General features: G+C 73.9%; 54 protein-coding genes, 1 tRNA gene and 1 pseudogene (2 of these 56 running past the window's edge). 30 read left to right on the top strand and 26 right to left on the bottom strand.

Features of this window, described 5'->3' with window-relative positions; translation table 11 throughout:
• From ureG to ACFYOJ_RS00530, 4 genes are all read left to right on the top strand, one after another.
• Window positions 1-358, top strand: partial view of an urease accessory protein UreG gene (ureG, locus tag ACFYOJ_RS00545; protein WP_388596084.1) — the 3' portion only. It extends 302 nt beyond the left edge of the window; 358 of the gene's 660 nt are visible here — the last part of the coding sequence; its start codon lies off the left edge, out of view; the stop codon is at window positions 356-358.
• An 11-nt stretch (window positions 359-369) separates the two neighbouring features.
• Window positions 370-1,311, top strand: coding sequence for an urease accessory protein UreD (locus ACFYOJ_RS00540; protein ID WP_356552399.1), 942 nt, complete (start codon window positions 370-372; stop codon window positions 1,309-1,311).
• Window positions 1,308-1,613: an Lrp/AsnC ligand binding domain-containing protein gene (locus ACFYOJ_RS00535; protein WP_356552400.1), complete on the top strand. Its 306-nt coding sequence runs from the start codon at window positions 1,308-1,310 to the stop codon at window positions 1,611-1,613. Before ACFYOJ_RS00540 ends, ACFYOJ_RS00535 begins: the two co-directional genes overlap by 4 nt.
• A 66-nt stretch (window positions 1,614-1,679) precedes the next feature.
• Window positions 1,680-2,063: a sulfurtransferase TusA family protein gene (locus ACFYOJ_RS00530; RefSeq protein ID WP_356552402.1), complete on the top strand. Its 384-nt coding sequence runs from the start codon at window positions 1,680-1,682 to the stop codon at window positions 2,061-2,063.
• 66 nt (window positions 2,064-2,129) lie between these two features.
• Here ACFYOJ_RS00530 and ACFYOJ_RS00525 read toward each other — a convergent pair whose 3' ends face one another.
• On the bottom strand, window positions 2,130-2,657 hold the full coding sequence (locus ACFYOJ_RS00525) for a DUF6584 family protein (RefSeq protein WP_356552403.1): 528 nt from the start codon (window positions 2,655-2,657) through the stop codon (window positions 2,130-2,132).
• A 220-nt stretch (window positions 2,658-2,877) separates the two neighbouring features.
• Here ACFYOJ_RS00525 and ACFYOJ_RS00520 point away from each other — a divergent pair, with 220 nt between their 5' ends.
• From ACFYOJ_RS00520 to ACFYOJ_RS00495, 6 genes are all read left to right on the top strand, one after another.
• On the top strand, window positions 2,878-4,176 hold the full coding sequence (locus ACFYOJ_RS00520; protein ID WP_356552404.1) for a DUF3533 domain-containing protein: 1,299 nt from the start codon (window positions 2,878-2,880) through the stop codon (window positions 4,174-4,176).
• Window positions 4,177-4,376: 200 nt separating this feature from the next.
• Window positions 4,377-5,789 (top strand): L-seryl-tRNA(Sec) selenium transferase, encoded by a 1,413-nt coding sequence (gene selA, locus ACFYOJ_RS00515; RefSeq protein ID WP_356552406.1) that lies wholly within the window; start codon window positions 4,377-4,379, stop codon window positions 5,787-5,789.
• Entirely contained in the window at window positions 5,780-7,582 is a 1,803-nt protein-coding gene (locus tag ACFYOJ_RS00510; protein ID WP_356552408.1) for a SelB C-terminal domain-containing protein, read from the top strand. Before selA ends, ACFYOJ_RS00510 begins: the two co-directional genes overlap by 10 nt.
• 9 nt (window positions 7,583-7,591) lie before the next feature.
• Window positions 7,592-8,026: a VOC family protein gene (locus tag ACFYOJ_RS00505; protein ID WP_356552409.1), complete on the top strand. Its 435-nt coding sequence runs from the start codon at window positions 7,592-7,594 to the stop codon at window positions 8,024-8,026.
• A gap of 103 nt (window positions 8,027-8,129) precedes the next feature.
• Window positions 8,130-8,384, top strand: coding sequence for a hypothetical protein (locus tag ACFYOJ_RS00500; protein ID WP_356552411.1), 255 nt, complete (start codon window positions 8,130-8,132; stop codon window positions 8,382-8,384).
• An 8-nt stretch (window positions 8,385-8,392) separates the two neighbouring features.
• Entirely contained in the window at window positions 8,393-8,575 is a 183-nt protein-coding gene (locus ACFYOJ_RS00495; protein ID WP_356552413.1) for a hypothetical protein, read from the top strand.
• Between the two features lie 18 nt (window positions 8,576-8,593).
• On the opposite strand, the gene ACFYOJ_RS00490 is transcribed toward ACFYOJ_RS00495, so the two are convergent.
• From ACFYOJ_RS00490 to ACFYOJ_RS00460, 7 genes are all read right to left on the bottom strand, one after another.
• Entirely contained in the window at window positions 8,594-9,703 is a 1,110-nt protein-coding gene (locus ACFYOJ_RS00490; protein ID WP_356552415.1) for a radical SAM protein, read from the bottom strand.
• 62 nt (window positions 9,704-9,765) lie between these two features.
• Complete coding sequence (locus ACFYOJ_RS00485; protein ID WP_356552417.1) at window positions 9,766-10,305, bottom strand: CYTH domain-containing protein; 540 nt, start codon at window positions 10,303-10,305, stop codon at window positions 9,766-9,768.
• 302 nt (window positions 10,306-10,607) lie between these two features.
• Complete coding sequence (locus tag ACFYOJ_RS00480; protein WP_356552419.1) at window positions 10,608-10,796, bottom strand: hypothetical protein; 189 nt, start codon at window positions 10,794-10,796, stop codon at window positions 10,608-10,610.
• Window positions 10,793-11,131, bottom strand: coding sequence for a hypothetical protein (locus ACFYOJ_RS00475; protein WP_356552421.1), 339 nt, complete (start codon window positions 11,129-11,131; stop codon window positions 10,793-10,795). The genes ACFYOJ_RS00480 and ACFYOJ_RS00475 overlap by 4 nt, the downstream gene beginning before the upstream one ends.
• 283 nt (window positions 11,132-11,414) lie before the next feature.
• The gene (locus tag ACFYOJ_RS00470) at window positions 11,415-12,596 is read right to left on the bottom strand and encodes a helix-turn-helix transcriptional regulator (protein ID WP_356552422.1); all 1,182 of its coding nucleotides are present in this window, start codon (window positions 12,594-12,596) and stop codon (window positions 11,415-11,417) included.
• A 57-nt stretch (window positions 12,597-12,653) separates the two neighbouring features.
• Window positions 12,654-13,295, bottom strand: a complete 642-nt coding sequence (locus ACFYOJ_RS00465; RefSeq protein ID WP_356552424.1) for an HAD family hydrolase — start codon at window positions 13,293-13,295, stop codon at window positions 12,654-12,656.
• 221 nt (window positions 13,296-13,516) lie between these two features.
• Window positions 13,517-13,609: transfer RNA gene (locus tag ACFYOJ_RS00460), tRNA-Sec, on the bottom strand.
• Window positions 13,610-13,716: 107 nt separating this feature from the next.
• Between ACFYOJ_RS00460 and selD the strand changes: the two genes are divergently transcribed.
• Window positions 13,717-14,742 (top strand): selenide, water dikinase SelD, encoded by a 1,026-nt coding sequence (gene selD / locus ACFYOJ_RS00455; protein ID WP_356552426.1) that lies wholly within the window; start codon window positions 13,717-13,719, stop codon window positions 14,740-14,742.
• Between the two features lie 35 nt (window positions 14,743-14,777).
• Here the strand turns inward: selD and fdh are convergent, their stop codons facing one another.
• The 4 genes from fdh to ACFYOJ_RS00435 all read right to left on the bottom strand — a co-directional run bounded on the left by fdh (window position 14,778) and on the right by ACFYOJ_RS00435 (window position 21,155).
• Window positions 14,778-18,032 carry a formate dehydrogenase gene (gene fdh / locus ACFYOJ_RS00450; RefSeq protein WP_356552428.1) on the bottom strand — a complete coding sequence of 1,085 codons (3,255 nt, stop codon included), beginning with the start codon at window positions 18,030-18,032 and terminating at the stop codon, window positions 14,778-14,780.
• Between the two features lie 70 nt (window positions 18,033-18,102).
• Window positions 18,103-19,005 carry an NrfD/PsrC family molybdoenzyme membrane anchor subunit gene (nrfD, locus tag ACFYOJ_RS00445; protein ID WP_356552580.1) on the bottom strand — a complete coding sequence of 301 codons (903 nt, stop codon included), beginning with the start codon at window positions 19,003-19,005 and terminating at the stop codon, window positions 18,103-18,105.
• Between the two features lie 197 nt (window positions 19,006-19,202).
• Complete coding sequence (locus ACFYOJ_RS00440) at window positions 19,203-20,168, bottom strand: 4Fe-4S dicluster domain-containing protein (RefSeq protein ID WP_356552429.1); 966 nt, start codon at window positions 20,166-20,168, stop codon at window positions 19,203-19,205.
• Between the two features lie 180 nt (window positions 20,169-20,348).
• Window positions 20,349-21,155: a DUF3152 domain-containing protein gene (locus ACFYOJ_RS00435; protein WP_356552431.1), complete on the bottom strand. Its 807-nt coding sequence runs from the start codon at window positions 21,153-21,155 to the stop codon at window positions 20,349-20,351.
• 114 nt (window positions 21,156-21,269) lie between these two features.
• Between ACFYOJ_RS00435 and ACFYOJ_RS00430 the strand changes: the two genes are divergently transcribed.
• The 5 genes from ACFYOJ_RS00430 to ACFYOJ_RS00410 all read left to right on the top strand — a co-directional run bounded on the left by ACFYOJ_RS00430 (window position 21,270) and on the right by ACFYOJ_RS00410 (window position 26,403).
• On the top strand, window positions 21,270-21,959 hold the full coding sequence (locus tag ACFYOJ_RS00430; RefSeq protein WP_356552433.1) for a response regulator transcription factor: 690 nt from the start codon (window positions 21,270-21,272) through the stop codon (window positions 21,957-21,959).
• 11 nt (window positions 21,960-21,970) lie between these two features.
• Window positions 21,971-23,467 (top strand): HAMP domain-containing sensor histidine kinase, encoded by a 1,497-nt coding sequence (locus ACFYOJ_RS00425; protein ID WP_356552582.1) that lies wholly within the window; start codon window positions 21,971-21,973, stop codon window positions 23,465-23,467.
• Window positions 23,464-24,042, top strand: a complete 579-nt coding sequence (locus ACFYOJ_RS00420; RefSeq protein ID WP_356552434.1) for a hypothetical protein — start codon at window positions 23,464-23,466, stop codon at window positions 24,040-24,042. Before ACFYOJ_RS00425 ends, ACFYOJ_RS00420 begins: the two co-directional genes overlap by 4 nt.
• Before the next feature lie 187 nt (window positions 24,043-24,229).
• Window positions 24,230-25,951, top strand: coding sequence for a cytochrome c oxidase subunit I (gene ctaD, locus ACFYOJ_RS00415; protein WP_388596054.1), 1,722 nt, complete (start codon window positions 24,230-24,232; stop codon window positions 25,949-25,951).
• On the top strand, window positions 25,948-26,403 hold the full coding sequence (locus ACFYOJ_RS00410; protein WP_356552437.1) for a cytochrome c oxidase subunit 4: 456 nt from the start codon (window positions 25,948-25,950) through the stop codon (window positions 26,401-26,403). The genes ctaD and ACFYOJ_RS00410 overlap by 4 nt, the downstream gene beginning before the upstream one ends.
• Here the strand turns inward: ACFYOJ_RS00410 and ACFYOJ_RS00405 are convergent.
• The 3 genes from ACFYOJ_RS00405 to ACFYOJ_RS00395 form a co-directional block, all read right to left on the bottom strand.
• Window positions 26,334-27,944: a ubiquinol-cytochrome c reductase cytochrome b subunit gene (locus ACFYOJ_RS00405; protein ID WP_356552438.1), complete on the bottom strand. Its 1,611-nt coding sequence runs from the start codon at window positions 27,942-27,944 to the stop codon at window positions 26,334-26,336. The two genes, ACFYOJ_RS00410 and ACFYOJ_RS00405, sit on opposite strands and share 70 nt — an antisense overlap.
• Window positions 27,945-28,045: 101 nt before the next feature.
• Window positions 28,046-28,408, bottom strand: a complete 363-nt coding sequence (locus ACFYOJ_RS00400) for a DUF6479 family protein (protein WP_356552440.1) — start codon at window positions 28,406-28,408, stop codon at window positions 28,046-28,048.
• Between the two features lie 37 nt (window positions 28,409-28,445).
• Complete coding sequence (locus ACFYOJ_RS00395; protein WP_356552441.1) at window positions 28,446-28,850, bottom strand: ChaB family protein; 405 nt, start codon at window positions 28,848-28,850, stop codon at window positions 28,446-28,448.
• A gap of 144 nt (window positions 28,851-28,994) precedes the next feature.
• Between ACFYOJ_RS00395 and ACFYOJ_RS00390 the strand changes: the two genes are divergently transcribed.
• The 3 genes from ACFYOJ_RS00390 (at window position 28,995) to ACFYOJ_RS00380 (ending at window position 32,224) form a co-directional block, all read left to right on the top strand.
• On the top strand, window positions 28,995-29,372 hold the full coding sequence (locus ACFYOJ_RS00390; protein WP_356552443.1) for a ferredoxin: 378 nt from the start codon (window positions 28,995-28,997) through the stop codon (window positions 29,370-29,372).
• A gap of 393 nt (window positions 29,373-29,765) precedes the next feature.
• On the top strand, window positions 29,766-31,943 hold the full coding sequence (locus ACFYOJ_RS00385) for a tetratricopeptide repeat protein (RefSeq protein WP_388596081.1): 2,178 nt from the start codon (window positions 29,766-29,768) through the stop codon (window positions 31,941-31,943).
• An 89-nt stretch (window positions 31,944-32,032) separates the two neighbouring features.
• Window positions 32,033-32,224: a DUF2795 domain-containing protein gene (locus tag ACFYOJ_RS00380; RefSeq protein WP_356552447.1), complete on the top strand. Its 192-nt coding sequence runs from the start codon at window positions 32,033-32,035 to the stop codon at window positions 32,222-32,224.
• Between the two features lie 31 nt (window positions 32,225-32,255).
• Here ACFYOJ_RS00380 and ACFYOJ_RS00375 read toward each other — a convergent pair whose 3' ends face one another.
• Window positions 32,256-34,031 (bottom strand): serine hydrolase, encoded by a 1,776-nt coding sequence (locus tag ACFYOJ_RS00375; protein ID WP_356552448.1) that lies wholly within the window; start codon window positions 34,029-34,031, stop codon window positions 32,256-32,258.
• Between the two features lie 184 nt (window positions 34,032-34,215).
• Entirely contained in the window at window positions 34,216-36,639 is a 2,424-nt protein-coding gene (locus tag ACFYOJ_RS00370) for a penicillin acylase family protein (RefSeq protein WP_356552450.1), read from the bottom strand.
• A 164-nt stretch (window positions 36,640-36,803) separates the two neighbouring features.
• Here ACFYOJ_RS00370 and ACFYOJ_RS00365 point away from each other — a divergent pair.
• From ACFYOJ_RS00365 to ACFYOJ_RS00350, 4 genes and pseudogenes are all read left to right on the top strand, one after another.
• A pseudogene (locus tag ACFYOJ_RS00365) lies at window positions 36,804-37,200 on the top strand (acyl-CoA synthetase); the annotation flags it as partial.
• A 153-nt stretch (window positions 37,201-37,353) separates the two neighbouring features.
• Window positions 37,354-37,596, top strand: a complete 243-nt coding sequence (locus ACFYOJ_RS00360) for a DUF397 domain-containing protein (protein WP_356552451.1) — start codon at window positions 37,354-37,356, stop codon at window positions 37,594-37,596.
• Window positions 37,597-37,756: 160 nt separating this feature from the next.
• The gene (locus ACFYOJ_RS00355) at window positions 37,757-38,659 is read left to right on the top strand and encodes a universal stress protein (RefSeq protein ID WP_356552452.1); all 903 of its coding nucleotides are present in this window, start codon (window positions 37,757-37,759) and stop codon (window positions 38,657-38,659) included.
• Between the two features lie 105 nt (window positions 38,660-38,764).
• A complete protein-coding gene (locus ACFYOJ_RS00350; RefSeq protein ID WP_356552453.1) occupies window positions 38,765-39,262 on the top strand; it encodes a hypothetical protein in 498 nt (165 codons plus the stop codon).
• Between the two features lie 75 nt (window positions 39,263-39,337).
• On the opposite strand, the gene ACFYOJ_RS00345 is transcribed toward ACFYOJ_RS00350, so the two are convergent.
• Entirely contained in the window at window positions 39,338-40,477 is a 1,140-nt protein-coding gene (locus ACFYOJ_RS00345) for an aminoglycoside phosphotransferase family protein (protein WP_356552454.1), read from the bottom strand.
• Between the two features lie 277 nt (window positions 40,478-40,754).
• Here ACFYOJ_RS00345 and ACFYOJ_RS00340 point away from each other — a divergent pair, with 277 nt between their 5' ends.
• Window positions 40,755-42,263, top strand: coding sequence for a hypothetical protein (locus ACFYOJ_RS00340; RefSeq protein WP_356552456.1), 1,509 nt, complete (start codon window positions 40,755-40,757; stop codon window positions 42,261-42,263).
• Between the two features lie 7 nt (window positions 42,264-42,270).
• Here the strand turns inward: ACFYOJ_RS00340 and ACFYOJ_RS00335 are convergent, their stop codons facing one another.
• From ACFYOJ_RS00335 to ACFYOJ_RS00315, 5 genes are all read right to left on the bottom strand, one after another.
• Window positions 42,271-43,593 (bottom strand): SpoIIE family protein phosphatase, encoded by a 1,323-nt coding sequence (locus ACFYOJ_RS00335; RefSeq protein ID WP_356552458.1) that lies wholly within the window; start codon window positions 43,591-43,593, stop codon window positions 42,271-42,273.
• Between the two features lie 272 nt (window positions 43,594-43,865).
• Window positions 43,866-44,885, bottom strand: coding sequence for a Gfo/Idh/MocA family oxidoreductase (locus ACFYOJ_RS00330; RefSeq protein WP_356552460.1), 1,020 nt, complete (start codon window positions 44,883-44,885; stop codon window positions 43,866-43,868).
• A 102-nt stretch (window positions 44,886-44,987) separates the two neighbouring features.
• Complete coding sequence (locus tag ACFYOJ_RS00325) at window positions 44,988-46,568, bottom strand: alpha/beta hydrolase (RefSeq protein WP_356552462.1); 1,581 nt, start codon at window positions 46,566-46,568, stop codon at window positions 44,988-44,990.
• A 388-nt stretch (window positions 46,569-46,956) separates the two neighbouring features.
• Window positions 46,957-47,445 carry a nucleoside deaminase gene (locus ACFYOJ_RS00320; RefSeq protein ID WP_356552463.1) on the bottom strand — a complete coding sequence of 163 codons (489 nt, stop codon included), beginning with the start codon at window positions 47,443-47,445 and terminating at the stop codon, window positions 46,957-46,959.
• A gap of 215 nt (window positions 47,446-47,660) precedes the next feature.
• Entirely contained in the window at window positions 47,661-48,101 is a 441-nt protein-coding gene (locus ACFYOJ_RS00315) for an SPW repeat protein (RefSeq protein ID WP_356552465.1), read from the bottom strand.
• A 190-nt stretch (window positions 48,102-48,291) separates the two neighbouring features.
• Between ACFYOJ_RS00315 and ACFYOJ_RS00310 the strand changes: the two genes are divergently transcribed.
• The 4 genes from ACFYOJ_RS00310 (at window position 48,292) to ACFYOJ_RS00295 (ending at window position 51,917) form a co-directional block, all read left to right on the top strand.
• Entirely contained in the window at window positions 48,292-48,480 is a 189-nt protein-coding gene (locus ACFYOJ_RS00310; protein WP_356552467.1) for a hypothetical protein, read from the top strand.
• Between the two features lie 172 nt (window positions 48,481-48,652).
• Complete coding sequence (locus ACFYOJ_RS00305) at window positions 48,653-49,975, top strand: aldehyde dehydrogenase family protein (protein ID WP_356552469.1); 1,323 nt, start codon at window positions 48,653-48,655, stop codon at window positions 49,973-49,975.
• A 392-nt stretch (window positions 49,976-50,367) separates the two neighbouring features.
• The gene (locus ACFYOJ_RS00300) at window positions 50,368-50,775 is read left to right on the top strand and encodes a VOC family protein (protein ID WP_356552470.1); all 408 of its coding nucleotides are present in this window, start codon (window positions 50,368-50,370) and stop codon (window positions 50,773-50,775) included.
• Between the two features lie 44 nt (window positions 50,776-50,819).
• Window positions 50,820-51,917, top strand: a complete 1,098-nt coding sequence (locus tag ACFYOJ_RS00295; RefSeq protein ID WP_356552472.1) for an adenosine deaminase — start codon at window positions 50,820-50,822, stop codon at window positions 51,915-51,917.
• Here the strand turns inward: ACFYOJ_RS00295 and ACFYOJ_RS00290 are convergent.
• Together ACFYOJ_RS00290 and ACFYOJ_RS00285 are read right to left on the bottom strand one after the other, a co-directional pair.
• Window positions 51,881-52,396: a DinB family protein gene (locus tag ACFYOJ_RS00290; RefSeq protein WP_356552473.1), complete on the bottom strand. Its 516-nt coding sequence runs from the start codon at window positions 52,394-52,396 to the stop codon at window positions 51,881-51,883. The genes ACFYOJ_RS00295 and ACFYOJ_RS00290 overlap by 37 nt on opposite strands.
• 25 nt (window positions 52,397-52,421) lie before the next feature.
• Window positions 52,422-53,306 carry a LysR substrate-binding domain-containing protein gene (locus ACFYOJ_RS00285; RefSeq protein WP_356552475.1) on the bottom strand — a complete coding sequence of 295 codons (885 nt, stop codon included), beginning with the start codon at window positions 53,304-53,306 and terminating at the stop codon, window positions 52,422-52,424.
• A gap of 109 nt (window positions 53,307-53,415) precedes the next feature.
• Here ACFYOJ_RS00285 and mgrA point away from each other — a divergent pair, with 109 nt between their 5' ends.
• Entirely contained in the window at window positions 53,416-54,408 is a 993-nt protein-coding gene (gene mgrA, locus ACFYOJ_RS00280) for an L-glyceraldehyde 3-phosphate reductase (protein WP_356552476.1), read from the top strand.
• 301 nt (window positions 54,409-54,709) lie between these two features.
• The gene (locus tag ACFYOJ_RS00275; RefSeq protein ID WP_356552478.1) at window positions 54,710-55,120 is read left to right on the top strand and encodes a hypothetical protein; all 411 of its coding nucleotides are present in this window, start codon (window positions 54,710-54,712) and stop codon (window positions 55,118-55,120) included.
• Between the two features lie 25 nt (window positions 55,121-55,145).
• Here the strand turns inward: ACFYOJ_RS00275 and ACFYOJ_RS00270 are convergent, their stop codons facing one another.
• On the bottom strand, window positions 55,146-55,797 hold the 3' portion of the coding sequence (locus tag ACFYOJ_RS00270) for a streptophobe family protein (protein WP_356552479.1). Its footprint extends 623 nt past the window's final position; the window shows 652 of its 1,275 coding nt (coding positions 624-1,275); its start codon lies beyond the right edge, outside the window; it ends in the stop codon at window positions 55,146-55,148.

The following is a 55,797-nucleotide window of genomic DNA, read 5'->3' as shown; positions in this document are numbered from 1 at the left end:
CGCGGACCTGGTCCTGCTCGAGTCCGGCGGCGACAACCTGACGCTGACCTACAGTCCGGCACTGGCCGACTTCTTCGTCTTCGTCATCGACGTCGGCGAGGGGGACAAGATCCCCCGCAAGCGCGGTCCCGGAGTCACCCACTCCGATCTGCTGGTCATCAACAAGATCGACATCGCTTCCTACGTACGGGCGGACCTCGCGGTGATGGACCGGGACGCCCGCGCCGTCCGTGAGGGCCGTCCGATCGTGTTCACCGACTGCTTCGGCGGCACCGGCCTGGACGAGGTCGCCGAGCACATCTGTACGGCCGCCCCGCGCGGCTCCGGTCCGTCCGGGCACTCGGGCCCGACCCGGTGAGCCCTCCCGCGGTGACGGCGAGACCGGAGCGCCGGGACGAGGCGTGGTACACCCCGGCACACCTGCCCGAAGCGGTGAAGGCGTTCGCCACCCCCCTGGCCGGCGCGGCGGCGGGCCGCGCGGGCAAGACGGGGCTGCTCGAACTCGACCTGGCACCGGTCGCCGGGGCCACCAGGATCGTGGGGCAGTACCACCAGGCCCCGCTGTACATCTTCCAGCCGATCCACCTGGACCCCCACCGGCCGGACATGGCCTTCGTCTACCTGCAGCAGGCCGGCGACGGGCTGGTGCAGGGGGACCGCTACCGCATCGACGTCCGGGCGGCGGCCGGGTCAGCCGTCCACCTCACCACCCAGACCGCCACCAAGATCTACGGCATGCGCGCCGACCTGGCCACCCAGCTCGTCCACCTGGACGCGGGCCCCGACGCGGTCCTGGAGTACCTGCCCGGCCCCGTCATCCCCTTCAGGGGCTCCCGCTTCTTCGGCCGGACCTGTCTGACCGCCGACCCCAGCGCCACGGTGATCCTCGGCGAGATCCTCCTGCCGGGCCGGGTCGCCTTCGGCGAGTGCCACGACTACGACCTCTACTGGTCCGAGGTGCGGGTACGCGAACCCGGCGGGAAACCCCTGTTCCGCGACGTGCTGAACCTCGTCCCGGCCACCGCGCCGCCCGCGTCGCCGGGCCGCCTCGGTCCTCACCGCGTACACGCCGCGCTCCACGTGCTCACCCGGCGGGAGGAACCCTCCGGCCTCTGCGCCGCGGTCGGTTCCGCCCTCGGAGCCCACCCCGGCGTCCTCGCCGGGGCGAGCGAGCTGCCCGGTGGCTGCGGAATCACCGTCCGTTTCCTCGGCCCGGCGTCCACCGCCGTCGCCGCCGCCCTGGGCGCGGTGTGGGACACGGTCCGCCTCCGCCTCCTCGGGGCCCCCGCCCCCGACCTGCGCAAGGGGTGACGGCGGCCCGGGCCCGGCGGGACCGGGCGGGCCGCCCGGCCGCTCACCGGCTGGTGTATCCGCCGTCGACCACGAACTCCGAGCCCGTCGAGGCACAGCGGCTGTCCGGCGAGCCGGACCACCTGATCCGGATGGTCAGCGCCGACCTGGCGTCCTGCCGGCGCCTCCACGAGCCGGTGCTCATCCATCTGCCGGGCGTGCGGAGCCTCGACCCGGCCATCGTGACGAAGCAGGCCGTCCCGCCCCGGCCCCTGCCCGAGCGGCCGCCGAGCGAGGTACCACCGCCGGCCTCCCTCACCTGAACGCACCGGGAGTCATCCGCCGCCCCCGTACGTCGCCGGGCCGGACGCGGCCGTAGCCTGCGGCCCATGAACGCCGACACCCCGGGCATCCCCGACGCCCCCGGCCCAGGCTCGGGCCCCGTACAGCCGACGGCACACCCGTCGCCGCTGCCTGCGCCCGACCTGACCGTCGACGGCACCGGCCTGCTCTGCGTCACCCTGCTGCTCCGCCTGCGCGAGCGGATCGACGCCGAGCCGCCCGGCACCGTCGTCCACGTCATCGCCACCGATCCCGCCGCACCGCTCGACCTGCCCGCCTGGTGCCACATGACCGGCCACACCTACCTCGGCCCCGTCCCCGGCGAACAGCCGGTGTACGCCCTGCGGCTCACCGCCGGCGCCCGCCCCACCCGCCCGGACGCACCGTGGCACCCGGCCGGACCGGGACCGGACGGACCCGGACACCGGTGAGAGACCTTTGGTGCCCCCGTCGGGCGCGTACCCGCCGGCCGGGCACCGGCCGCGCCGGCCCCCGGGTCAGTCGAAGAGCGCGACGACTCCGTTCACCCAGACCGCCAGGAACGCGAGGACCCCCACCAGACAGCCCACGCCCGCCAGCACCCCCTTCACCGACGGCGGCCCGGAGGGCTCCTCGGCACCCTCCTCCGGGCCGTCCCGGTAGGAGGCGGGGTCGTCCCAGTCGACGGGACGCCCCAGCGCCTCGGCGCAGGCGGTGCGCACCGCCACCAGCTGCCCCCGCGCGAAGGCGGTGGCGGCCATCGCCTCGGGACCGCGCCAGGCGAGAGCCCGCATCCGCCGCCCGGCGGACCCGTACCGCGCCTCGAAGGCGGCGGTCTCGCCGGCGTCGCGGTCCTCCTCGAGGTACATCCAGCGCCCGGCCTCGGCGGCGTCGCCGTAGAGCCGGTACACCTCGGCCAGACGCCGGCGGAGCGTCAGGTCCCGGGGGAAGGACGAGACGAGGCCGCGCAGCCGCTGACGCGCGACCGGAATCCGGCCGGCGGCCAGGTCCGCGTCGACTCGGGCAAGGGTCTCGTCCACAGGCATGAACGCATGATCGAACACCGTGCCGGTCCGCGTCGAACCGGTTTCGCCGCAGCCCGCCCTCCCCGCTCGCACCTCCCGCCCGGCGCGCCGTGGTGGGCCGTCCGGGCGATGCGCGGGACGGACCTGTGTCACCGGCGCCCCTGCGGTGACCCGGCGCCTACGCTCGCCGCGTCCACGGGCGCCCCCGGTCCGACGACGCCCCCGCACCTCAGGGAGTTGTATGGGTTCCACAACACCGCAGCGGCACGGCACCCCACACCCCACGGGCTCCGTGCGGAGCACCGTGAAGCTGCTGCGCCACGGCAGGCTGTGGATCACTCCGGGAGTGCTCAGCGCCCTGGTCGCCCTGGTCCTCTCCCTGCTGTACATGGGCGGCATCCTCACGCCGGAGGGCAGTCTGCACCGGCTGCCGGTCGCCCTCGTGAACCAGGACTCGGGCAAGCCGCTGCCCGGACAGCGGCAGAACCTCGGCGCACAGCTCGGCGACCGGATCGTCTCCTCCACGCCGCCCGGCGACGTGGAGTGGCGCCGGCTCGGCCACGGAGCGGCCCTCGACCAGCTGGCCTCCGGGAAGATCTACGGGGCCCTGGTCGTCCCCGCCGGCTTCACCGACACCGTGCGTTCGCTGTCCGGCGCGCAGGCCACCCGGCCGACCCTGACCGTGCTCACCAACCCAGGAATGGGCAGCCTCGGTTCGTCGATGGCGTCACGGATCACTCAACAGGCCGCCCACCAGGCCTCCCTCGCCCTCGGCAAGCAGCTCTCCTCATCGTCCGAGTTCGCCGGAGCCGACGCCACGGCCCGTCTGCTGCTCACCGACCCCGTCGCGGTGAAGACCGAGCCCGGCCACCCCATCGGAACGCACAGCGGCATGGGGCTGAGCGCCTTCTACTACGTACTGCTGCTCGTCCTCGCCGGCTTCCTGGGCGGAAACATCATCCACAACGGCGTCGACACGGCACTCGGTTACGCCGACGCGGAGATCGGCCCCTGGCACTCCCGGCACCCCACGGTGCCGATCAGCCGCACACAGACGCTGCTGCTCAAGATGGTCATGACGGCGGTGCTGTCCGTGCCCGTCACCGCGCTGGTCATGCTCGCCTGCATCGCCGTCCTGGGCATGGACGCGTCCCACCTGCCCCTGCTGGCGCTGTTCTCCTACTGCTCCTGCCTGAGCGTGGGCCTCGGCGTGCAGGCCATCAACGCGGCGTTCGCCAGCATCGGCCAGATCGTGTCGATGTTCGTCTTCATCGCCCTGGCCCTGCCCTCCTCCGGAGCGACCGTCCCCCTGGAGGCCGTGCCCGGCTTCTACCGCTTCCTCGGCGTCTTCGAACCGATGCGGCAACTCGTCTCCGGCGTCCGGGCGATCCTGTACTTCGACGCCCGCGGCGACGCCGGCCTCGTCCGCGCCTGGATCATGATCGCGGTCGGTGTCGCCGCCGCCCTCGTCTTCGGCTTCCTCATGACCCGCTACTACGACCGCAAGGGCCTGCACCGGATGGTGCCCCGCCCGGAATGACCACGACCACGGCGCGCGCCACCCCGGACCCCCGAGCGGGCGCCGGAACCGCCCCCGCGTGTCACGGCACGCGCGCCGGGCACCGGAGGACGATGACGACGGGGTCCCCGGGATGCCCCGGGCAGACAGGGAACCGGGCAACAGAGAACCGGGCAACACGGGACCGGGCAGACACGGAACCGGCCGGACAGGGAGAGCACGTGGACCAGCGGGCCGCACGGGAGACGACCGCGCCGACGGACGGACCGGCCACGGCCGGCACCCGCCCCCGCAGTCGCGGCCACGACCGGGAGGCGAGGACGACGGACACCCGGCGGCGCGTCCCCCGCACCGACGCCGTGCTGCGGGACCCGGGACTCGCCGAGGCGGTACGGCGGCTCGGCCCCGAGACGGTGAAGACGGCCGTCCGGCAGGCCCAGGAACAGGCCCGTGCGGGAACGGTCCCGCCCGAGGACGTGGCGGACACGGCCCTCGCCCTGCTGCCGTCCACGGCCGGCGGACTGCGGCCGGTCGTCAACGCCACCGGCGTGCTCCTGCACACCAACCTCGGCCGGGCCCCGCTGTCCCCGGCCGCCCGGCGCGCGGTGCAGGAGGCCGCCGGACCCACCGACGTCGAACTCGACCTGACCACCGGCGCACGCGCCCGCCGGGGACGCACCGCGCTCGCCGCCCTGCGCGCCCGGGTGCCCTCGGCCCGCGCCGCGCACGTCGTCAACAATGGCGCCGCCGCACTGGTCCTGGCCGCCACCGCGCTCGCCGCCGGCCGCGAGATCGTCATCAGCCGCGGGGAGATGGTGGAGATCGGCGACGGATTCCGCCTGCCCGACCTGCTGGTGTCGACCGGGGCACGGCTCCGCGAGGTCGGCACCACCAACCGCACCACCGTCGCCGACTACGCGGGCGCCCTCGGCCCCGACACCGGCTTCGTCCTGAAGGTCCACCCCTCCAACTTCCGCATCACCGGCTTCACCCGCGCCGCCGGCACCGCCGAACTCGCCGCGCTGGGCGTCCCGGTCGTCGTCGACATCGGCTCCGGGCTGCTCGCCCCCCACCCGCTGCTGCCCGGGGAACCCGACGCCGAGAGCCAGCTGAGGGCCGGCGCCTCCCTCGTGACGGCCAGCGGCGACAAACTCCTCGGCGGCCCCCAGTGCGGACTGCTCCTCGGCGACGACACCCTCGTACGCACCCTGTCCCGGCACCCCCTCGCCCGCGCCCTGCGCGTGGACAAACTGACCCTCGCCGCCCTGCAGGCCACCCTGACCGGCCCCGGCACACCCACCGCCGACGCCCTCGACGCCGACCCGGCGCTCCTCACGCGCCGCGCCGAACGGCTGGCCGCCGAGCTGAGCGCCGCCGGTGTCGACGCGCGGGCCGTCGCCAGCGAGGCGACGGTGGGCGGCGGCGGCGCCCCCGGCGTCACCCTGCCCAGCGCCGCCGTGTCCCTGCCGGAGCCGTACGCCGGCGCGCTGCGCACTGGCCGGACCCCCGTGGTGGGACGCCTGGAACGCGGCCGGTGCCTGCTCGACCTGCGCGCCGTGCCCCCCGAGGACGACGGACGGCTGGCCCAGGCGGTGCGGGCCGCCGCGGCGGAGAGGCGGACGGCATGCGGGTAGTGGCCACCGCCGGTCACGTCGACCACGGCAAGTCCGCCCTGGTGCGGGCGCTGACGGGCATGGAACCCGACCGCCACGAGGAGGAACGCCGCCGCGGGCTCACCCTCGACCTCGGGTTCGTGTGGACCCGGACCGAGGAGGGCGAGGACCTGGCCTTCGTGGACGTCCCCGGACACGAACGGTTCGTCGCCACCATGCTGGCCGGCGTCGGACCGGTGCCCGCGGTGCTCTTCGTGGTCGCCGCCGACCAGGGCTGGCAGCGGCAGTCGCAGGAACACCTCGCGATCCTCGACGCCCTCGGCGTCCGGCACGCCGTCCTCGCCGTCACCCGCAGCGACCTCGCCGACCCCGGACCCGTACGGGCCGACGCCGCCGAACGCCTCGCCGCGACCTCCCTCGGCAAGGTGCCGTCCGTCGCGGTGAGTGCCGTCACCGGCGCCGGACTCGGCGAACTGCGCCGGGAACTGGCCCGTCTCACCCGGTCGCTGCCCGTGCCGCCCGCCGACGCCGACGTACGGCTGTGGCTCGACCGCGCCTTCACCGTGCGCGGACGCGGCACGGTCGTCACCGGCACGCTCGGCGCGGGCACCCTGCGCGTCGGCGACCGGCTGCTGACCGGGGACGGCACGACCGGGCTGCGGGTACGCGGACTGCAGTGCCTGCACGAGGACCGGGCCGCCGTGAGCGCGGTGGCCCGCGTCGCGGTCCAGGTCCACGGAGCCGCCGACGGCACCCTGCACCGGGGCCAGGTCCTGCTCGCACCGGACCGCTGGCTGCTCACCGCGCTCACCGACGTCCGCGTCACCGGGGAACCGGCCGCCGCACTGCCCCGTACGTCCACCCTGCACATCGGGACGGCCGCGGTGCCGGCGACCGTCCGCCCGCTGGGCGAGGACACGGCCAGGCTCACCCTCGCCCGCCCCCTGCCCCTGCGCGTCGGCGACCGCGCCGTCCTGCGCGAACCGGGCGGCACCCGCGTGCCCTGCGCGGTCACCGTCCTCGACGTACGCCCGCCGCGCCTGACCCGGCGCGGAGCGGGCCGCGCCCGCGCCGGGGAACTGGCCACGATGACCGGACACCCGGACGGCACCGCCGAACTGCGCCGGCGCCGCCTCGTACGACGCGGCGAACTGCTCGCGATGGGCGTGCCCCCGCCCGCCGAACCCGTCGCCGGGGACTGGCTGGCCGACGCCGGCCACTGGGCACGGCTGCGCGCCCGCCTCGCCGAGGAGGTCGAGCGGCACGCCCGCCGGCACCCGACGGACCCGGGCCTGCCCACCGAGGCCGCGCGCCACCTGCTCGGCCTCCCCGACCGGCTGCTGGTCGACGCCCTCGCCCGGACACCGGGCCCCACCGCACTCCGCCACCGCCGGGGACGCCTCTACGGCCCGGACACCCGCCCCACCCTGCCACCGCCCCTGCGCGCGGCCGTCGACGCCGTACGCCGGGACCTGACCCGCGCGCCCTTCCGCGCGCCCGAGGCGGACCGGCTGGCGGAACTCGGGCTCACCCGCAAGGCGCTGGCCGCGGCCGTCGCCGCCGGAGCACTCCTGCGGATCGGCGACTTCCTCGTGCTGCTGCCGGGCGCGGACACCGAGGCCGCCGAGATCCTGGCCCGCCTGCCGCAGCCGTTCACCCTCAGCGAGGCCCGCCGCGCCCTGGACACGACGCGCAGGGTGGCCGTACCCCTGCTGGAGCACCTGGACGCGCGAGGACTGACGGAGCGGGTCGACGACCGGCACCGGCGCTGCCGGCCCGCCGGCCGGGGGACGGGCGGCGCGGCCCTTTGTTAAAGTGCGCCGATGTCAGTGATCAGACAATTCCAGGTCACCTTCGACTGTGCGGAACCGGAGCGCGTCGCCCGCTTCTGGTGCGAGGTACTGGGGTACGTCCTCCCGTCACCGCCGGAAGGCTTCGCCTCCTGGGACGACTACGACCGCTCCCGGCCGCCGGAGAAGCGGGGCGCGTGGTTCGCCTGCAGCGACCCCTCGGGCGTGGGACCGCGGCTGTTCTTCCAGCGCGTCCCCGAGGGCAAGACCGTCAAGAACCGGGTGCATCTCGACGTGCGCGTCGGCACGGGGCTCACCGGCCAGGAGCGCCTGGCCGCGCTCGAGGCCGAATGCGCACGGCTCGTCGCGCTCGGCGCGGTGCACGTGCGCACCCTCTTCGCCGACGAGGAGAACGAGTCCTGCATCGTCATGCAGGACGTCGAGGGCAACGAGTTCTGCCTCGACTGACACATCCGCCGGGACGGCGAGGAGACGGGTACCGCACAAATGGCATGAGTGGGACATACCCGGCGTGGAACTCCGTTCCCGACCCTCACAGAACGGAGCAGCCGTGATCATCAAGAAGATGCACGACATGGGCATCCGCAGCGAACACGCCTACCTCGCCGGTGTCGCCTCCATCGGCCTCAGCGTCGTCTCCTGGATGTGCAGCCTCAAGGCCGAACCCCAGGGCGTCGACCGCGCCGACCGCTGGGGCATCTTCGTCGGCGAATGGGCCCCCACCTTCATCGGCCTCGGCCTCGCCCTCTCCCACTACGAACAGCAGGAAGGCACCCTCACCGGTTCCCTCCACAAGACGAGCTGACGACACGGGTGCCCGCTCCGTCACGGGGCGGGCACCCGCAGGGCGATGGCCGAGCGGCCGCGAACGAGCCCCCGGAGACAAGCCGGCTCTACGAGCACAGCCACGTCCTCGGCCGCCGCAGTCCGACCTGCTTCACGCTGCTGCGGACCGCCCGCGTCCTCGGCGTGCCCCTGCGGGACCTGGCCGGCTGACGGGGCGACCGCGGGCGTTCAGCAGTCATCGGCCATCACTTTCGTGGCGTGCAGACGGGTCAGCCGTGCCGTCTCGTCGTCGCGGAAGGCGGCCACCTCGCGGCAGCGCTGGCTCATCACGAACTCGCCGAGCGGCAGGCACAGGTCCATGCGCTGGATGCACACACCGACCATGAACGGGCCGTCCACGGCACGGTACAGACGGACTCCGTAGTAGCCCTCCTGGCAGTCGTCCGGGTTGTTGAACCGGCAGTCGGTGCACGTCTCGGGCAAGCGCACAGGCCTGATGCTCTTCGCGTACAGCGTGCGTCCGTCCGGCAGGCGGTACCGCAGCCGCTGATCGGATGCCCCGGCCGTGATGATGCGGCGGACCGGCACGGCACCCAGGTGGTCGACGACCTCCTGCATGGCGTCCAAGGAGGCGCCCCCGTCCTCGAGCGACACGAGCATCCGGACGACGACGGGGCGGCCGTGACGCTCGATGATGCGGAGTACACGGCCGACGTGGTCACGGTCGGGGACCACGATGTTCGCGGACACCTTGATGCCGTGCGCGGTCGCCGCCTCGATCGTCGCGTCGAGGGCGGCCAGTTTGCGCTCAGCGAGCTTCGGGGAGGACAGCCCCGGTGCCTGTACCGCGGCGAGCTCGGCCGGGGTGGTGCCGAAGACGCTGAGGTTGATCCGGTCGAGGCCGGCCGCAGCGCAGTCGGCCATGACGCCGGCGCCGTTCTCGCCGTTCGAGGTGAGGCCGACCGTGAGCCCGAGGCGGCGGGCGATGGTGATCAGACCGGGCAGGTCGGGGTGCAGCGTGGGTTCCCCGCCGGTGAAGTGCACCTCGGTGGTCGGGAGGCTGCCGCGGACGGCGGCGAGGGCCAGGGCGAAGTCGGCGTCGGCGGGGATCCGGGCGGGCAGGAAGCCGGCGCCGTTGGTGCGGAGGTAGAGGGAGACCCGGCCGGAGCGACCCGGTGAGCCGGTGAACCGGTCGGCGGGGCGGCCGGTGTTGTCGGTGGCTACGGGTGTCCCCTCGTTGTGGCAGAACGAGCAGGCGAGCCCGCACGCGTCGATGATCTTCACGCGGAGTGTGCGGTCCGGTTTCACCTCCACCGGTACGGTGCTCAGGTCGTGCATGGGTGTCCCCTCTCCGAACCGGCCGGGACACGGTGCCCTGGCCGGGATCAACTGGTGTCGGCCTACTCGAAGCGCAGGTCGGCGATGGAGTCCAGGTCGATGCCGTACAGGCTGTAGACCTTCGTGGTGTTGACCGACGTGAGCTGGTAGCGGTCGATGCCCAGGGCAGCGACGGCCTCCCATACCTGGGCTTCGGTGTCGGCCTCGATCTCCAGGTACGGCGGGATACGCGGCCACTCGTCGACTTCGAGGCGGACAGCGCCGAGGGTGTAGGAGGCGCGTCGGTTCTCCTGGTAGCTGCGCGGCGTCAGGCCGGTCAGGCGCAGGAGCGCGGCGGTCTCCTCGAAGCTGTCGACGGTGATCTCGGTTTCGTGTGTGCCGTCCACGGCGTCCGTGCGGATCTCCTTGACGCACAGGGTGATGCCGGCCCCGGTGTCGCGCAGTCGTACCCACCGGCCGGGGACGGCCGGGATGGTGTCGTACACGTAGCGGCGCATCAGGCGTGATCCGGTCTGCTGTACGCCGCCCGCGTCGAGGATGCGCTGGGCCGTCTTGTCGGGGTCGATGCCGAGGGCCTTCACCTCGAACTCGATTCCTGCCATGGGTCGGGTCTCCGATCATCGGGGGCTGCTGTGGTGTCAACGACCGTGCGGCACAGGGGACTGCGGTGGATGAGCGGCCCGCCCCCGCGGGGGACGGAGACGGGCCGCTGGTCACCAGCGCGATCGGCGACACGGGGACGCGCTGGTGACGGCTGGCCCCGCCGGCGTCAGCGGGAGTCATACGGGCGGCGGTTCCCAACTCGGGTACGGGGAGCTGATCGTCCGGGCCACTGCCCGGATCTCGTCGGCCACCTCGGCCGTGGCAGTGCACCGGAAACCGAGGTTCACCGGGGGGCTCCTGCTCAGTTGTGCGGATGCCGCCGCATCACCACGTTGGCGTCCGTCACGGCTGCGAGGTCTCCTCGCTCCCGGGCTGCCTCGCGATGTCGGTCCGCCTCGTTGCACACCGGGCAGTGGGCGACGGGCGCCGGCGGGTCCAGCGGCATACCCAGGTACACCGGCGGGCTCATGGTCCGGGTGCGTTCCGTCATCGGGGGTCCTTCGTGAGCTGGACCAGGACGCGTCCCACCTCGCAGCGGCTCCGCTCGCCGGGCGGCGGGGTCTCCCGGCAGTCGGCGCAGCCCGGGGCGTGCTCGAACAGGGCATGAAGGGCGCGGGTGGTGAGATGCGGGCGGCAGGCCCGTGGCCACCACCGCCCGTCCGGGCCGGACCGCTCGCCGAGGTCGACGGCCGTCTCAGCGGTCAGCCGCTCGGTGCACCAGACGCAGACCGCACCGCGGGTCTGGTCGGCAGTGAGCACATCGACCGCGGGCAGTCCCAGCACACCGAGTACGGCAGACGGGCTTTGCCGGATGGTCTCGGTCATCGTGCGGCTCCCGCCTTCGCGCGGCAGCCGCACGAGACGACGGTCCACACCCGGTTGCCGACCGAGCGCTGGACACTGTCCACCGCGGAGAGAATCCGCGCGACGGCGCCGCAGTACTGGCACGCGAGGCCGTGTAGCCGCGCGACGCTCACTGGCCCGTCCACCCGGAGCAACCCGGCGCACTGGCTCATCCCCGTCTCCCATCTGCCTGCCTGCCTGCTTGCTGCGGACAGACAGATGATGGGCTGCTGCAAGGGGCCCAAGGGATACACGAAGTATCCCCTCAGACGGCGCCGATCCACTCGGTGAAGCTGGTGAGAGACTCGGCATCCGCCCGCTTCAGTCGGCGGATCGTGGCTGCTGACTCTCGGGCCCAGGGGTGCTCACGGGTGTGCTGCGGCGCGATGAGCCTGGCCACCTTCAGCGACTCGAACGCATCGTCCGGCCGGCCGGCCCACACCTGCGCCCGGGCCAGTTCGATCCAGAACCCGGATTGCCGCTCGGCCGGGAGAGACTCGGGCGGGGCCCACTCGCCCGCGACATCCAGGGCCCGCTGTACATGATCTTGGCCGAGGCTCACCGCGACAGACACCTCGTGGGCGCGGACGCTGTCGGGGCCGAACTGGGTGCCGTCGTAGGCGCCCTCGGGCACCGTGTCGCCGAGGCGCCGGGCCTCGTCCAGATGCGTGGTGGCAGCGTCCACGTCGCCGGCACGGCCGGCGATGACGGCCGCGCGCATGTGCAGGGCACCACGAGCGGCGGTCGACGCCCGGCCGGTCGGGCTGGGACCCGCATCGATGGCCTGCTCCAGGGCGCACAGCCCGGGGACGTGCGCGCGGGCGGCGAAGAAGGTCTCGGTGCGGACGTAGGCGGCGGTCGCCAGGGCGATGCGGTCCTCCGTCCGGGCGGCCGCCCAGCGCATCAGATCCACGAGGCGGGCGGAGAGGTCGAGGGCGCCGAACTTGAAGGCCACGGCGTCGGCAGAGCGGGCGGTTCCGGCGAGGAGATGAGCTGCGTGCAACTGCTCGGCCCCGGTGGTGTGGTGCAGTGCGGCGAGGGTGTCGGTGAGGAGGCGAGGCGCGTGCTCGGCGATGCGGGCGTACTGGGCGGCGAGCCGCCACTGCGACAACGAGCCGACGGCCGCTCCGAGTTCGGACAGCGGGCGGGGCTGGACGTCGGCGGGGACGTCGTAGGCGGCGATCGCCGCGGAGATGTGGGGGAGGGCGGCGTGGACACGGCTGTCGGTGCGGGTGCTGCCGGTGACGATGCGGCTCGGGTCGACGCTGAGCGCGGCGGCGATCGAGTCGAGGGTGTCGTCGCTGGGTGAGCGGGCGCCGCCCTCGATGGCCTTGACAGTGGGCAGGGAGACGTAGGCGGCGCGGGCGAGGTCGGCCTGGGTCATCCGGCGCGCGCGGCGGATGGTGGCGATGCGCCGGCCTACCTCGCGCCTGCTGGCGGTGGACATACCCGCACCGTACCCATGCGGTCGCGCGTCGGGCGCGCGAACGGGCGGTACGCCCTCCTACGAGGTGAGGAGGGCCGGTAGGTCCGTGAGGTGATCGATACGCCAGTCCGCGGTCGCCACGACGTTCGGGGCGTCCGCCCACAGGTGCCCCCACGGGCCGCGGCGGAGGTGTGCGGTACGAAGCCCGGCCGCTGCTGCGGGCATCACGTCGTTGTCGGGATGGTCGCCGACGTACAGCGTCTCGCTCGGCGCAGCCTGCCCGGCCTCGACCGCGCGCCGGAAGAACTCGGGGTCCGGCTTGGCCACGCCCCACTCTCCGGACGTCACTACCACATCGGCCGGAAGTGACAGGGCGCGCAGCAACTCACCCGCCCGGATCGTCTGGTTGCCGGCGACGACGATGCGGATGCCGAGGTCGCGCAGTGCGGTGAGGGCCGGCCGGACGTCGTCGTACAGGTCCGTCTCGTCCAGGTGCTCGCCGCGGCCGGCGGCCTCACGCGCGGCGTACTCCGCGGCGATGTCGATGCCGGGGCGGATCAACCGCAGGGCGTCCGCGTTGTCGCGCCCCTGGGCGACGACAGCGCCGACGAGCGCCGAGACGGTGTGCCGGGGGATGTTCAGCCAGTCGGCCCACGATGCCCAGTAGCGGTCGTCGCGGACGAGGGTCTCGCCCACGTCGAAGATCACGGCGCGAATCATGCGGGCAGGGTATCCGAGCACGGTGAAACGGCCCCCACTAGAACGGAAGCGAAAGGGAGGCGGGGCCCGCCTCGGCCTCCGGTTCGGCAGTAGTCCTCCACCTCCCTGTGGCGGCACCACCTGCACCGGCGCACCCGCCCTTTCCGGGGCCCATGTTTGGCCACGGTTTGGCCATGAGATAGAGGGCTATACATCCCCGCAGGTCAGGAGGGTGCGGAGAGCGGAGGCGGACAGGAATCGAACCTGCCTGTCCGAGATCCTCGGACACCTCGGTTTTGAAGACCGGGAGGGCCACCAGGCACCCGCACGCCTCCACCGCCCGGCCAGGCTACACGGACGTCCGGCCGCCGCACCGTCACCGCAGGGCAGGCAGACACCGAGCCGCGGCACCACCGAGTCCCCACCACCAAGGAGCACCGGCATGACATCGACGAGCGAGACCGCCGTACGCCTCACCCAGTACGCCCACGGCGGCGGCTGCGCCTGCAAGATCCCGCCCGGGGAACTGGAGGACGTGCTCGGGCAGTTGGCCGGTGCGCGGGCCGCCGTGAGCGACACGCCGCTGCTGGTGGGGCTCGCCACCGGCGACGACGCGGCCGTAGTCACCCTGCCCGCGCCGCCCGGCGCCGCCGCGCAGGCCCTGGTCTCCACGGCCGACTTCTTCACCCCGGTCGTCGACGACCCCTACGACTGGGGACGCATCGCCGCCGCCAACGCGCTCTCCGACGTCTACGCGATGGGCGGCCGCCCCGTCCTCGCGGTCAACCTGCTGGCCTGGCCGCGCGGCGTCCTGCCCTTCGAGCTGGCCCGCGAGGTGCTGCGCGGCGGCCTGGACGTCGCCGCCGAGGCCGGCTGTCACGTGGGCGGCGGGCACAGCGTCGACGACCCGGAACCGAAGTACGGCATGGCCGTCACCGGCCTGGCCGACCCCGCCCGGCTGCTGCGCAACGACGCGGGCCGCCCCGGCGTACCGCTGTCGCTGACCAAGCCGCTGGGGCTCGGGGTGCTGAGCAACCGTCACAAGGCGACCGGGGAACGGTTCGAGCAGGCGGTGGCCACCATGGTCGCCCTCAACCGGGACGCGGCCGCCGCCGCCCTGGACGCCGGGGCGGTCTGCGCCACCGACGTCACCGGCTTCGGCCTCCTCGGCCACCTGCACAAGCTGGCCCGCGCCTCCGGGGTGACCGCCGTGCTGGACACCGCCGCCGTGCCCTACCTGGACGGCGCCCGGGAGGCGGTGCGCGACGGCTACGTCAGCGGCGGCACCCGGCGTAACCTGGAATGGGTGGCGCCGCACACCGACTTCGGGGACACCGACGCCGACACCCGTCTCCTGCTGGCCGACGCCCAGACCTCGGGCGGGCTGCTGGTGGCCGGGGAGGTGCCGGGGGCGCCGGTGATCGGTGAACTGGTCGCGCGCGGGCCGCACTCGGTCGTCCTGCGCTGACCGGCGGGCGGACGCTTACTGACGGACGCCCGGCGTCACAGCTCCGTGCCGGTGTGCTCGTCGATGCCCGCGCGGGCCCGGTACTCCCGCACCAGCCGCAGGGCGGCCGGGCCCCGCGGCCGCCGGCCCGGCCGGATGTCCACGGTGAGCGCCTTGGCCTCCTGGATGTGCGTGTTCGGGTCGAGGGACATGTGCAGCAGCTCGTTGGCCGCGTCGCCCGTGCTGTAGCCGTTGGGGCCCCAGTGGTAGGGCAGCCCGATCTGGTGCAGGGTCCGGCCGTGCACGGTCAGCGGTGGCACGCGGTCGGTGACCAGCACCCGCGCCTCGATCACGCCGCGGGCGCTGACGATCGTCGCCCAGCCGGTGTGCTCCAGGGCGCGCTCGGCGGCCAGCTCGGGGGAGACCTCGCAGAAGAACTCCGGCTGCAGTTCGGCGAGGTACGGCTGCCAGCGGGACATGCCGCCCGCCGTGTGGTGCTCGGTGAGCCGGTACGTCGTGGCGACGTACGGGAACACCTCGGAGCCGGGGGCGCCCGCGCTCGGCTGGTAGCGGTTGTCCGGGTGCGGGGGCAGCAGGTGCCGCACCGGGTTGCGCTGCTGACCGTAGAGCAGGTTGGGGAAGGGGGAGTCCTGCGGCTCGTAGTGCGCGGGCAGCGGCCCGTCGGTGAGACCGGAGGGCACGTACAGCCAGGCCTTGCCGTCGGCCTGCATGATGAACGGGTCGGTGCCCGACAGGGCATCGGGGCCGGTGGCGTCCGGCGGCGGCACATGGCCGGGGGCCCTGCCGGGAGGGAAGTCCGGGACGTCGTGCCCCACCCACTTCTCCTGCTCCTCGTCCCACCACACCAGTGCCTTGCGCGCGCTCCACGGCCTGCCCTCGGGGTCGGCCGAGGCCCGGTTGTACAGCACCCGGCGGTTGGCCGGCCACGCCCAGCCCCACTCGGCCGCCACCCAGTCCTGCTGCCCGCCCGGCCTGCGGCGGGCGGCCTGGTTCACCCCGTCGGCGCGGACGCCGCAGTAGATCCAGCAGCCGCACACCGTGGAACCGTCGTCGCGCAACTGTTCGTAGGAGGACAGGGGGGTGCCGTCGGCGTCGTGGCCGTTGATCTCGGCGAGGACCGCCTCCGCGTCCGGCTCGGACAGCTCGCCCCTGACCGGATAGTCCCAGGTCAGGTCGATGAGCGGCCGGTCCATGGGGTCGGTCGAGCCCGCGAGCTTGCGGCGGATGATCCGGCCGAGGTGATAGGTGAACCACAGGTCGCTGCGCGCCTCGCCGGGCGGCGGGACCGCCTGGTGGTGCCACTGCAGCAGCCGCTGGGTGTTGGTGAAGCTGCCGTCCTTCTCGGTGTGGGCGGCGGCCGGCAGGAAGAACACCTCGGTGCCGATGTCCTCCGTGCGCATCTCGCCCGTCTCGATCTCCGGGCCGTCCTTCCACCAGGTCGCCGACTCGATGAGGGAGAAGTCCCGCACCACCAGCCAGTCCAGGTTCGCCATCCCGAGCCGTTGCATCTTCGCGTCGGCCGAGCCGACCGCCGGGTTCTCGCCCATCAGGAAGTAGCCCCTGCAGGTCCCCGCGATCTGCTCCATGACCGTCTCGTACGTGGAGTGCGAGCCCGTCAGGCGCGGCAGGTAGTCGAAGCAGAAGTCGTTCTCCGCCGTCGCCGCGTCGCCCCAGTACGCCTTGAGCAGGCTCACCAGGTAGGCGCGCATGTTGCCCCAGTAGCCCTTGCGGGCCGCCTCGCCCCGTACGAAGGAGTCGAGGTCCTCCTGCTGGTGGGCGTGCGGCATCGGGATGTAGCCGGGCAGCAGGTTGAACAGGGTCGGGATGTCCGTGGAGCCCTGGATGGAGGCGTGTCCCCGCAGGGCGAGGATGCCGCCGCCGGGCCGGCCGATGTTGCCGAGCAGGCTCTGCAGCACGGAGGCCGCGCGGATGTACTGCACGCCCACCGTGTGCTGGGTCCAGCCGACCGCGTAGGCGAAGGCGGTGGTCCGGTCGCGGCCGGAGTTCTCCGTGACCAGCTCGCACACCCGCCGGAACAGGTCCTCGGGCACCCCGCAGATCCGCTCGACCATCTCGGGCGTGTAGCGGGCGTAGTGCCGCTTCAGCACCTGGAAGACGCAGCGCGGGTGCGTCATCGTCTCGTCCCGCTCGATCCGGCCCTCGCCGATGTCGGGGCCGCCCGAGCCGTGGGACTCGCCGCGCGCCGCCTCTGTCACCGCGGGACCGGCGCGGTTCTCGTACTCCAGGTCGCGCTCGCCGGACGCCGCCTGCATCTCGGTGCCCTCGTACTGCCAGCTGCCGTTGTCGTAGCTGCGGCTGTCGGGGTCGAGACCGGAGAAGACGCCGTCGAGGTCCTCGGTGTCGCGGAAGTCCTCCCGCAGTACGACGGGACCGTTGGTGTAGGCCACCACGTAGTCACGGAAGTACTTGTCGTTGCTGAGGACGTGGTTGATGATCCCTCCGAGGAAGGCGATGTCCGAGCCCGCGCGCAGCGGCACGTGCACGTCGGCCAGCGCGCTGGTGCGGGTGAACCGCGGGTCGACGTGGATCACCTTCGCGCCCCGGGCCCTGGCCTCCATCACCCACTGGAACCCGACCGGATGGCACTCGGCCATGTTGGAGCCCTGGATGACGATGCAGTCCGAGTTCTGCAGGTCCTGCTGGAAGGTGGTCGCGCCGCCGCGGCCGAACGAGGTTCCCAGACCGGGAACGGTGGAGGAGTGTCAAACACGCGCCTGATTCTCGATCTGCACCGCGCCCAGGGCGGTGAACAGCTTCTTGATCAGGTAGTTCTCCTCGTTGTCCAGCGTCGCGCCGCCGAGACTCGCGATGCCGAGCGTGCGGCGGGTGCGGGTCTCGTCGACCTCCCACTGCCAGCCCGCCCGGCGCGCCTCGATCACCCGGTCGGCGATCACGTCCATCGCCGTGTCCAGGTCCAGGCGCTCCCAGTCGGTGCCGTACGGGCGCCGGTACAGGACGTGCCGCTCGCGGGCGCCGCCCGTGGTGAGCTGGAGGCTCGCCGAGCCCTTGGGGCACAGCCGGCCGCGCGAGACGGGGGAGTCGGGGTCGCCCTCGATCTGGGTGACGCGGCCGTCCTCGACGTACACGTTCTGGCCGCAGCCGACCGCGCAGTACGGACAGACGGACTTCACGACCTCGTCCGCCGAGGCGACCCGCGGGGTGAGCCGCGCGCTCTTCCCGCTCTTGGCGGCGGCGCCGCGGCCCAGCGGGTCGGTGCCCTTGAGCTGGCGGTAGACCGGCCAGGAGTCGATCCAGGTGCGTACGCCCATGCTCTCCTCCGCCCTCTCGCGGTCCTCTCTCGGTGGGCTCCGCCGGCCCGGGTGTCCCATTCCCGGCGCTTCAATCCCCCGGCGTGCCCTCCCGCATCCGCTCCCGCTGCGGTACGACCGTGTACTTCGGGTCCTCGGCCGAGGCCACCCCGGCGTGGAACACGCCGAACCGCAGGGCCGCGGAACCGGCCAGCAGCGCCGCCCCGGCCACCGCGGCCGCGCCCCGGCGCCGGCCCGCCACGGCCGCCAGTACGGCGCCGCCGGCCGTCAGCGCCTCCGCCGCGCGCAGCAGCCGGCCCGCCCCGCCCTGTTCGAAGGGCTCGGCCACCATGCCCATCCGGCGCTTCATCACCCGGAAGGCACCCAGCTCCAGGACCGCGCCGAGCGCCGCCACCCGCCGCGCGGGTCCCGTCTGCGCCGCAGGCACCCCGGCCAGCGCCAGCCCCGCCGCCGAGGCCGCCGCCGAACCGGCGAAGACGTACGGCAGCTCCCGGTGGCCCCCGTGCCAGGAGGGCACCGCGGTGTCCGCGACCAGCACGGCGGTGTACGTGGCGACCGCCGGGCCGAACAGGGCGGCGCCCGCCGTGGCGGCGGCCCCGGCCGGCCGGAGGCGGCCGGTCGCGTCGGACGCCGCGGCGGCCAGGGCGAGCGGGGCGTAGCCGGCCAGCAGCCAGGAGCCCATGTTCATCGGCGAGGTGGGCTTGAAGACGCGCAGCATGTTCAGGAACCGGGCCGGCCGCCCCAGGTCGTGCACGAGCGCGCCCAGCGACAGCGAGACGGCGCCCGCCGCGCCCAGCTTCGCCGTCCGCGCCAGCGCCGGGCGTCCCGTGGCGTGCCCGCCCGCCGCCAGCAGCGACGACGCGCCCGCCAGCCCGCCCAGCCAGAGGTAGCCCGCGATGTCGAGCGCCGCCCACCTCGGCGTGTTCAGCACCGGCCTGCCGTAGTACGAGGAGAACTCGGCGTCCGGGACCACCGGCTGCTCACCGCGCCCGCGGCGCCGCCGCCGGCGCCCGGCGTGCGCACCCGCCGGCGCGTCCCGCCCGGGCCGGGCGCCCCGGACACCGTCACGGGTGACGTCCGAACCGCCCGTCGGGAACTCCGAACCGCCCGTCGGGGCGCCCTGACCCCCCGTCGAGGATCCCTGACCGCCCGTCGGTGACTCCTGGCCGTTCACCGCGGCCTCCTGGCGAAACCCACGGCGGCCATCGCGGCCAGCGAGACGGCGGCCGCCGCCGCGTGCCGCCACATCGTGGGCAGGTCCCGGGTGGTGACCACCGGGTCGGGCGGCAGCCCGTACACCTCCGGCTCGTCCAGCAGCAGGAAGAAGGCGCCGTCGCCGCCGACCCCGTCGTCCGGACTCTCCCCGTACAGCCGGGCGTCGGTCGCCCCGGCCGCGTGCAGCTGCGCGACCCGGGCCGCCGCCCGCTCCCGCAGCTCCTCCAGCGGACCGAACTGGATGGAGTCCGTCGGGCACGCCTTCGCGCACGCCGGTTCCATGCCGACGCCGAGCCGGTCGTAGCACAGCGTGCACTTCCAGGCGCGTCCGTCGCCCTCGCGCTGGTCGATGACGCCGTACGGGCAGGCGGGCACGCAGTAGCCGCAGCCGTTGCAGACGTCCTCCTGCACGACGACCGTGCCGAACTCGGTGCGGAACAGGGACCCGGTGGGGCACACGTCCAGACAGGCGGCGTGGGTGCAGTGCTTGCACACGTCGGAGGCCATGAGCCAGCGCAGCTCGGTACGCCCGTCCGGCGCCACGGGGGAGGAGGGCGGGGAGCCCAGGCCCCGGGCGGCTTCGAACACGTCCACGTCCCCGTGACCGGCCCCCGGATCCCCGCCGCCGGGCGGCTCCCGCTGCTCGATGAAGGCGACGTGCCGCCAGGTGTCGGCGCCGAGCCCCTGCGTGTTGTCGTAGGACATGCCGGTGAGCAGCAGGCCGTCCTCCGGGACGGCGTTCCACTCCTTGCAGGCCACCTCGCACGCCTTGCAGCCGATGCACACGGAGGTGTCGGTGAAGAAGCCGACGCGGGGCGGGGGATCGGGGTGACCGGCCGCGGCCGCCACGTCCGGCTCCGGCCCGGCGAACCGGTGTGCGCGCCTGCCGGTCCGGACGGCGCCGGCGTTCTCCTCGGTCATGCCCGTACCTCCACGCCCCTGCCGCTCGCGGCGTCCGGCTCACCGGCCCGGGTGGCCCGGTGGTGCCCTTCCGGGCCCGGCTACGGGTGCCCGGGGCGCGCGCGTCCGAAACGGACGACGAGGGCCTCCCGCCCCGGGCCGGCGGGGCGGGAGGCGAGCCGGTCGCGAGCCGGACGCGGGTCAGGCGACCGGGGGACCGGTGATGCGCCGGCCCTCGTCGTCGTAGGGCCAGACGTTGGTGGTGCAGCCGTGGAGCCCCTTGATCTGCTGCATCATCACCGGCGCGGGCCGCCCCGGCCCCGGGCACCCCTCATGGCCGTGGCCCAGGAAGTGCCCGACCTCGTGGTTGACGATGAGCGCCCGGTACGACGCCACGTCGTCCGCGTAGTACCGCGTGGCCAGCAGCCACCGCTTGAGGTTGACCATGACGTCCTGGCCGACGTTGCAGTTGACCTCGCCGCCGGTGTCCAGACCGTAGTAGCCGCACATCCGGTCCACCGTCGCCGCCGTGGCGAGCCGCACCCGGAAGTCCGACGTGTCGCCGGTCACACGGCGGAAACCCACCTCGCCGCCGGCCGTCCACCCCCGCTCGTCCGCGAGGATCCGGTCCACCTCGGCGGCGACGTCCCCCGCCTCGAGCCCGATGCCGTCCTCGACCTCGACCACGTAGGTCAGCGTGCGCCCCTTCCCGCCGACCCGCTCGCCGCCGCCCCCGGCGACGGTGAACGTCCCCGGCCCCTCGGACGGGATCCCCGAGTCGTCCGGGGAGTACTCATCCTCCTGCTCCTCCCGCCCGGCGGGGCCTTCGGACGCCCGCGTGCCTCCCTGGAGGGCCGCTCCTGCGGCGAGCAGCAGCACGACGGCGGCCGCGAGCCCCGCCCACAGGGCCGGTTTCCTCCGGCCCCGCCCGCGGCGGGCGCGCTCCCCGGGCCGGTGCGGGCGGGAGGTGTCGGCGGGCGGTGCGGGCGTCGATCGGTGCGCGTTCATGACCGTGCAGCCTGCCGCGGCCGTGTGATCGCCCGTGGACCGCTTGTGGACCGCTCTGTAACAGCCGCCCGCCCGTGCGCGAACACCCGTTCCCCCCGGTACATACTGGGACGCATGCCACGGGTCCTGATCATCGAAGACGACCGCGCCGTCCGGGAGGGCGTCCGCCTCGCCCTGCGCCGCCAGGGGCACGAGGTCGCCGCCGCCGCGACCGGCGAGGACGGGCTGCGGGAACTGCGGACGTTCCGGCCCGACGCCGTCGTCCTCGACCTGATGCTGCCCGGCATGTCCGGACTGGAGGTGTGCCGCCGCATCCGCGCGCACGACCAGGTGCCCATCATCATGGCCACCGCCCGCGGCGACGACACCGACGTCGTCGTCGGGCTGGAGGCCGGAGCGGACGACTACGTGGTCAAGCCCGTCCGCGCCCGCGTCCTGGACGCACGCATCCGGGCGGTGCTGCGCCGCGCGGGCGGCCCGGCGGACGGCCACGGCGCGCCGCGCACCGAACAGCACGGCGACCTGACCATCGACCGCGCCGGACTCACCGTCACCCACCAGGGACGGCCCGTCGCCCTCGCCCCCTCCGAGCTCCGCCTGCTGCTCACCCTGTCCGCCGCGCCCGGCCAGGTGTTCAGCCGCCGGCAGCTCCTGGAAGCCGTGTGGGAGCACAGCTACCACGGGGACGCGCGGCTCGTGGACGCCTGCGTCAAACGTCTCAGGTCCAAGATCGGCGAGCCCGCGGACCGGCCGCGCCACATCCACACCGTGCGCGGTTTCGGCTACCGGTTCGGACCCCGGTGAGGACGGTGAGGCTGCCGCGCGCACTGGGCGGACTGCGCGTACGGCTGGTGGTGGCCTTCGCCTTCGTCGCCGCCACGGCCACGGTGACCACGGGCGCGCTGACCTTCCGCGAGGCACGCACCGGCATCCTCCAGCAGAGCCAGGACACGGTGATCGAGGACTTCCGGGACCGGGTCGACACCCTGGTGCCCAACTACCGCTTCCCGCCCGACCGGGCGGACCTGGAGTCGTTCGCCGCCGACGTGGCGCGCGGCGGACGGTCCCAGAACTGGCGGGTGCTGGCCGCCTACCGGGGAACGAGCGCGACCTCCGGCCCCGGCGACGCCTTCGGCGAACTCACCCCGCGGATGCGCGAGTCCGTGCGCTCGCGCCGCGTCACGGTCTTCCAGCGCGTCACGAGCGACGGCCGGCCCGCCCTCGTCGTCGGCACGCCCGTCACCTTCGCCGGCCCGTACGCCACCGCCGAACCCGCCTCCGGACTGGAGGTCTACCTCACGGTCCCCCAGGACGAGGAACAGGGATACGTCGAAGCCCTGGTCAGCGCCGTCGAACGCGCCACCGTGCCCGCCCTCGTCCTGGCCGTCCTCCTCGCCCTGCTGGCCGCGCGCGGGGTGCTGCGGCCGGTCAGGGAACTGCGCCGGGCGACCCGCAGCATCGCCGAGGGCCGGCTCGACACCCGGCTCGCCGTGCGGGGCACCGACGAACTCGCCGAACTCTCCCGCACCTTCAACGAGACCGCCGAGGCACTGGAGAACTCGGTCGCGGAACTGCGGCGCATGGAGGCCGGGGCCCGGCGCTTCGCCGCGGACGTCTCGCACGAGCTGCGCACCCCGCTGGCGGCGATGACGGCGGTCACCGACGTCCTGGACGAGGACGCCGCCGGCCTGGACGACGACACCGCGACGGCCGTACGCCTCATCAGCGAGGAGACCACCAAACTGGCCGCCCTGGTGGACGACCTGATGGAGATCTCCCGGTTCGACGCCGGCGCGGCCGCCCTCCACCTGGACGACATCGACCTCGCCGAGTCCGTACGGCGCACCCTCGCCACCCGTGGCTGGACCGGCGCCGTGGAGACCGCCCTGCCGGAACCCGGCACGCTGCGCGGCCGCGTCGACCCGCGCCGCCTCGACGTCGTCGTCGCCAACCTCGTCGCGAACGCCCTCCGCCACGGCCGTCCCCCCGTGCACCTGCGCCTCCACGAGCACAACGACCCCGAAGCGGGCCGGCAGGCGGTCGTCGAGGTCCGCGACAGCGGGGACGGCATCCCCGGCAGCGTCCTGCCGCACGTCTTCGACCGCTTCTACAAATCGGACACCGCCCGGGTCCGGAGCGAGGGCAGCGGGCTCGGACTGGCCATCACCGCGGAGAACGTCCGCCTGCACGGCGGCACCGTCCGGGCGGCCAACCGCCCGGAGGGCGGCGCCGTCTTCACGGTCGTCCTCCCCCTGCGCCGGGACGGCGCGGCGGACGGAAAACGGAACCCGGCGAAGGAGAGCCGGCCATGAACGTCCGGCGCACACTGCCGGCCCTGCCGGTCCTGCTGACCGCGGCCCTCGCCCTGTCCGCCTGCGACATCCCCGCGACCGGGGTCGTCGAGGCCGGCGAACCCGCCACCGGCGTCCTCGAGGCGCCGGACACCGCCCCGGCACCCGGACGGACCCGGCCCGCGCCGGCCGTCACGGTCCCGCTGTACTTCGTCTCCGGCGGTTCCCTGGTCGCCGTCCCCCGCACACCGCCCGGCGGGGCGGAACTCGGCAGCACGGTGATGCTGCTGTTCCGGGGCCCGGACGCCGGGGAGCGGGCGAGGGGACTGACGACCGAGCTGCCGCCCGCCGGCGCCGCGCCCACCGTACGGACCGACGGGGCGACGGTCACCGTCGAGCTGCCCCCGGCCGCCGCCCCGCTGAGCGACACGGCCGTCGACCAGCTGGCCTGCACGGTCGCCGGCGCCCGGCTGCGCCAGGACCCGGAACTGGGAAGCGCGCAGGTGACCGTGGAGCAGCCCGGCGGCCGGCTGGCCGGCCGGTCCAGCGAGGACTGCCCGGACATGCCGGACGGCCGCCCCGCCGCCGTGCCCTGACCCCTCCGGCGCCACCGGTGCCGAAGCGGCCGTACCACCCCGCCGCCTGAGTGCCCGCCAGGTGGCCCACCCCGTCCGCCTCGGGGCCACCCCGGCGCAGTACCGGCTCGCCCCGCCCGAGCTGGGCGAACACACCGAGGAGGTGTTCCGCGCCGGCGAGCGGCACGACACCTGACACCGCCGCGGCGTGGCCGTACGCCTGGTACCCGGGCCCCTGGGTACCCTCCGCCGCATGGCGGTGGACGAGACGACCGGGCCGCCGCGCCGGACACCGGCGCGGCGGCACACGGACCGCACGCTCGGGCGGGCACTGGTGCGGTGGACGACGACGACCGATCACAAGGTGATCGGCAATCTCTACATGACGACGGCGTTCGGCTTCTTCCTCCTCGGCGGCGTCCTCGCCCTGCTGATGCGCGGCGAACTCGCCCGTCCCGGGCTGCAGCTGCTCTCCGCCGAGCAGTACAACCAGCTCTTCACCGTGCACGGCACCATCATGATGCTGCTGTTCGCGACGCCCCTGTTCGCCGGTTTCGCCAACGCGGTCATGCCGCTGCAGATCGGCGCCCCGGACATGGCCTTCCCCCGGCTCAACGCGCTGTCCTACTGGCTGTACCTGTTCGGCGGCCTGATGGTGGTCTCCGGCTTCCTGACCCCGTCGGGGGCGGCCTCCTTCGGCTGGTTCGCCTACGCGCCGCTGAACAGCGCGACGTTCAGCCCGGGGGCGGGCGGCGACCTGTGGACCATGGGGCTGGTGGTGAGCGGCGTGTCGACCACGCTCAGCGCGGTCAACTTCATCACCACCATCCTGTGCCTGCGCGCACCCGGCATGACCATGTTCCGGATGCCGATCTTCACCTGGAACGTGCTGTTCACGTCGATCCTGGTGCTGCCCGCCTTCCCCGTGCTCACGGCCGCTCTGTGCGCGCTGGAGGCCGACCGGAAGTTCGGCGCGCACGTCTTCGACGCCGCCAACGGCGGGGCACTGCTGTGGCAGCACCTGTTCTGGTTCTTCGGGCATCCCGAGGTGTACATCGTCGCGCTGCCGTTCTTCGGCATCGTCTCCGAGATCATCCCGGTCTTCAGCCGCAAACCGATCTTCGGCTACGTCAGCCTGATCGGCGCCACCATCGCCATCACCATGCTCTCCGCCGTGGTGTGGGCCCACCACATGTTCGCCACCGGGGCCGTGCTGCTGCCGTTCTTCTCGGTGATGTCGTTCCTCATCGCGGTGCCGACGGGAGTGAAGTTCTTCAACTGGATCGGCACCATGATCCACGGCTCGCTGTCCTTCGAGACGCCCATGCTGTGGTCGCTCGGCTTCCTGGTGACCTTCCTGCTCGGCGGCATGAGCGGCGTCCTCATCGCCTCGCCGCCGCTGGACTTCCACCTGACGGACTCGTACTTCATCGTCGCCCACCTGCACTACGTGCTGTTCGGCACGGTCGTGTTCGCGATGTTCGCCGGTTTCTACTTCTGGTGGCCCAAGTTCACCGGCAGGCTCCTCGACGAACGCCTCGGGAAGATCCACTTCTGGACGCTCTTCACCGGCTTCCAGACCACGTTCCTCGTCCAGCACTGGCTCGGCGAACAGGGCATGCCCCGCCGCTACGCCGACTACCTGGCCGCCGACGGCTTCACGGTCCTCAACACCGTCAGCTCCGTCGGCGCCTTCCTGCTGGGCCTGTCCACGCTGCCCTTCCTCTACAACGTGTGGCGCACCCGCCGGTACGGCACCCGCGTGGAGCACGACGACCCCTGGGGCTGGGGCCGCTCCCTCGAATGGGCGACCTCCTGCCCGCCGCCGCGCCACAACTTCACGTCGCTGCCCCGGGTGCGCTCCGAGTCCCCGGCGTTCGACCTGCACCACCCCGACATCACCCGACACGACCAGAGGCACGTGCAGTGAGGACCGAAGCCCGTCTGTTCACCGGTGTGGCCGCCTTCTTCGCCGCCACCGCCGTCCTGTACGGCTGGTGGTCGGCCGAGCCCGCCGGCACCGCCGCCCTGACCGTCGCCTTCCTGATGGCCTCGCTCGTCGCGTTCTTCCTGCGCGTCCAGCACCACAAACGCGGCTTCCGGGCACAGGACCGCGACGACGCCGAGGTCGCCGACGCCGCCGGCCCGCTGGACTTCTTCCCGCCGCACAGCCCCTGGCCGATCACGACCGCGCTGGGCGCCCTGGTGATCGCGCTCGGCGTCGTGTGGGGCCTGTGGCTCGCCCTGATCGGCTTCGGCGTCCTCGCCCTCGGAGTCGGCGGCCTGGTCCTCCAGTACGCGGACCGGGGCGTTCAGCGCTCCAGTCCGCCCGAGGACGGCTCCGGCTCCGCCTCCTCGCCGGCGTCGACCCGGTCGCCGTAGTACCACTGGCTCAGCGTCGCCCGCAGCCGCCCGACGCGCGGCGCCTCCTCACCGGGCGCCGTCCGCGCGAGCGGCTCGGGCTCCTTCCCCGACCGCAGCACGTACCGCTTGCCGGGGCTCAGCGGCTCATGGCTCTCGGTGTAGCCTCCCGCGAGGGTCTGCCGCAGCTCGCCCGTCTCCTCGCCCTCGGCCAGACGCGCGCGCTCCGACTCCCGCAGCGCCAGGCAGACCCGCTTGGTCACCATGAACGCCACCGGCGGCAGCACCACCAGACAGACCCGGAACACCCACGTCAGCAGGTTCAGCGAGACGTCGAAGGTGTGGGCGAGGACGTCGTTGCCGCCCGCGAGGAGCAGCACCGCGTAGAAGACGATCGCGGCGACGCCGAGACCGGTCCGTACCGGCCTGTCCCGGGGCCGGTCGCACAGATGGTGTTCCCCGTGGTCGCCCGTCACCCACCGCTCGAAGAACGGGTAGGCGTACAGCACGGCGAAGAGCAGGAGCGGCAGCAGCACCGCCGGCACCAGCACGTTCCACATCAGGGTGTGCCCGGCGACCGTCGTCTCGAAGGGCGGCATCAGGCGCAGCGAGCCCTCCAGGAAGCCGACGTACCAGTCCGGCTGCGAGCCCGTCGAGACGACGTCGGGCCGATAGGGGCCGTACACCCACACCGGGTTGATCTGCGCCACCGCGGCGAGCACCGACAGGAGCCCGGACACCATGAGGAACAGCCCCGCCGAGCCCGCCGCGAACTGCGGGAACATCGGCTTGCCGACGACGTTGCGCCCGGTGCGGCCAGGCCCCGCCCACTGGGTGTGCTTCAGATGGAAGACCAGGATCAGATGGGCCGTGACGAGCGCCAGCAGCAGCCCCGGCAGCAGCAGGACGTGCACCGAGTACAGCCGGGGGACGATGTCGTGGCCGGGATACTCGCCGCCGAACACGAACATGCCGATGTACGTGCCCACCACCGGCAGGGACAGCATGACGCCCTGCGCGATGCGCAGCCCCGTACCGGACAGCAGGTCGTCGGGGAGCGAGTAGCCGGCGAAGCCCTCGGCGAGCGCCAGTGCGAACAGGGTGACACCGATCAGCCAGTTGACCTCGCGGGGGCGGCGGAACGCGCCCGTGAAGAAGACCCGCAGCAGATGCACCCCGATGGCCGACAGGAACACCAGGGCCGCCCAGTGGTGCATCTGCCGGATCAGCAGCCCGCCGCGCAGTTCGAAACCGATGTCCAGCGTCGAGCGGTACGCCTCCGACATGCGCACCCCGGACAGCGGCCGGTAGGAGCCGTCGTAGACGACCTGCGTCATCGACGGGTGGAAGAACAGGGTCAGCCACACGCCGGTCAGCAGCAGCACGGCGAAGCTGTAGAGGGCGATCTCGCCGAGCAGGAACGACCAGTGCTCCGGGAAGGCCTTGCGCAGCAGCCCTCCGCCCTCGTACACGGGCAGCCGCGCGTCGGCCCGGTCGACGGCGCGTCCGGCCGCGTCACGGGCCCGCGCGGCGGCGCGGGCCCTTCTCCTCTTCAACAGCACGCGCCATGGGTTCCCCGGCGCCGCTGCCGGAAACTACCTCCGCGTCACCGGGGATCACGCATGGTCACCGAACGGTCCGCCGGATGCGGCGGCCGACGGGGTCAGCGTCCGCCGCCCGGACCGCCACCGCCGAACGAACCGCTGGTGCCCTCGCCCCAGCGCGGCCGCTCCTGGCCGGGAGCGGTACGGCTGCCCTGGTGCCGCAGTTCGTGCGGCAGCGTCCGGTCGTCGCCCCGCGGCATCTCCTCGGGCTCCCGGTTCTCGCGGACCTCACGGACCGGCCCGCCGTCCGGCATGCGCGGCTGCTCCTCCGGGAGCGGCGGCGGCGACTCCTTGCGCCTGAGGCGGCTCCCCCAGGCGAACGCGCCGATCAGCACCACCACGACGGCGAAGGCCGCCACCACCAGCCAGACGGTGCCGGCGGTGCCGGAGCTCGCGGCCATGTTCATCCATGCGCTAGTCATGGAGCGCGGGTACCCCCGGCGCGCGTGACCAACCTGTTCAGCCCGAGCGGGCCGCTCGCGTCCGCGAACGGTTGGCCTTCCGGATCGCGGAGAGCAGCTCCGCCTTGGTCATCCGTGACCGCCCGGCCACGCCGAGGTGCTTGGCGACGCCGTAGAGGTGTTCCTTGGACGCCTGCTCGTCGACGCCCTCGCCGCTGCGTCCGCCCTGCTGCCGCGGCCGCGCCGACCGCGGGTCGGAAGGACCCTTGCGGCCGCCCTCCTTGCGCTCCCAGTGGTCGCCGACCTTCTCGTAGGTGTGCTTGAGCGCCCCGTACGCCACCCGGTGGGCGCGTTCGCCCTCGCCGTACTCCTCGACGGCCGAGTCGTGGGCCCTGATCCAGGTGTGCTGCGCCTCCTCGGGGGAACGCTCCAGGGTCGACGGCAGTTCCTGACGTCCCGGCATGTCGTGCACCTCCGCGTGTCGTCGCGTCCTCGCTCCGCGAGACGTACCGGGTGCCCGTCGGCACGCCGGAGAAAACGGCCGCACCCCTTGGGAACACGGGCCTGTGCGGGGTTTGGCGCCGGCCGTGGCGGCAACCCGCGCGGTGTGACATCGACGAAGACCTCACAGCAGGAACTGTTCCGCTTCCTCGAGGACCGCTTCGCGTGTGCACAGGCGTGCAGCGAGTGCGCGCGGGCGTGCGCGCTGCGGGCGAGCCTCGTGGATCCGGACGGGACGGAACACCAGGAACTCGTACGGCGCAAGGGCATCATGTGCGCGGAGGTGTGCGACGCCACCTGCCGGGTGCTGTCCGAGCAGAACCAGGTGGACGAGAACGCGATCCGCGTCCAGGTGGAGTGGTGCCGGCAGGTGTGCCTGGAGACCGCGCACGTCTTCGACGGGCAGCAGGGCGCCGAGGGCGACGCCGAGACGTGCCGCGCCTGCGCCCGGGCCTGCGACGAGTTCCTCACCACGCTGCGCTGAGGAATTCCTCCCCGGACCGTCCCGGTCCCGGCACGCGTTCCGGCGGGGCGGCGACTGCAGCATCCGGCGTACCCGCCGCTGCGCCCGCGCGGCCACGGGAAGTACGGCGAGGCGGCCCCGTACCCCGCCGCCGTGCCCCGCGGACCGCGTGCTCCGGCGGCCCGCCCTCCGCGATCCGCGCACGTCCGCGCCCCGCACCCTCGCCCAAACACCCTTCGACCGACGGGTCCGGACGCCGGGCACGCACCGTACAGATCCGGGCCATAAGCCGCCATACTGGACCGGCCAGGGGAGGGCGGTGCGGACAGACTCACGGGGGTGGGCGTGGTGACGGGGGACAGTGCGCTGATCCAGGGCCGGTACCGGTTGCTCGACCGGATAGGGCGCGGGGGCATGGGGGAGGTCTGGCGGGCCCGGGACGAGTCGCTGGGCCGGCACGTCGCGGTGAAGTGCCTCAAGCCGCTGGGGACACAGCACGACCGGTCCTTCACCTGCGTGCTGCGGGAGCGGTTCCGGCGCGAGGCCCGGGTGGCCGCCGCGCTCCAGCACCGCGGGGTGACCGTCGTGCACGACTTCGGCGAGAGCGACGGGGTGCTCTTCCTCGTGATGGAGCTGCTCGAAGGGCGTGACCTCAGCCGGCTCCTGGAGGACAACAGACACCACCCGCTGCCGGTCCCCGACGTCCAGGACATCGCCGAACAGGTCGCCTCCGCCCTCGCCTACACCCACGAACAGGGCATCGTGCACCGCGACCTGAAGCCGGCGAACATCGTGCGGCTGACCGACGGCACCGTGAAGATCTGCGACTTCGGCATCGCCCGGCTCGGCCACGACGTCGGCTTCACCAGCCGCCTGACCGGCACCGGCATCGCCCTGGGCACCCCCCACTACATGTCCCCCGAACAGATCGGCGGCGACGAGGTGGACCGGCGCAGCGACCTGTACTCGCTGGGCTGTGTGCTCTACGAGATCGCCACCGGCGTCCCGCCCTTCGACCTGGACGACGCCTGGGCCGTCCTCGCCGGCCACCGCGACACCGCACCCGAGCCGCCGAGCCGGCACCGCCCCGGCCTGCCCGCCCACCTGGAGCGGATCATCCTGGACCTGCTGGCCAAGGATCCCGCGCGGCGCCCCGCCGACGCCCGCGTCCTGGGCCGCCGGCTCGCCGCGGGCCGCGCGGCGCCGGTGCACGTGCCGGTCCTGGCGGTGTCCCCGGCGGCCGCGCGGGCGCCCGAACCGGTCGGCGGCGGGAGAACGGCCCCGCCGTCCTGGAGCCGGGACACGGACACCGGCCCCGGGGCGGCCGGCACCGGGCCGCGCCCCTCGCCGCCCGGCCCCGCCGCCGGGCCGTCCGCCGACGACGGGGCGACGGCACCGCACACCGGGGGACAGGCCGCCCCGGCGGCGCCGTCGGACACGGAGAGGGAGGCGGAGACGGAGGCGCTGACCGCGCCGGCCGGACGGCACGAGGCGGCGCTGCGTCTCGGCCGCCTCGGCCACTGGACCGAGGCCGCGGAACTGCACCGCGCGGTGGCCGGCGAACGCGAACACCTCCTCGGCCCCGACCACCCCGACACCCTCGCCGCCCACTACGAACTCGCCTTCGCCCTCAGCCGCACCGGCCACGCCGCGGACGCCCTGCGCGTGTACAAGAAAGTGGCCGAGGCCCGGATCCGGGCGCTGGGCGCCGACCACCCCGACACCCTCGCCACCCGGCAGGAGATGGCGTACGTCCTGGGCAGGCTGGGCCGGTACGCCGACGCGCACCGGGTCTACACGGCCGTCCTCGCCGCCCGGGAACGCACCATGGGCGCCGGTCATCCCGACACCCTGCGCTGCCGTCACAACCTGGCCTTCACCCTGGGCCGGCTCGGCCGCGCCGCGGACGCCCACCGCATGGCCCGCGAGGTCGCCGAGGACCGTGCACGCGTCCTCGGCCCCGACCACCCCGACACCCTGGTCACCCGCTACGAGGTGGCCTACGAGCTGGGCCGCCTCGGCCGCTGGCAGGAGGCGCTCGGGGCGTACCGGGACGTGGCCGAGGCCCGCGCCCGTGTCCTCGGCCCCGACCACCCCGACACCTTCGCCGCCCGCTACGAGACCGGCATCTGCCTGGGCCGCCTCGGCCGCAGCGCCGAGGCGCTGGCCCTGTACGGCGAGCTGGTCGCGGACCGCTCCCGCGTCCAGGGCCCCGAGCACCCCGAGACCCTGCGGGCCCGGCACGGCATGGGCGTCAACCTGGGCCGCCTCGGCCGCTGGGAGGAGGCGCTCGCCGTCTCCCGCGAGGTGTGCGCGGTCCGCGAGCGGGTCCTCGGCGCCGACCACCCCGACACCCTGGTCAGCCGCCGCGAGGTCGCCGTGTGCCTGGGCTGGCTGGGCCGCTGGTCGGCCGCTCTGGCCGAGTACCGCGTGGTCACCGCCGCCCGCGAGCGGGTCCTCGGCCCCGACCATCCCGACACCCTCGCCGGCCGAGCCGACGAGGCGCACTGCCTGGAGCGTCTCGGCCGCGGCCCGGAGGCGGTGGAGCTGCACCGCAGCGTGTCCGTGCTCCGGCGGGCCGTCGCCCCCTGACCGCCCGGGAACGACGGCGCATGCGCGCGGACGGACGGGGTACCGCGACATGACGGACATTCCGTACGCGCGACGACAAGGAGCCTGCCATGGCGGACCTCAGCCCCATCGACCTGCAGAAGGCCCTCAGCGGAGTGGACTACCCGGCGGACAAGAAGGCGCTCGTCGACCGCGCCCGCGAGAACAAGGCCGACGACAAGGTCGTGAGCCGCCTCGACGGTCTGAAGGAGAACACCTTCGACGGACCGAACGAGGTGCAGAAGGCCGTGTTCAACGGCTAGCGGCCCCGTCCGGGGCCCGGCCGCACCCGCTCTAGTCGGCCGACGGCGTCCAGCCCACCGCCTCGATCCGCGCCGCGTCCGCCGGGCGCGCCTCGTCGAACAGGACGCCGCCGGCCGTTTCGGCCCGCAGTCCGTCGACGTAGGCCCCGCGGCCCACGTACAGCCGGTCGGTGGTGTACCGCCAGCGCAGGACGAGCCCGCGCGCGGCCGGCAGGTCCGCCGTCAGCCGGTGCCACACGCGGCCCGACCAGCCGCTGACCGAGCCCGCCGGATGCGCCTGCGCCCGTGCCCCGCGGCGCGAGGTCGTGAACGGGACGGGCCGCCAGGTGGCGCCGCCGTCCGCGGTGGCCTCCAGGACCAGCGGGTCCGATCCGGGCTCGGTGTCCCACCACAGCGCACAGCGCAGCCGCGCGCCCCCGGCGGACGTGTCCAGCGCCGGCAGCGTCAGCGTGGCCGACGCGGAACCCGCGGTCCCCGAGAACCAGGCGGTACGCCCGTGCGCCGGGCGGACGGGCACCGCCCGCGCCAGATTCGTGGCGGCCGCCACCCGGGGAGCCGACCCCGACCGCCAGCCGCGCACCGGATGCACGGAGTTGCCCAGCATCACCAGGAACGAGTCGGTCGTCGGGTCGAGCACCAGGGAGGTGCCGGTGAAACCGGTGTGCCCCGCGGTGCGCGGGGTGGCCATGGCGCCCATGTACCAGTGCTGGTAGAGCTCGAAGCCGAGGCCGTGCTCGTCGCCGGGGAAGGCGGTGTTGAAGTCGGTGAACATCAGCTCCACCGACTCCGGCCGCAGGATCCGCGCCCGCCCGTAGGAACCGCCGTTGAGGAGCGTACGGCCCAGCACCGCGAGGTCCCACGCGCAGGAGAACACCCCCGCGTGACCGGCGACGCCGCCCAGGCTGAAGGCGTTCTCGTCGTGCACCTCGCCCCACACCAGCCCCCGGTCCAGGCCGGACCAGGGCCGGCGGGCGTCCTCCGTGGCCGCGATCTTCGGCCGCCAGGAGGCGGGCGGGTTGTAGCGGGTGCGGCGCAGGCCCAGCGGGGCGGTGATCTCCTCGCGCAGCAGCACGTCCAGCGCCCGGCCCGTGACCTTCTCCAGCACCAGCTGGAGCGAGATCATGTTCAGGTCCGAGTAGAGATAGGCGCTGCCGGGCGGGCTGACCGGCGCCTCGTCGAAGACCAGCCGGACCTTCTCCTCGTACGTCGGCACGCTGTACAGCGGGATCCACGCCCGGAACCCGGAGGTGTGCGTCAGCAGCTGCCGGACCGTCACCCCCTGCTTGCCCGCCCGCCCGAAGTCCGGCAGGTAGGAGGCGACCGGCGCCTCCAGCTCCAGCGCGCCCCGCTCGATCTGCTGCACGGCGAGCAGCGAGGTGAACAGCTTGGAGATCGACGCGAGGTCGAACACCGTGTCCTCGGCCATCGGGATCTGCTCCCCGGCCGGGAACTCGACACCGGTGTCGGTCTTCTCGTCGTACGCCCGGTAGCGCACCGCCATGCCGATCGGCTCGTGCAGCACCACCGTGCCCCCGCGCCCGGCGAGCAGCACGGCGCCCGCGTACCACGGGTGCTTCGGGGACGGGCCGAGGAACGCCTCGGCGTCGGCGACCAGTTGCCGCAGATGCCCGGGCAGCAGTCCGGCGCGTTCGGCCGAGCCGCGTCTCAGGGTCGGGCGGGCGGCCCTGTCCGCGGCGGCCTCGGCGGGACCGGCCGCGAACGGCGCGATCGCCAGCGCGCCGCCCAGCGCGAGCACTCCCGCGCCCAGTCGCCGCCGGGTGAATCCGTTCATCCCCTGACCGGCCATGGAAGACCCTCCCGCCACCGACGCTGAAAATATCTTTCCCGGACCGCCGTGCGGAGTGAAACTTTCCTGTCAGCGGCAGGCCGTGTCAATGGGGCGTGCGGGACCCGCGACGGGCCGTGGACACGGGAGCGACGTCCCGCGGCCCGCCCGGAGTGCCACCGGACGGGCCGCGGGACGGTGCCGCTCAGCGCTGGCTCACCCGGACGATCCGCAGCGCGGGCGACGCCAGGACGTCCCGCTCGCAGAAGCGGGACGTCACCCACCTCTCCCCGGAGAACAGCCGGGTCTGGTCCGCGTGGTGCGGCGAGGCGGGGTCGGAGGACTGGGAGTAGGTCAGCAGCGTACGGGCCACCGGGCACGGTCCGCCGTCCCAGCCGACGGCCTGGATGTAGCTGGAGCCGGTGGTCACCTCGGTGTAGCCGCCGTGCGCCGGGTCCCAGACGGGCTCGATCTTGTTCCAGACGCCCAGCGACTCGGTGCCGCCGCCGACCGGGATACGGGCGCTGCCGCGGACGACGAACTGGTGCTTCCCGAGCGGCGCGTCGAGCGGGATGCCCGCGGCCCGCAGCTCGCCGACCGCGTCCGCGAGGGCGGTGGCGAAACCCTTCGCCCCGGTGTTCAGCGTGTGCGGGGTGCGGACCGGGTCCGCCGGTGAGAACGGCACCTTCCACAGCTCTCCCGCCGGCACCGTCCTGGTGAGCGCCCGCCAGAACCGGTCGAAGAGCAGCGCTCCCCGGCTGCCGGTGTCCATGGTGCGGTCCCAGCCGGCGAGCACGTCGCAGGCCTCCCGCACGTCCACGGCCCGGCCGTCGCTGCCCGTCGCGGAGGAACCGGGCAGGGCGGCACAGGCCCTCGCGGCGTCGGCCGCGGCCAGGCCGCCGGCGGGCGCCCGGTCGGCGAACTGCTGCCGCTGCAGGTCCGCCACGGTCAGACCGCCCCGGTCCGCCATCGCCGCCACGTCCTCGATCGCACCCCGCGTGCGCATCGACCGCTGGGTGCCGACCGTGCCGAAGACCCGCTCGTAACCGGTCAGCGGCCGGTCCGCGTTGGCCAGCCAGGCGCTGTCGTTGGAGTTCTCCGCGTACGGCGCGTCCTTCAGCGTGGGCATGCTCGACGGACCGAAGATCCCCGGCTGGACCGCGTCCCGGTCCCGGCCCGGCGCGCAGTCGCCGCGCGAGCCGTCCAGCACCGCCAGCCCGGAGGACGGGTACGTCACCCTGCCGAGCGGCGTGGAGCAGCGCGCGGCCAGGTCGTCGGTGATGCGGGGGAGCACCTGGGACTGGGTGAACAGGGTGCGGCCGCGCGAGTCGGCGGCGATCGTGTTCACCCACGGCAGCCCCTGCGTGCGCCGCAGGGAGTCCAGGACGTCGTCCGTGCCGCGGGCCCGGCCGAACCCGAGAGCGGTGTCGGAGCCGCGCAGGTTGGCGGCGTTCGGGTCGTTCAGCGCGTACGCGGTCGTCGCCGTCCACGGCAGGGGCAGCGAGGCGCCGAGCGAGGTCACCACCGGCCCGTACCGGGTCCACCACTGCGTCCGCGTCACCGGCGCGCCGTTCTTCACGGCGACGGTGACGGACCGTTGCGTCATCCGCTCGCGCCTGCCGTCCACCAGGTAGGCCGTCGGGTCGGCCGGGTCCAGCGTCAGCTGGTGCAGATTGAGGGTGACGCCCGTGGCGACGGTGTGGCTCCAGGCGACGTGCGCGTTGTGCCCGATGGACACGGTCGACGAGCCGAGCAGCGAGGCACCGGCGACGTTCAGCCGTCCGGGGATCGTCTGCTGGGACTGCCAGAAGCGGCGCCCGCCCTGCCACGGGTAGTGCGGATTGCCGAGCAGCAGCCCGCGGCCGTTCGCCGTGGTGGTGCCGCCGAAGGCGACCGCGTTGGAGCCCATGTCGGCGTCGCCGGCGGCGAAGAGCTCCCGGGCGGCGCGGGCGGCCGCCTCGGCGTCGGGGCCCTGCGCGGTGCCGGTCCCGGCCGGTGCGGACGGCGGCCGGGCGGCCGTGATGCCGTCCACCGCCCTGCCCTGTCCGCCGAGCACGGCGAGGGCGAAGCCGCGTGCGGCCACGTCCAGCGTGGTCACCGGCCGCACCCAGGCGGCGTCCCGGCACGCCGGGTCGGTGATCCGGTTCTGTGCCAGCCAGGCGTTGTAGCCCGCGGCGAAGCCCCGCATCAGTTCCTTCGCGTCCCGGCTGGGGCCGCGCGGCGCCGGCTGGGCGAGCAGCCTCTCCACCGTGCCCGCCCGGCGCACCCCGGAGAAGTACAGGTCGCTGGAGAGGTTCGTGGCGGCGGAGGAGAGGGAGTGGTCGGGCGCCGCGTCCGGGCCGAAGAAGCGGGAGCGTTCGCCGCGCACGGTCACGAAGCCGTCGGCCAGGGTGCAGACCTGGTCGGCGGCCTGCGCCCAGCCGGTGCCGAAGCCGAGGTTCGCGTAGTCCTTCGCGACGATGTGCGGAATGCCGTACTCGGTGTACCGGACGACGGCGGACAGGCCGCCGTGGGACGGGTGTCCGGGCCCGTCGCCCGGGCGTCCGCCCGCGGCGGCCGCGGGCAGGGCGGTCGCCGCGGTGAGCAGGGCGAGGGCCGTGACGACGAGTCGTCCCGGGCGGATGCGCATGGTGCCTCCCGGCGTCTTCGGGGAAGGAGCGGCAGAGCGTACCAGCCGGTATGTGCTCGTGTCAGTGGCATGACAGGAGGAGCCGGGATGTCGCCCGCACACGTCTTGACCGGCCCCTCGACCGGCCCCGCGCCCCGGCCGAGGACCGGCCTTGTCAACCCGCCGACTTCGCCACCCGCGACCTCGACGGCCTGCGCAAGGCCTACTACGGCGCGTCGGTCATGCCCGTGCCCGTCCTGTTCGTCGAGGCGCGCGTGGTCGACGAGGACGGCAAGGACGTCCCCGACGGCATCCCCGGCGAAGTCGCCTACCGCTCCCCGCAGTTGTGCGAGGGCTGCTGGGACAGGCCGGAGGGGACCGAGGCCGCCTTCCGCCGAGGCCGTCACGGCGGTCGTCGTCCGCCGCGGCGAGGTCACCGAGGACGGACTGATCGCCCACGCCCGCGAGAGGCTGCCCGCCTTCAAGGCCCCCGAGCGCGTCCTGTTCGTGGACGCCCTGCCCCGCAACGCCGGCGGAAAGATCCTCAAGCGCGAACTGCGCGACCGCTTCACCGGCACCTGACGCGGCTGAGCGGCCGGGGCGGCCCCGGGGACCGGCGGGCATGCCCGGAGGGCGGCGCCGGGCTCCCGGAAGGGGGTCGCCGCGTGGCCTGTCGGCGGCCTGGCCCGGTCGCTAGGCTGGCCCGCGGACGACGCAACCGGGAGGAGCACGGACGTGGCCGAGAGCACCACCCACCAGCGCCCGCTCACGGGCTGGCACAAGCCGGAGCTGGATCTCAGCAACGCGCAGTGGCAGTCCAGCAGCCGGGGACTGGGGGATGTCCAGATCGCCTTCGTCGAGGGATTCATCGCCATGCGCAACAGTGGCAGCCCGGAGAGTCCCTCCCTCATCTTCACCCCCGCGGAGTGGGGCGCGTTCGTGTCGGGGGCACGGGAAGGGGAGTTCGACCTCACCTGACCCGCCGGAGGCCGGACCCGCCGAGGCGGTCCCGTCCGGCCGAACCGGGGGTGTTCCGCCCGTTTCTCCGGACACACGGCCATGAGCGCCCCCTCGGGCACGACGCCTGAGCGAGGCTGACGCCCCAGGGGGAGGTCGTACTTCCAAAGGTGAGGAACCCATGAGCACCCTGCCGGTCATCGCCGCGGTCGACGGTTCGCAGGACGGCCTGCGCGCCCTGGACTGGGCCGCCGACGCGGCCCGCGCACGCGGGGCGCCGCTGCGGGTGGCGCACGTGCGGCAGTACGCCGTCTGGGCCCAGGCCGACGTGCTGGTCGCGGGGCCGGCGGACACCGGCGAGGACCCGGCGATCGAGGAGGCCCGCGCCCGCCTGCGGGAACGCGCCGACGCGCCGGAGACGGAGTACCTCACCGTCGAGGGCGTACCGGGCGCCGTGCTGCCGGAGCTGGGCGCCGACGCCCAGCTGCTGGTGCTCGGTTCCCGGGGACGCGGCGGCTTCACGAGCCTGCTGCTCGGCTCCAACGGGCTGGCCGCCGCCCGCGACGCCGAGTGCCCCGTCGTCGTCGTGCCCCGCCCCGGCCGCGAGGTGCACGGGGAGCCGCCGGCCGGACCCGGCCCGCGGGTGGTCGTCGGCCTGCACGTGGACAGCCCCGACGACGGCGTGCTGTCCTTCGCCTTCACCGAGGCCGCGCGGCGCGGCGCCCGCCTCCAGGTGATCGCCGCCCACCCGTGGCCGGTGCGGACCTGGGCCGCCGCCGGCCAGACGGTGCCCCAGGTGATCGACGAGGTTTCCGTGGAGAGCGAGACGCGGGCCCTGGCCGACGGCTTCCTCGCCCCCTGGCGGAGCCGCCACCCCGAGGTCCGCGCCGACACGCACGTCATGGACGGCGACGCCGCGGGACACCTCGTCGCCGCCTCGCGGGACGCCGAACTGGTCGTCGTCGGCCGCCACCGCCGGCGCCTGCTGGCACCCGCCCGCATGCTGGGCTCGGTCACCCACGCCGTCCTCCTGCACGCGGCGTCCCCGGTCGCGGTGGTGCCGCCCGCCCCACCGGAGACGTGAGCACGTCCGGCCCGCCGGACACCGGGACGCGCCGGGGCCGGTACCGCGCGAACGGGCCGCCCGCCCGCACGCCGTTCGAGGGCCCAGGCCACGTACCATGGCGGCATGTCGTTCCTCCGCCGCCGCAGTGCCACGCCCGCCGGGCCCGACTTCGACGTACTGGCCATGGACCCGGGCGACTGGCCCGGGAATCTCGGCGCCGGTCTGCTGCCCGCACCCGACGGCAGCTGCCAGGGCGTCTTCCTGCGCTACGACCTGTTCGGCGGCCGCGGCCCCGCGATGATCATCGGTAATCTCCCCGAGGGCTCCCCGGCCCGCGAGGTCCCCGAGGGCGAGGTCCCCTTCGAGGTGGGACAGCTGCTGCTCGCCCTGGAGAACGACGAGGAGATCACCGTCGTCGGCACCGAGGACGTCCCCGTGATGCAGGGTGACAACCTGCTGATCGTGCGCCGTCTCAAGCTCTCCGAGAGCCGGATCTCCTGCGTGCAGTTCGACCGCAGCGACGGCGTCCTGGTGACCATCGCCGCCTGGGACCGCCCCATCACCGACGACCTGTACGCCCTGCTGAAGCCGCTCCCGGCGGAACTCTTCCAGCAGGGCTGACCCGGCGGACGCCTCCCGGACACACGAAATCCGCGGTGCGGCCCTCGAGGGCACACCGCGGAGTCCACGTCCTCGTCAGCGCGTGCCGACCGCCGCGCGCACGGCCCGCCGGGCCATCTGGCAGTCGTCGTGCAGCCGTCGCAGCAGCAGCCGCTGCTCCTCGCCGGACGGCACGGCACCCGGGGGGACCGCCGCCGGGACCGACGGCGCCTCGTGCATCGACCGCTGCACGGCCGTCTCGTAGGTACGGATCTCCCGGGTCAGCACGAGCATCAGGTTCACCAGGAACGCGTCGCGCGCCGCGGGCCCCTGAGCCTGGGCGATCTGACTGATCTGCCGGCGTGCCTCCGGGGCGTCACCGAGCACCGACCAGAGCGTCGCCAGGTCGTAGCCCGGCAGATACCAGCCCGCGTGCTCCCAGTCCACCAGCACCGGACCGGCCGGTGACATCAGCATGTTGGACAGCAGCGCGTCGCCGTGGCAGAACTGGCCCATGCCCTGACGCCCGGCCGCGAGGGCGATGCCGTGCAGCAGCTTCTGCAGGTCGTCCAGGTCCCGGTCGGTGAGCAGCCCGAGCTCGTGGTAGCGGGAGATCCGGGCCGCGTAGTCCAGCGGGGCGTCGAAGGTGCCGGCCGGCGGGCGCCAGGCGTTGAGCCGGCAGACCGCGCCGAGCACCGCCCTGATGTCCGCCCGCGGCGGCGCCTCCACCGGGTGCCGCTGCAGCGCCGCGGGCCGTCCCGCCATCCGCTCGATCACCAGGGTGCCGTTGTCCGGGTCCGCAGCGATCAGCCTCGGCACCCGCACCGGCGGGCGGTGCCGGACGAACGAGCGGTATGCCCCTATCTCGTGCCGGACCCGCTCCGACCAGGCGGGGGAGTGGTCCAGTAAACACTTGGCGACCGCCGTGGCGCGTCCGGTCGTGCCGACCAGGAGGACGGAACGCCCGCTGCGGCGCAGCACCTGCACGGGAGCGAACTCCGGGCAGATCCGGTGCACGGCGGCGATCGCCGTGCGCAGCTGGGTGCCCTGGGCGCCGGACAGGTCGATCCTGCCGCTGAGCGGTTGTGTGCCGGCTCCCGCGCCGCGCCGCACCCTGCCCGTCCCGGGCACCGGGACCGCCGGACGCGCGGGGGCGAGGTAGGGGCCGCCGCCCGCCGCCGGGCGGGGGTGGAGCGATCGCTGGGGGGCGGACACGGAGGACGATGCTGCGTACATGGGCGAACAGATCCCTTCGTGTGCCTGTTGTGCCTGACTGGGGGGCGTCGCCCGCCGGAACGGGCGCGCCCTCCGAAAGCCGTCGCACCACCCGCCCCGGCCGCCGGGGCACCCTGGGGAGTACCCCGCGGCGACCGGGTCGGGATGGCGCTTTCCTACCTGACACCCGGCCGCCCGTGGCACACCATCTGGCGCACCCTGGCGAACGGTGGCGAATAGTCGCCCGGCAACCCGCACGGAGCTACTGTCAACTCAGCCGAGAACCTGGGGGCTTGACGTGAGCAGAGAACCCAACACCCGTCTCGCGGACCTGTTCGGCCTCGCCGGCTGGTCCAAGGGCGAACTCGCGAGGCTGGTCAACCGGCAGGCGGCGGCCATGGGCCACCCCCAGCTGGCGACCGACACCTCGCGGGTGCGGCGGTGGATCGACATGGGAGAGATCCCGCGCGATCCGGTGCCGCGGGTGCTGGCGGCCCTGTTCACCGAGCGTCTCGGCCGTGTCGTGACCATCGAGGACCTCGGTCTGGTCAGGCACGGGCGTGCGGGGAAACGGCAGCGCGGCGGGAGTGAGGAACATCCCGACGGAGTGCCGTGGGCGCCCGAGCGGACCGCGGCGGTCCTCACCGAATTCACGGGAATGGACCTCATGCTCAACCGACGCGGCTTGGTGGGCGCGGGCGCCGCGCTCGCCGCGGGCTCCGCACTCAGCAGCGCCATGCACGACTGGCTGCACACCGACCCTGTTCTGGCTGCCGACGCATCCCACGCCACCGACTCCCTGCACGCCGACCCCGCCGGGTTCGACCGTTACGAGGCCGCACCCGTCGGGTCCCAGGAGATCGAGGAACTGGAGCGCTCGGTGGAGGTGTTCCGCGCCTGGGACGCCGCCCGTGGCGGCGGGCTCCAGCGCAAGGCCGTGGTGGGCCAGCTCAACGAGGTGGGCGGCATGCTCGCCTACCGTCACCCGCCCCACCTCCAGCGGCGCCTGTGGGGCGTCGCGGCCAACCTCGCCGTCCTCGCGGGCTGGATGTCGCACGACGTGGGCCTGGAACCCACGGCGCAGAAGTACTTCGTCATCGCCGCGCACGCCGCGCGCGAGGGCGGCGACCGGCCCCGGGCCGGCGAGGCGCTCTCCCGGGCGGCCCGGCAGATGGTGCACCTGGGCCGGCCCGACGAGGCACTGGATCTGATGAAGCTCGCCCAGTCCGGCTCCGGCGAGCAGGTGATGCCGCGCACCAAGGCCATGCTGTACACCATCGAGGCCTGGGCGCAGGCGTCCATGGGCAAGGGCCAGGCGATGCGCCGCACCCTGGGACGCGCCGAGGACCTCTTCGTCTCCGACAAGGCCGACGTCCCGCCGCCGGACTGGATGCAGACCTTCAAGGAGGAGGATCTGTACGGCATGCAGGCCCTGGCCTACCGGACGCTCGCCGAGTTCGAGCCGGGTGCCGCCGCGCACGCGCAGTACTACGCGGAGAAGGCCCTGGCCCTCAGGGTCGACGGCCGGCAGCGGTCGAAGATCTTCGACTATCTGTCGATGGCCTCGGCCTGTTTCCTCGCCGACGACCCGGAGCAGGCCGACCGTTACGCGCGTCTCGCCCTGGTGTCGATGGGTTCCAACTCCTCCCGGCGGACCTGGGACCGGCTGCGGCAGATGTACCGGCTCACCGCCGAGTACGCCGGGTACCCGAAGATCCAGGAGCTGCGGGAGGAGATCGAACTCGCGCTGCCCAAGGGCAAGCCGGCCAAGGGCGGGGGGAAGGGCGGCGCCACCGCACCGGCGTAGCGACGCCCTACTGCGTCGTCACCCGGGCCACCAGTACGCAGGTGTCCTCCCGGTGCGGCGGTTCGCCCATCTCCTCCATCACGATGCGCAGGCACTCCTGTACCGGGCGTTCCCCGGTCAGCCGGGGGGCCAGGGCGAGGAGGCGGTGCACGGCCGCCGGCCCGAGTCCGCCGGTGTGCAGGAGCACGAGGTCACCGCTCTCGAGGGTCTCCTCGGTCGTCCGTCCGTCCAGCGCGTGCCCCGTGCCGTCGCGGAACAGCAGCGGGACGGGGCGCCCGGTGCGCGTCCACTCCAGGGTGCGGGTGCCGGGGCGGTAGCCGCAGCACAGGGTGCCGGCGAGGGGCGGCAGGGCGGTGTCCCGCAGTGAGCGGGCCAGCAGTGCGGGCAGCAGGCCGGGAGGCGTGCCCGCCGCCGCCAGTCCGCGCAGGGCACCGGTCAGCAGCTCCGTGCTCCCCGTCCCTTCGGGTGCGGGGCCGTCGAGGTCGCCGGCGGCGAGCAGCGTCCCGTCGTCGCCGAGGGCGCACACGTCGTACCAGCCGGTCCCCTCGGGGGCGCCGGCCGGCGGCAGGTGCGCGGCGGCGAGGTCCAGGCCGGACCGGCCCCGCTCCGGGAACCGCAGGAGGGCGTGCCGGGGCGGCACGCCCTCCCGCGGTTCCGTGGAGGCCCGTTGCCCGGTGTCCGCGCCCGGTGGGGGGCGGTGGAGCGAGTCACGGGTCTCGCTCACCGCCCTCCGGCAGCGGCGCAGTTCGCTGACGTCCCGCAGCACCGCCCACATCGAGGCGGTGCTGCCGTCGGCGTCGAGCACGGGCTCGCCCATCATGTGCACCGTCCGTACGCCCCCGTCGGGGCGCACGACGCGGAACTCCCCGTCGATGGGCCGGCCGTCGACGAGACAGCCGGTGACCATCGCGGTCAGCTTCGGCCGGTCCCCGGCGAGTACCAGGGACGGCAGTTCGTCGAGGCTGAGGGGGGCGGTGGCAGGGTCGAGACCGAGGATCCGGAAGAGTTCCCCGGACCATTCGGCCTCGTCGGTCAGCAGATTCCACTCGGCGCTGCCGACCCGGCTGAGCAGCGATCCGGCCCGCGGGGCGGGCTCCGGGCCGTCCCGCAGCTGGGCCAGGTGCTCGTCGAGATCGCTGAGCTGGTGCAGCGCCAGGTCGTACAGCGCGCGCTGCCAGCGCCCCCGCGGGTCCGCCGCGTCGTGCCCGCTGTCCCGCCGGACGGCGTCCACGTCACCCCTGAGCCGCCGGGCCTGCGTTATCAGCGACTCGACCGAACCGCGTGCGGGCGGCGGGGCGGCGGGGTGGTCCGCGGAGAGGGGGGACGACATGACGCACTCCGATGTGCAGACGGTACGGCCGATACGAACCAGGGGGTGGCGGAAGGACCGTTACGACTGTGGCACAGCCCGCGACGCCCCGTAAGGGATTCGGCGACACACGATACGGTGGTGCTTCCGGCATATGCCACAGTCTTCCCCGAGCGACTCCGGCACCCGAACGGCGTAAGCGGGTGAACGGTCAAGTCGTAGGAGAGCTACGCGACTTGAGGGCTCCCGGCACCCCTGCCCGTCGTCGCCCGGGCGTTCGTCGCACCCCTGTTCTAGGACGGGTCGTAGAGGGCCGGGCGGGGGGCCTGCACGACGGCGGTCCGCGCACCCGTCTCCAGGGCCCGGACGCCGGCCTCCGCGACCACGGAGGCGGCGTACCCGTCCCAGGCGCTCGCGCCGGTGACCCGCCCCCGCCGGGTGGCGTCGACCCATGCCTGCACCTCGCGGTCGTAGGCCTCCGCGAAGCGCACGAGGTAGTCCTGCGGCACCTCCTCCCGGGCGGCGCCCGCCGCCGTGACCGTCATGGAGCGCGCCTCGCCGATCCGGGCACTGCCCGCCTCGCAGACGGCCTCGCAGCGGACCTCGTAGCCGAAACCGCAGTTGACGAAGACCTCCACGTCGACCAGCGCGCCCCGGTCGGTCTCGAAGAGCACGAACTGCGGGTCGAGCAGCCCCTCGGGCGCCCCGGACGACGGCCGCGGCCGCAGCACCGTCACCGCGGCCGGTTCCTGGCCCAGCAGCCAGCGGGCCGCGTCGATCTCGTGCGAGACGGAGCTGTCGATGAGCATCGCGGAGGTGAAGTGCGGCGGGGAGGAGACGTTGCGGTGCACGCAGTGCAGCATCAGGGGACGTCCCAGCCGGCCGCTGTCCAGCAGCGACTTCAGCCGCCGGTACTCGGGGTCGTACCGCCGCATGAACCCGATCTGCGCCAGCCGCCTGCCCAGCCGCGCCTCCGCCTCCACCACACGCAGCGCGCCCGCCGAACCGGGCACCATCGGCTTCTCGCAGAGCACCGGCAGCCCCCGCGCGAAGGCGGCGAGCAACGCCTCCTCGTGCGCCTCGCCGGGCGAGGCGATCAGAACGGCCTCGACGCCCGGCGCGTCGAGCGCGGCCTCGGCGTCCGTGTGCACCACGACCCCGTCGATCCCGTCCGCCGCCTCCTTCGCCCGCTCGGCGTCGGGGTCGGCGACGGCCGCGACCCTGGCGCCGCTCACCACCCGGTCCAGACGCCGTACGTGATCGGCGCCCATGTGTCCCGCGCCCAGCACCGCCACACCCAGAAGTCCGCTCACGCTCCGACCGCTCCTTCCTGCCGGTCACGCACCCGGGGCGGGTGCGTGTACGGCGGACAGGGTGTCACGGGAGCGGGAGCCGGGCGGGCACGCCCCGGCGGCTCAGTCGTCCTCGTCCTCCGCGCCGCAGGAACTGCCGTCGGGCGGCAGGGAGCCGTACAGCAGGAAGTCGTCGGCCTTGCGGTGCACGCACTCGGAGGAGGCGTAACCGGTGTGCCCCTCGCCCTTGTTGTCGAGCACCACGGCCGAGGGGCCGAGCCGCCGGGCCGTCTCCTCGGTCCAGCGGTACGGCGTAGCCGGGTCGCCGCGGGTGCCGATCAGCAGCATCTTCGCCGTGTCGACGTCCTTCACGTCCTCGCGGATGTAGTCGGTGCCCCTGGGGCGGCCGTAGCACATCAGCACCTGGGTGAGCCGGTACCGCCCGAAGACCGGCGAGGCCTCCTCGTACCGCTCGCGCAGCCGTCCCAGGGACCGGGTGACCTGCTCGGCGGTGGGACGGTCGGGGTCGTCCGCGCAGTTGACGGCCATCAGGGCGGCCGGCAGGTTGTCCATCGGGATCTCCTCCTCGCCGGCGAGGCCGCCACCGCCGTCCTCCTCGCGCACCGGGAAGGTCACGCCGCCGGACGAGAAGCTCTCCAGACCCCGGGTGTCCCCGTCCTCCACCAGCTGCGCGAGCGCGCGCTCCAGCGAGGGCCACAGCTCCCTGCTGTAGAGCGCCTGACCGATGGCGCCCACCATGTCCTGCCCGTCGAACGCCTCCCCGAAGGCGGTGGGCACCGGGTCCGCGTCGAGCGAGGCGACGAGCCGCACCACCTCGCGCCGGGCCTCCCGGACGTCCTGCCCGAACGGGCAGGCGATGTCCTCGACGCACCAGTCGAGGAAGTTCTCCAGCGCCGTCTGCTGCCCCCGCGCGCCGGCCAGCCCCTGCTCGGCCAGCGATTCCGTGAGCGTGTCCACGCCGTCCAGCACCACCCGGCCCACCTTGTCGGGGAACCGGGCGGCGTAGACCGCGCCGAGCCGGGTCCCGTAGGAGAAACCGAGGTAGTTGAGCCGGTCGTCGCCGAGCGCCGCGCGCATCACGTCCATGTCCCGGGCCACGTCGACCGTGCCCATGCGGTGCAGCACGGGACCGGAGTGCTTCGCGCACTCGGCGGCCGCGTCGCGCAGACGCCGCAGCACCGCCCGCGGCTCCTCGATCTCCTTGTCCCCGTCCGTCGCCTCCATGATCTTCGTCGTGGCGGGTCCGCAGGAGACCGGTGAGGACCGGCCGACGCCGCGGGGGTCGAAGGACACCACGTCGTAGCCGTTGGTCAGGTGCATGAAGGGCTTGCCGCCGACGGAGAGTTCGCTGACGCCCGAACCGCCCGGCCCGCCGAAGTTCAGCAGCAGCGAGCCCCGCGAGTCGCCGGTCGCCCGGTACCGGGCGAGGGCCAGATCGAGCGTGCCGCCCTCGGGCCGGGCATAGTCGAGGGGGACGGTGACCTTGCCGCACTGCAGGTCCTTCGGCATCTCCATGCCTCTGCACGCCGACCATGTGATCTTCTGGTCGTAGAAGCGGCTCAGATCGGGCTCGGTGTCCTGTGCGGCCCCGGCGGGCAGTCCCGCCCCCAGCAGTGCCAGCCCCAGCGCACCGGTGACCGCGCACCCCCGGGCCGACGGCCGAATCGACAGCTTGGCCAGCATCGATGCCTCCCGGACGCCCCGTCGCGGACCCGTGGTCGGCGCCCTCGAACACCATAAGCGGGGCATCGGCGGCCCGCCTCCGGGCGCTCTTCCCCGGCCCGCGGGCGCCCTGGATGTCCCGGCCGCCGGCCGGCTTCCCGGTGCACACCGGCGGCGACAGCGTGAACGCGGTCGGCACCGGCGGCCCGGCCTTCGGCGACGAGCCGGCGAACACCTCCGGCGACCGCCCCGGGGAACCGCGGGGCCCGGAGGAGCCGAAGCCCCCCGTACCCGGCGGGGAACTCACCCGGCCGAAGCCGGCACCGTGCGCAGCCGCCCTGGACCGGGGAGCCCCTCGCCGCACGGGCGCGGACACGGCCCCGCCCCGCCCGTCCTGCCGGCGACGGCGTCAGGCCGCGCGTCCTTCGTGGAACCGCCGGTGCAGGGCGCGGATCTCCTCCGTCAGTTCCGGCACCGGCCCGTCCACCGCCACACCGGGCGCGACCTCGTGGACCGGCAGCGTCCGCACCGGCGGGGCAGGCACCCCCCACCCGGCGAGCCAGGAACCGAGCTGTTCCGAAGAGGCGACGTAGACGATGCGCCCGAGCCCCACCCAGGCGTGCGCCGCCGCGCACATCGGGCAGTGCTCGCCCGACGTGTAGACCGTCGCCCCGGCCCGCTCCCGCGGGCTCAGGTTGCCGGCGGACCAGCGCGCGAGCGCGAACTCCGGGTGCCGGGTGAGGTCGCCGGAGGCCACCCGGTTGCGGTCCTCGGCCAGCACCGTGCCGTCCGCGCCCACCAGGACCGACCCGAACGGCTCGTCCCCGGCCTCCAGCGCCTCGGCCGCCAGCTCCACACAGCGGCGCAGGTACCGCAGCTCGGCGTCCTTCACGACCATGGCGTACTGCCCTCCTCACGACGGGATCATCGCCCCGCACCCTACGTCCCCCCACGGCCGGGCCTCACCGTCCCGGCGCGTCCACCGCACCGGCACCGGACCCGGTCCGGCCGGCGCACCGGTGCGGGCGAACGAGAGCGGCGCGCCGGAACCCGCCGGCGCGCCGCTCGGAGCGGTCCGGCCGCCCTCCGGAACGGGTGGCGGCCCCCCTGTGGCTACGGCCTGGGGACGCTCTTCGCCGCCGTACCGGCGCAGACCATGCCCAGGACCAGGGCCAGGGCGCCGATGACGATGTTGTTCCAGATGACGCCGGCGTCCGGGCTCGTGCCGACGATCCACGGTGAGATGATCATCCACACGCCCAGCGCGCACATGGCCCAGCTGAGGCCGTACATGCGCTCGGGGGCTCGCGTGAAGCCCAGGGCGAGCAGGCCGATCGCGATTCCGATGATCAGGTTGTGCGCGACGAGCGAGGGCTGGCTCGTGGTGAAGTGGAGTATCCACGGGGACACGGCACAGTACAGGCCGAGCAGGAACACCGGCCCGTCCACGAGTGCCACGTCACGGCCACCGAGCATGCGGGCGTAGCGCGCCTGCATCTCCGGGGCGTCGGGGTGGCTGCTGAGGTCACCTCTGGTGTGCGAGACGTTGGCCATGAGTCGTCTCCTTCGACTTGCCGGGCCGACCGCGCCCGAAATGGTGCGGTAATGCCGCCTGTGGTAATTGTGCTCTTATTTTTCTCTTATGTGTAGAGGTGGGCGGGCCGCACATGTCCCCCCGGATCGGGGGCAGACGCAGACGTACGGAGCGATCGACTGACACGGCGGAACGGTGGAGGTGGCGGCCGTGACGGGTGCGAAGGTGCTGGAGAGGTTCCCGGCGGGTTCCCCGCGCGGGTCGTGGCCGGCGGAGGAGTACGCGGCACGCCGCCGCGCCGAGGGTGAGCCCGCCACCGTCGTGATGGACCTGGTGACGGACGCCTTCCTGGTGGTCGTCCCGACCCGCGAGAAGCCGACGGGCCGCCGGGCCGGCTAGCGGGGGCGGGCACTGCGGGGGCCTGGGCGGTGGGCGTCGCGTGCAGGTGGAGAGCGGTCGCGGCATGCCGGGGACGCGCCGGAATACATTTCGGTGCCTGAAAGGTTGGCAAATACATCCAGTCGGTGGCCGTCCCGGTCGCCGACCCGGCCGTCGACCACAGTGAGGCACCGTGAACCACCCCGCCCCCGAGCAGCCCGCCGACGTCGTGGCCCGGCTGCGCGCCACCTTCCGTACCGGCCGCACCAAGCCCGTCGAGTGGCGCACCGCGCAGCTCGGCCGGCTGCGCGCCCTGCTCACGGAGAACGGGCCGGAGCTGGAGGCCGCGCTCCACGCCGACCTGGGCAAGAGCGCCACCGAGGCCCAGCGCACCGAGATCGGCTTCACCGTGCGCGAGATCGACCACACCCTGGAACACCTCACCGACTGGCTGCGCCCCGAGCCCGCCCCCGTCCCGGCCCACCTCGGCGCCGACGCGACGGCCTGGACGCAGTACGACCCCCTCGGCGTCGTCCTCGTCATCGCGCCCTGGAACTACCCCGCGCAGCTGCTGCTCGCCCCGGTGGTCGGCGCCCTGGCCGCGGGCAACGCGGTGGTCGCCAAACCGAGCGAGCTGGCCCCCGCCACCTCCGCCGCGCTGGCCCGGCTGCTGCCGGCCTACCTCGACACCGAGGCCGTCGCCGTGGTGGAGGGCGGGATCCCCGAGACCACCGCCCTGCTCGCCGAGCGCTTCGACCACATCTTCTACACCGGCAACGGCACCGTCGGCCGCATCGTGATGCGCGCCGCCGCCGAGCACCTCACCCCGGTCACCCTCGAACTCGGCGGCAAGTCCCCGGCGTTCGTCGACCGCGGCACCGACCTCGACGCCGTCGCCGCCCGGCTGGCGGCCGGCAAGTTCCTGAACGCCGGGCAGACCTGCGTGGCCCCCGACTACGTGCTGACCGACCCGGAGACCGCCGCGGCCCTGGAGCCCGCGCTGGTCCGGGCCGTCGAAGCCCTGTACGGCGAGGACCCGTCCCGGTCGCCCGAGTTCGGCCGGATCGTCAACGAACGCCACTTCGACCGGCTCGCGGCCCTGCTGGACTCCGGCCGCGTGGTCGTGGGCGGCCGCACCGACCGGTCCGCGAAGTACATCGCGCCGACCGTCCTGGCCGACGTCGCGCCCGACTCGCCGGTGATGGCCGAGGAGATCTTCGGCCCGATCCTGCCCGTCGTCACCGTCGCCGGGATCGACGAGGCCATCGGCTTCGTCAACGACCGGGACAAGCCGCTCGCCCTCTACGTCTTCAGCGAGTCGGCGGCCACCCGCGAGCGGTTCGCCGCCGAGACGTCCTCCGGCGGACTCGGCCACGGGCTGCCGCTGGCCCACCTCACCGTCTCCGACCTGCCGTTCGGCGGCGTGGGGGAGAGCGGCATGGGCAACTACCACGGCCGGTACTCCCTCGAGACGTTCAGCCACCGCAAGGCGGTCCTCAGCAAGCCGCTGGCCTGACCCGGCGCCGGCCGTCCCCGGCCGCCGTCCCAGAGGCGGCGGCCGGCCGGGACCGGCCGGACCGGTCAGCCGCGTGCACAGCCGGACCGTTTTCCTGCGCCGCACGAACCACAGCGGGGCCGTGCGCGGCGGTCCGCCGGCATCCGCCGCGGCCCCCCGGATGCCCCTCTCCTGTTCCAGGCGGTCGAGCATGTCCTGCCCGCACTGCCCGCACTGCCCGCACTGCCCGCACTGCCCGGGCTCGCGCGGCGGTGCGGTGATCCTCGCGGCCGTGACGGCAGTGGACGGGCCGCGTCCGCACCTCGGGGCCGGGACGTAGGGCCAGGAGACTGGCGCCGCGACGGGTTTTACGTATAACCTCTCCCGTCAATCGCCCGTCCCGGAAGGATCCGATGGCACGCATCGCCCTGGTCACCCTCGTCGTCGACGACTACGACGAGGCGATCCGCTTCTACACCGAGGCCCTCGGATTCCGGCTCGCCGAGGACGCGCCGAGGCCCGACGGCTCCCGCTGGGTCGTCGTCGAGCCGCCCGGAACCCCCGGCGCCCCGGAGCAGGGCACCGCCCTGCTGCTGGCCCGCGCCAAGGGCGAGGGGCAGCGTGCCAGGATCGGTGACCAGACGGGCGGACGCGTCGGTTTCTTCCTGCACACCGACGACTTCGTCCGCGACCACGCCCGCATGACGGCCGCGGGCGTGACCTTCCTGGAGGAGCCCCGGCACGAGCCCTACGGATCGGTCGCCGTCTTCCAGGACCTGTACGGCAACCGCTGGGACCTGCTGCAGCCCGCCGCCACCTGATCCGCCCGCCCTTTCCGCACCGACCCGCCGAGGAACCGCCGAACATGACATCTACGCGCATAGACGCCGACACCCTCCGCCGCCTCCCCAAGGCGGTGCTCCACGACCACCTCGACGGCGGCCTGCGCCCCGCGACCGTGGTCGAACTGGCGAGGAGCGTCGGCCACCCCCTGCCCACCACCGACCCCGACGAGCTGGCCGCCTGGTACTACGAGGCCGCCAACTCCGGCGACCTGGTGCGCTACATCGCCACCTTCGAGCACACCCTCGCCGTGATGCAGAACCGCGAGGGCCTGCTGCGCGCCGCCGAGGAGTACGTCCTCGACCTCGCCGCCGACGGAGTCGTCTACGCCGAGGTCCGCTACGCCCCCGAGCTGATGACGAACGGCGGGCTGAGCCTCGCGGAGGTCGTCGAGACCGTCCAGGAGGGCCTGGCCGCCGGCATGGCCAAGGCGGCGGCGGACGGCACCCCGGTCCGCGTCGGGACCCTGCTGTGCGGCATGCGGATGTTCGACCGCACCCGCGCCACCGCCGACCTCGCCGTCGCCTTCCGGGACGCGGGCGTCGTCGGTTTCGACATCGCCGGCGCCGAGGACGGCTTCCCGCCCGCCGACCACCTCGACGCCTTCGCCCACCTGCGCCGCGAGAACGTGCCCTTCACCATCCACGCCGGCGAGGCCCACGGGCTCCCCAGCATCCACCAGGCCCTCCAGGTGTGCGGCGCCCAGCGCATCGGGCACGGCGTGCGCATCACCGACGACATCCCCGACCTCGCCGCCGGACGTCTCGGCCGCCTCGCCTCCTGGATCCGCGACCGCCGCATCGCCCTGGAGATGTGCCCGACCTCCAACCTCCAGACCGGCGCCGCCGCCTCGATCGCCGAGCACCCGATCACCGCGCTCAAGGACCTCGGTTTCCGCGTCACCCTCAACACCGACAACCGCCTCGTCTCCGGCACGACGATGACCCGTGAGATGTCGCTCCTCGTCGAGCAGGCCGGCTGGACGCTCGAGGACCTGCGCACGGTCACGGTGAACGCCCTCAAGAGCGCCTTCATCCCCTTCGACGAACGCAACGCCCTGATCCGGGACGTCGTCCTGCCGGGCTACGAGGCCGCGCTCCGGACGAGCCCGCGCACGTAGGCGGCCTGCCCGACGTGCTGCAGGTCGTCGGACAGGACGCTGACCAGGCGCACGGCCAGCGTCACCGGCGGATCCCAGTTCTCGTCCACGACCCGTTCCAGGTCCTTCGCGGTCAGGGACCGCAGGGCGCCGAGCGTCTGCTCGTGGACGGCGTCGTAGTAGCCGGTCAGCAGGCCGGCCGAACCGACCCGGACCTCGGCGACCTGCGCCGGGGTGTGCCCGTACCCGGTGTCGCCGGGCGGCAGGCCGAGCCCGAACCGCTTCTCCCAGCCCTGGGACCGCCACACCTGGTCGAGCCCGAAGGCGTCGGCGATGTGGTCGTCCTGTACCCGGGTGAGGTGCCAGACCAGCCAGGCGACGGGGTTGGCGTCGCCGGACGGGCGGGCGTTCAGGCCGTCGGGGTCCAGCCCCTCGACGGCGGCGTGGACCTCTTCCCGGACGCGGCCGTAGCCCTCGATGAGGATGTCCTTCGCATGCATGGGTCCACCATCGCGCACTCCTCCCTCAGGCGCTCCCCGTCTCCAGCAGTCCCATCAGCGCCCGGGCCGCGGGGCTGGTGGCCTCGGCGGGCGGCAGCAGGGCGACGGTCTCGTACGCCGTGCCGTCGGAGCCCTTCAGCGGCAGCGAGGCGAGCGAGGCCCGCTTGTGCCGGAAGTGGCGCGGCACGACCGCGATGCCGAGGTCCTCGTCGAGCAGGTCGAGCAGCCCGTGCACGTCGTTGACCTCCAGCGCGACGGTCCGCCGTACGCCGGCCGCGGCGAAGGCCGCGTCGGTGACGCGGCGCGGGCCCCAGTCCGGGTGGAAGTCGACGAAGACCTCGTCGGCGAGATCGTGCGGGCTCGGCACCGCGCCGCCCTTCGCGAGACGGTGGCCGGGGTGACACAGGACGGTCATCGGCTCGCCGGCCAGCGAGACCGAGCGCAGCTGGTCGGTGTCGGCCCGCGTCCGGTAGGCGAAGGCGAGGTCCAGCCGCCCGGCCGCGACCTCCTCCGCCAGCTCCCCGGAACCCGCCTGCCGCAGCCGGATCTCCACGTCCGGGTGCCGGCGCCGGAACGCGGCCAGCAGCCCCGCCACCGGTACCCCGGCGATGCACTGCTCGCTGCCCAGCGACAGCGTGCCGCGCAGCACCCCCTGCACCGCGGCGACCGCCTCGTGCGCCGCCCGCACCTGTGCCAGGACGCGCCGCGCCTCGCCCAGCAGCGCCCGCCCGGCCTCGGTCAGCGTCACACGGCGCGTCGTGCGCACGAACAGCGGCGCCCGCAACTCCCGCTCCAGGGCCCGGATCGACGCCGACAGACCGGACTGGGACACCAGCAGCCGTTCCGCCGCCCGGGTGAAGTGCCGGTCCTCGGCGACCGCCACGAAATGCTGGAGATGACGCAGTTCCATGACTCAGAAGCGTAGGCGCACAATCCCATCGGATTCTTCTGTTGGACCTCTGCCCGCAGGTCACGACAGAGTGGGGGCCACCCCCCGGATCGACCTCTCTGGAGTCGCGTTGTACACCGCACACCCCGACCGTTACGCGGACATGCCCTACCGGCGCACCGGACGCAGCGGGCTGAAGCTCCCCGCGCTCTCGCTCGGCCTGTGGCACAACTTCGGCCCCGACCGCCCCGTCGGGACCCAGCGAGCCATCCTGCGCCGCGCCTTCGACCTCGGCGTCACCCACTTCGACCTCGCCAACAACTACGGCCCGCCGCCCGGCGCCGCCGAGTCCGCGCTCGGCGAGGCCCTGAGGGCCGACTTCGCGCCGTACCGCGACGAGCTGGTGATCTCCACCAAGGCCGGCTACCTCATGTGGCCCGGCCCGTACGGCGAGTGGGGCTCGCGCAAGTACCTGCTCTCCTCGCTCGACCGGAGCCTGAAGCGGATGGGCCTGGAGTACGTCGACATCTTCTACTCGCACCGCCCCGACCCGGAGACTCCCCTGGAGGAGACGATGGGCGCCCTGCACTCGGCGGTGCAGCAGGGCAAGGCGCTGTACGTCGGCGTCTCCAACTACTCGCCGGAGCAGACCCGCGAGGCCGCCCGCATCCTCGCCGGTCTGGGCACCCCGCTGCTGATCCACCAGCCGCGCTACTCCCTGCTCGACCGACGCCCCGAGACCAGCGGCCTCCTGGACACCCTCGACGAGCTGAAGGTGGGTTCCATCGCCTACTCCCCGCTGGAGCAGGGCCTGCTGACCGCCCGCTACCTCGACGGCATCCCCGAGGACTCGCGCGCCGCGGGCGACAGCCCCTTCCTCAGCTCCGACGCGGTCACCGGGGAACTCGTCGGCAAGCTCCGCGCGCTGGACGGGATCGCCGCGTCCCGCGGACAGTCGCTGGCCCAGATGGCCCTCGCCTGGGTGCTGCGCGAGGGCCGGGTGACCTCCGCCCTGGTCGGTGCGAGCAGCCCGCAGCAGCTGGAGGACAGCGTCTCGGCCATCAAGAACCTCGCCTTCGACGCCGAGGAACTGGCCCGGATCGACAAGATCGTCGCCGGCTAGGCGGAGCAGGCAGGCGGAGCAGGACACCCGCCCGGGGCTCCGGAGGCACACCGCCTCCGGAGCCCCGGTGCGTGCACGGGCCTCCGGGCCCCGGGGCTCCGGGACGCCAGTGCTTCCGGCCGGAAAATGCCGCGAATATGCCAGGAGACTGGCCAAAAACCCATGGTGACAGTGGTTCAGCAGTGAACATACTCACCTCTGGGGCCTCTCACACCACGCGACAGCGCCCTCACGCACCGCACGCGAGCCGCACGGACGTCCCGCCCACCGGCGGACGGGCCGCGCGACGGGGAGGGGAGCAGTGCACGACGAATTCCTGTGCCACGTCACCGCCTACGGTGTCTGCGAAGGCCGGCGCATCGGCGTGCCCCTGGGGACCTATCGCGCCCCCACGCTGGCCCTCGCCCTGTGGTGGCTGCGCGACCGCGCGTCCTGGATCGCCGAGCGCCTGGACCCCCAGCCCGACAGCCCCCGCCTACCGCGCGGCGCCCTCACCCCGGTCGCCGACGACGCTCCCGACGTACCGCGCGTCCTGCGCGCCTGGTGCGCGGACGGCGACCAGCAGGAACGAGTCGCCGAAGAACTGGCAGCGGGGCGCCTGATACGCGTCGCCACCAGCGACGAGACCACCGAGTACGAACTGCTGGCGGAGTCCGTGGACGCGCTGCGCATGCAGCGGGCCTCCCCGTCACTGGTCGTCCCCGTCGGCTGAGCGGCCCGCCGGAGAGCGCGGCTCCCTACCGGGGTCGTCGTCGGCCGGTGCCGCCCGCCGCACGCGCGAGCAGCGCGCCGAGGAACCCGGCGGCCAGACCCCACACGACGGCGAGACCGACCGCCCCCCACAGCCGCGGACGCAGGAACAGCCGCCCGGACAGACCCCCGCCGAGATCCCCGATCCCGAGCACCGACAGCCCGTAGAACGCCGAGATCCGGCCGACCAGACACACCGTCAGGGCCGTGAGCGCCAGCGCGGCCGCCATGTGCAGCGCGTGCCGCCAGGCCGGCGTCCGGACCGGTGAGAGGACCGCGGCCGCCCACCCGGCGGCCGGCAGCAGCACCGCGGCCGTGACCAGCAGCCACCACATCCGCCCGTCCTGCGCGGTGAGCGTGCCCAGATCCACCGTCGACACGTCCGGCGTGCGCAGCACCCGGTCGAGCACCTGCGGCATCGGCAGCCCGAACGGCCCCTCCACCCGCCCGTTCCAGGCACCGCCCATGCCGATGGTCAGCGCCGGCCACACGAGGTTCGGCAGGCCGAGCAGCAGCACGGCGAAGGTGTCCGCGGGCCGGCCCCGCGTCCCGGCGACGACCAGGCCGACGACGACACCGATGACGACGTACGCGAGCAGCAGCGACACCATCGCGCACGCCACCGGCCGCGCCGACGCC

Origin of the sequence: Streptomyces sp. NPDC006384, from assembly GCF_042870695.1 — a bacterium.
Classification (GTDB): domain Bacteria; phylum Actinomycetota; class Actinomycetes; order Streptomycetales; family Streptomycetaceae; genus Streptomyces.
The sequence above is the reverse complement of the archived record's forward strand: the minus strand, read 5'-3'. Positions and strand labels throughout refer to the sequence as shown.

Coding starts and splice junctions, on each gene's coding strand:
- ACFYOJ_RS00530 (WP_356552402.1), top strand. CDS start 1,680: ATGAACGCCGACACCCCGGGCATCCCCGACGCCCCCGGCCCAGGCTCG.
- ACFYOJ_RS00525 (WP_356552403.1), bottom strand. CDS start 2,657: ATGCCTGTGGACGAGACCCTTGCCCGAGTCGACGCGGACCTGGCCGCC.
- ACFYOJ_RS00520 (WP_356552404.1), top strand. CDS start 2,878: ATGGGTTCCACAACACCGCAGCGGCACGGCACCCCACACCCCACGGGC.
- ACFYOJ_RS00510 (WP_356552408.1), top strand. CDS start 5,780: ATGCGGGTAGTGGCCACCGCCGGTCACGTCGACCACGGCAAGTCCGCC.
- ACFYOJ_RS00505 (WP_356552409.1), top strand. CDS start 7,592: ATGTCAGTGATCAGACAATTCCAGGTCACCTTCGACTGTGCGGAACCG.
- ACFYOJ_RS00490 (WP_356552415.1), bottom strand. CDS start 9,703: ATGCACGACCTGAGCACCGTACCGGTGGAGGTGAAACCGGACCGCACA.
- ACFYOJ_RS00485 (WP_356552417.1), bottom strand. CDS start 10,305: ATGGCAGGAATCGAGTTCGAGGTGAAGGCCCTCGGCATCGACCCCGAC.
- ACFYOJ_RS00480 (WP_356552419.1), bottom strand. CDS start 10,796: ATGACGGAACGCACCCGGACCATGAGCCCGCCGGTGTACCTGGGTATG.
- ACFYOJ_RS00475 (WP_356552421.1), bottom strand. CDS start 11,131: ATGACCGAGACCATCCGGCAAAGCCCGTCTGCCGTACTCGGTGTGCTG.
- ACFYOJ_RS00470 (WP_356552422.1), bottom strand. CDS start 12,596: ATGTCCACCGCCAGCAGGCGCGAGGTAGGCCGGCGCATCGCCACCATC.
- ACFYOJ_RS00465 (WP_356552424.1), bottom strand. CDS start 13,295: ATGATTCGCGCCGTGATCTTCGACGTGGGCGAGACCCTCGTCCGCGAC.
- selD (WP_356552426.1), top strand. CDS start 13,717: ATGACATCGACGAGCGAGACCGCCGTACGCCTCACCCAGTACGCCCAC.
- ACFYOJ_RS00440 (WP_356552429.1), bottom strand. CDS start 20,168: ATGACCGAGGAGAACGCCGGCGCCGTCCGGACCGGCAGGCGCGCACAC.
- ACFYOJ_RS00435 (WP_356552431.1), bottom strand. CDS start 21,155: ATGAACGCGCACCGATCGACGCCCGCACCGCCCGCCGACACCTCCCGC.
- ACFYOJ_RS00430 (WP_356552433.1), top strand. CDS start 21,270: ATGCCACGGGTCCTGATCATCGAAGACGACCGCGCCGTCCGGGAGGGC.
- ACFYOJ_RS00420 (WP_356552434.1), top strand. CDS start 23,464: ATGAACGTCCGGCGCACACTGCCGGCCCTGCCGGTCCTGCTGACCGCG.
- ACFYOJ_RS00400 (WP_356552440.1), bottom strand. CDS start 28,408: ATGACTAGCGCATGGATGAACATGGCCGCGAGCTCCGGCACCGCCGGC.
- ACFYOJ_RS00395 (WP_356552441.1), bottom strand. CDS start 28,850: ATGCCGGGACGTCAGGAACTGCCGTCGACCCTGGAGCGTTCCCCCGAG.
- ACFYOJ_RS00385 (WP_388596081.1), top strand. CDS start 29,766: ATGGGGGAGGTCTGGCGGGCCCGGGACGAGTCGCTGGGCCGGCACGTC.
- ACFYOJ_RS00380 (WP_356552447.1), top strand. CDS start 32,033: ATGGCGGACCTCAGCCCCATCGACCTGCAGAAGGCCCTCAGCGGAGTG.
- ACFYOJ_RS00375 (WP_356552448.1), bottom strand. CDS start 34,031: ATGGCCGGTCAGGGGATGAACGGATTCACCCGGCGGCGACTGGGCGCG.
- ACFYOJ_RS00370 (WP_356552450.1), bottom strand. CDS start 36,639: ATGCGCATCCGCCCGGGACGACTCGTCGTCACGGCCCTCGCCCTGCTC.
- ACFYOJ_RS00355 (WP_356552452.1), top strand. CDS start 37,757: ATGAGCACCCTGCCGGTCATCGCCGCGGTCGACGGTTCGCAGGACGGC.
- ACFYOJ_RS00350 (WP_356552453.1), top strand. CDS start 38,765: ATGTCGTTCCTCCGCCGCCGCAGTGCCACGCCCGCCGGGCCCGACTTC.
- ACFYOJ_RS00345 (WP_356552454.1), bottom strand. CDS start 40,477: ATGTACGCAGCATCGTCCTCCGTGTCCGCCCCCCAGCGATCGCTCCAC.
- ACFYOJ_RS00335 (WP_356552458.1), bottom strand. CDS start 43,593: ATGTCGTCCCCCCTCTCCGCGGACCACCCCGCCGCCCCGCCGCCCGCA.
- ACFYOJ_RS00325 (WP_356552462.1), bottom strand. CDS start 46,568: ATGCTGGCCAAGCTGTCGATTCGGCCGTCGGCCCGGGGGTGCGCGGTC.
- ACFYOJ_RS00320 (WP_356552463.1), bottom strand. CDS start 47,445: ATGGTCGTGAAGGACGCCGAGCTGCGGTACCTGCGCCGCTGTGTGGAG.
- ACFYOJ_RS00315 (WP_356552465.1), bottom strand. CDS start 48,101: ATGGCCAACGTCTCGCACACCAGAGGTGACCTCAGCAGCCACCCCGAC.
- ACFYOJ_RS00300 (WP_356552470.1), top strand. CDS start 50,368: ATGGCACGCATCGCCCTGGTCACCCTCGTCGTCGACGACTACGACGAG.
- ACFYOJ_RS00295 (WP_356552472.1), top strand. CDS start 50,820: ATGACATCTACGCGCATAGACGCCGACACCCTCCGCCGCCTCCCCAAG.
- ACFYOJ_RS00290 (WP_356552473.1), bottom strand. CDS start 52,396: ATGCATGCGAAGGACATCCTCATCGAGGGCTACGGCCGCGTCCGGGAA.
- ACFYOJ_RS00285 (WP_356552475.1), bottom strand. CDS start 53,306: ATGGAACTGCGTCATCTCCAGCATTTCGTGGCGGTCGCCGAGGACCGG.